This window comes from Mesorhizobium sp. Cs1299R1N3 (assembly GCF_037179625.1).
GTDB lineage: Bacteria > Pseudomonadota > Alphaproteobacteria > Rhizobiales > Rhizobiaceae > Mesorhizobium > Mesorhizobium salmacidum.
In genome coordinates this window covers 224276-281946 of the sequence record NZ_JAPYKQ010000006.1, presented here as the reverse complement: position 1 = coordinate 281946, position 57671 = coordinate 224276, and the positions used below count along the sequence as shown (strand labels likewise).

Here is a 57671-nt window from a genome sequence, read left to right as displayed (position 1 = left end):
GGACCAACGGAAGCCGTCCTTGCCGATGCCGACGCCGTAGCGGATGGCGTCGCCGCCCGGCTGGACGAGATAGAGCATGCGTTCCTTGAGATGCACGACGATGGTGCCGGGCGCCTCGCCAGTGGTGTCGACGACGATCTGGCGGCGGAATTCCGGCTTCACCTTGAGATAGGGCACCTCGGGCACGTTGAAGCCGTTGTCCGTCAAGGAGGCGTACATGACATCGGGGCTGGTGATGTTCTTATCGACGCTGATCGAGGGCCGGATCGGCACCGAACCCGTGACCGTATCGTCGAGCTGGAGCGCCGGCAGGTCGCCACCACCCGAAGTCGAGCAGCCGGCGACGCCGAGCAGCGCCAAAGCGCCGGCCCCGGACAGGACGGCGCGGCGGGAGAGAAGAAAATCGGTTTCGATTGCGTCGCCGTTTCGTGGCGGCGTCGGACCTTGCGGCAACTCACGCATATACCCAAACCCTACGCTTTCGGCGGGAAGCACGGTCCGGCCGGGATAGGGGGCATTTTCATCATTCATGGTTGATAAAGCGTGAATGACTTGTGCTGCTTGCGTTTGCCGAGCGGCGCGAACTGACACCGAGTTGCCGCTGGCGCAATTGCGTCGGTTGCCGGCCGGATTGCGCGAAAACAAAGATTCGGCCCTTTACATTCTTCGGGACCCAAGGATTTATCCTGTTCTTTAAGCTCAAGGGAGACGAGCATGTCCTTCGAAAACTGGGCCGCCTTCGCTGCCGCGTCGAGCATCCTTCTCATCATCCCGGGCCCGACCATCCTTCTGGTCGTGTCCTATGCGCTGGGCCAGGGCTGGCGCACCGCCTTGCCGATGGCCGTCGGCGTGGCGCTCGGCGACTTCACAGCCATGACCCTGTCGATGCTGGGCATCGGCGCGCTGCTTGCGGCTTCCGCCACTGTCTTCACCATCCTGAAGCTGGTCGGCGCCGGCTATCTGATCTATCTCGGCGTGAAACTGTTCCGCGCCGGCGGTACGCTGAAGGCCGAACCGCGCACCGACACGGTGTCGTCGGCCAAGATGATGGCGCATGCCTGGCTGGTCACCGCGCTCAACCCGAAGAGCATCACCTTCTTCGTCGCCTTCCTGCCGCAGTTTCTCGACCGGCATGCCAATTTCTGGACGCAGATGCTGATTTTCGAGACGACGTTCCTGGCGCTCGCCTTCGCCAACGCCTTCGGTTACGCGCTGATCGCGGCACGCGCCCGCAACGTGGTGCGCAACCCCAAGGCGATCCGCATCTTCAACCGCACCGGCGGCACGCTGCTGGTCGGCGCCGGCATCGCCACGGTGGCGATGCGGTCCAGCAATTAACACATCCAAGGTGTGTTGAGATTCAGGTCAGGCCATTTGCAGGCAGGCTGAACCTCGTCACAGCAGCTTGCTTCACCATTTGACGCTGAAGCCCAGATTGCCCTCGAGGATGCGGCGCTTGTCGCCGCCGAGGTTGGTGGTGTAGTCGCCGGTGGCGAAGACGCTGACCTTGTCGGTCACTTTTGCGACGATACCACCGCCGAACTCGAACGAGGTCGACCTGCCCTCGGTCGAGATGTCGGTGGTGTCGAAGCTGACACGGTCGGTGCCGCCGAAATCATGCCAGATATTGGCCTTGAGGTAAGGCTGCAGCGCTATGCCGTTGACAGTGGTCTCGCCTTGCAGGCGAGCGCCCAGCCGGCCGGTGACGCTGCCGTCGCTGTCGAAGGAAACCGAAGAGAAACGATCCTTGGTATCGTCGAGCGACAGATGCTGCCAGATCAGTTGCGCCTGCGGTTCGAGCGTCCAGCCCTGCGCCAGCGCTATGGGATAGCCGCCCTCCAGTGAGGCTGTGACACCTGTTCCGCCAATGTCGATACCGACGTCGCGCGACGACGTGGCGTCGCCGCCGAAGAAGGTGGCCATGAGGACGCCGTCGAGGTACCAGCCGCCCTGGCCGATGCGGGTCCAGTAGCCGCCGACACTGGTGCCGTTGGCGTCGAGCTTGCCGACGGACAGATCATTCTGCCCCAGTGCCTGGCCGCGCACATCGCCCTTCATGCTGGCATAGGCGACGAACAGGCCGGCGCGATCGATCGCCCCCGACGCGGTTTCGCGTCCGAAGACGTCGAAGCCCGCCTGCAGGCCGAACAAGGTGCCGTCGAAGGACGGCGACACCGTTCCCGACCAGCCCATCTTGGCGTCCTGGCCGTAGATGCGGCCCCAGACCGGCGACAGCTCCGCGTTCGACAACAGGCTCTGTTCGCCGCGCCGCTCGTGGAAGGTGCCGAGTGTCGTCATCGCCAGATGCTCGGCCACCGGCGGCAAGGCCGAGTAGGTGGGCACCTCGACGCGGTAGAGCAGGATCGTCTCGCCGGCTGCCGGCGTCGGCAGGTCCGGCACGGCGGTCGGCACCACTGGCGGTGGCGGTGGCGGATCCGCTGGCGGCGCTGGCGGCGGTGCCGGTGGCGCCTGGGGCTCGGGGTCGCTCGCCTGCACCGGCGGTGTCGAATCGACCGGCGGGTTGTTGATGTCGCCATCGGTAGGCACCGGCACCGGCGGCAGCTCGGACGGTGGTGGCGGCGGCTCGGTCCGCGGCGGCTCCGGCTCTGGCTGCGGCGGCGGTTCGAGCGCCGACGGCCCAGCGGCCGGTGTTGCCGGTGTGTTCAGGGTCGAGCGCAGATACCAGTTCTGCTCGCTCCCGGCGCTGACGCCGCCCTTGAAGAGATAATATTCGAAGGCGCCGGCAGCGACCGGCGCGTCAAGGGCAAAGGCGCCGGCGCTCGACGTGGCGCCGTTGACCGCCTGGACGAGCATGATGCCGTCGGACGTGGTCTGCGCCCCGGCGCCGCCGACATTGACCACGGCAATGCCGGTCGAGCCCGAGGCCGTGCCGCCGGACAGCACCAGCCGGTCGGAAGCGGAGCTGTCGTCGCCAAGCTCGGTCTGGAGGAGGAGCAACCCGCCCATCCCGACATAATTGCCCGATATAGTCAGGCGATCGGTGGCGCCCGTGCTGCCGTTGGTCAGGTCGATGCGGCCGGCATTGACCACTTCGGCCAACTGTCCCGCGGTAAAGGCCTGGATGGAGCTGTTGAAGCCGCCGCCATAGAGCGTGCTTGCCTGGTCGACGCTGAGCTTTCCGGTGCCCGTGCCGCTGTCGCCCAGCGCGAGATTGCCGTCCAGGATCAGCTGGGTGTCGTTGGTGGCGTCGATGGTTTCCCAGTTCTGGACCCTGGCGATGCCGTCCAGCTTGACGTTGTCGAAGGTGAGCGCATCGGTGCCCAGGCCGCCATTCAGCGCATCCGCTCCGCCAAGATTAGCCTTGGTGAGATTGCTGAGCTTGGCGGTATCGTTGTCGGCGCCGAGGTCGACCGAGCCATAGATGATGCCGCCGCCGTTCCAGACGAAATTGTCGGCGCCGAAGCTCATCAGCACATCGCCGCCTACCGTGCCGCCTGTTATCGTCACGCTGTCGTTGCCGCCGCTGACGCTGATGTTGCCGCCGATCGTGCCCCCGGAGAGAATGATGGTGTCCTGATCGAAGCCGGTGACGAGATTGCGGTCGATGATGCCGCCCGACATGTTGAAATAGTTCTTGTCGAGCTTCATGTTGACACGGCCGATGCGGCCGCCGGTCATCACGGCACGGTCGCCGTCGTCGAAGAAATCGATGATGCGCCCGCCGGTCATGGTGAAGGTGTCCAGCCCGTCGCCCTGGTTCAGCGAACCGACCAGGCCGCCGCTCATGTTGAAGTCGTCGATGCCGGCGCCCTGCTGGACATTGCCGGTGACGGTGCCGCCGCCGATGGTGAAGAAATCCGTGCCGTCACCCTGATCGACCGTGCCGGTGATGGTGCCGGACTGCATGTCGATGCGGTCCGTGCCGGCGCCGAAAGTGACGTTGCCGCTCACCTGGCCGGTACCGCCGGCGGGAAAGGTCAGCGTGTTGTTGCCGTTGATATCGTTGAGGCTGCCGCCCGAATCGCCACTATCGCAAGTGAAGGTGTCATTGCCTGGAGACGGAACCAGCACGCATGCCGCGAAGGCCGCGGAGCCAGGCAGCAACATCAGCGATGTAGTTGCAAGTAAGCTAATAAACCCAGGATTGATTCGCTTGGGCCTTCGCCGCGCCAAAGAAATAGCCTTGCCGATGTGCTCCGAGCCGTTGTTCGGAAGCTGTATTTCAAAGCACCGCATCGCGTCCCCTCTCAGATCGCGATTTTAAGCCCCTTACCCGCGCCGCAATGAAGCCACAATTCGTTCGCTTTTACAAAGCCTAATCTGCCTCTCATGGTTGATGAACTGCAAAAATAGCTGACATGGTGCAGATGTGCCCGTGATTTGGCGTCGCCGTGGCCCATGCTTTAAGATCATGTTGGACCGAGGGGCATCATGCCCATCGGGCGCCGACCAAGGGTGCTCGCATGACTATCCGGGACGCATTCGGCTTGGCATTTTCGGGCGCGACGGACGCGGGATTCGCACCCTACGGCCAGGCCGTGCGCGAATTGCAGTGTTTCGTTGGCGATCCGGTGAACTCCGTCGACCGCGCCATCGCGCAGGACCCCGGTTTCGTCATGGCGCATGTCTTCAAGGGCTACCTTTTCGGCCTTGCCACCGAACCGGAGGCGACGGCCATGGCCAAGACCTGCCACGAGGCGGCGCTGCCGCTTGCCGCGACAACGCGCGAGCGGGCGCATGTCTCGGCCCTCGGCCACCTCGCCAACGGGCGCTGGCATCAGGCCTCCGGCATCCTGCAGGACATAGCGATCGATTTCCCGCTCGACGCCGTGGCGCTCCAGGTCGGACACCAGGTCGATTTCTTCACCGGCAACGCCCGCATGCTGCGCGACCGCATCGCCCGTGCCCTGTCGTCATGGCGGACCGACATGCCGGGTTACCACGCCATCCTCGGCATGCAGGCTTTTGGGCTCGAAGAGATGGGCGAATATACGCAGGCAGAAAGGCTCGGTCGTACAGCGGTCGAGATCGAACCGCGCGACGGCTGGGCGCAACATGCGGTCGCCCATGTGATGGAGATGCAAAGCCGGCAAAGGGATGGCATCGCCTGGATGCGTGCCGATCCCGAAGCCTGGACGAAGGAGAGCTTCCTCCAGGTCCACAATTGGTGGCATCTGGCGCTGTTCCACTACGATCTCGGCGAGACCGGCGAGGTGCTGGAGCTCTATGACGGGCCGATCTACGGCGCCGGATCGACGCTGGCGCTCAACATGGTCGATGCATCGGCGATCCTGTGGCGGCTCCATCTTGGCGGCGTCGATGTCGGCGACCGCTGGGCAACACTGGCCGCCAATTGGGTACCCAAGGCCCGCGCCGGCAACTATGCCTTCAACGACGCCCATGCGATGATGGCCTTCGTCGGCGCCGGGCTCGACGCTGCGGCCCGGATCTTGCTCGAAGCACAGCGCGAGGCGATGCGCGGCAATGACGACAATGCCGCATTCACCAGGGATGTCGGCCATCCCCTGACGCTTGCCATCAAGGCGTTCGGAGAGGGCAACTACGCCGAAACCATCCGGCTGATCGGTCCGATCCGGGCCATCGCCCATCGCTTTGGCGGCAGCCACGCGCAGCGCGACGTCATCGATCTCACGTTGATCGAGGCCGCCCTGCGCGCCGGCGACGGCGCGCTCGCCCAGGCACTGACGACGGAGCGCTCGACGGCGCGGCCGGACAGTCCGCTGTCGGCGCTGTTTTCGCGACGTGCCGCCGATTTGTCAGAGAATTGACCCGGAGCGGATCTTGCCTTAAAAACTGCTCAAGCATATTTTTCGGGTTCCGAAAAAAATAAAGACGTGGGAGGAAACCATGTATCTCGGCCTCGACCTGGGCACATCGGGCGTCAAGGCGCTGCTGATCGATGCCGGACAGGGCGTCATCGGCTCCGGCCATGGCACGCTTGATGTCTCTCGGCCGCATCCCGGCTGGTCCGAACAGGATCCGCTGCATTGGATACGCGCCTGCGAGGACGCGATCGCCGAACTGAAGGCGTCCCATCCCAAGCAGTTCGCCGCGGTGAAGGGTATCGGCCTGTCCGGCCAGATGCATGGCGCGACCTTGCTCGATGCGGCCGATCATGTGCTGCGCCCCTGCATTTTGTGGAACGATACGCGCAGCCATGTCGAGGCAGCGGCCCTCGATGCCGATCCACGCTTCCGCGCGCTCACCGGCAACATTGTATTTCCGGGTTTCACCGCGCCGAAACTCGCCTGGGTGAAGAACAACGAGCCCGCTGTCTTCGCCAAGGTGGCAAAGGTGCTTTTGCCGAAGGATTTCCTGCGGCTTTGGCTGACCGGCGAACATATTTCCGAAATGTCCGACTCGGCCGGCACGTCCTGGCTCGACGTCGGCAAGCGCCGCTGGTCCGCGGACCTGCTCGCCGCGACATCGCTTGACGAGAGCCATATGCCAGCGCTGGTCGAGGGCACCGCGAAGGCCGGCGGTCTGCGCGCCGAACTCGCATCGCAATGGGGTATCCAGGCTGGCATCCCGATCGCCGGCGGCGCCGGCGACAATGCGGCTTCAGCCTGCGGCATGGGCACGGTCGGCGCCGGCCAGGCTTTTGTCTCGCTCGGCACGTCGGGCGTGCTGTTTGCCGCAAACGCGTCCTATCTGCCGAACCCGGCAAGCGCGGTGCACACCTTCTGCCATGCGCTGCCCGACACCTGGCACCAGATGGGCGTCATCCTGTCGGCAACCGATTCACTCAACTGGCTGTGCGAGATCACGGGCAAGGGCGCCGGCGAGCTGACATCGGAACTCGGCGAGGCGCTGAAGGCGCCGACCGGCGTGTCCTTCCTGCCCTATCTCTCAGGCGAGCGTACGCCACACAATGATTCGGCCGTTCGCGGTTCCTTCACTGGCCTCGCGCATGAATCGGGCCGCGCCGTGCTGACCCAGGCCGTGCTCGAAGGCGTCGCGTTTGCCTTCCGCGACAGCCTCGAAGCGTTGAAGACGGCCGGCACGACCTTGACGCGCGTGACCGCGATCGGCGGCGGCTCGCGCTCGCGCTACTGGCTGAAGGCGATCGCCACCGCGCTGCAACTGCCGGTCGACATCCCCGCCGACGGCGATTTCGGCGCCGCCTTTGGTGCCGCCCGGCTCGGCCTGATTGCCGCGACGGGCGCCGATCCGCTGGCTGTGTGCTCCGCGCCGAAGACCGACGCCACGATCGAACCAGATTCCGGTCTGGCCGGTGCCTACGCGGACGCCTATAGCCGTTACCGGGCACTTTACCCGGCGATCAAAGCAGTAGCCGCGTGAGTTGGCGCCAGGCACCCCCCTCTGCCCTGCCGGGCATCTCCCCCTCAAGGGGGGAGATCGGCAGTTTCGCCGTAGCCGACAATTCTGCAACGTTGGTTATTGGCGAAAGCAGCCAAAACAGACAATCTCCCCCCTTGAGGGGGAGATGGCCGGCAGGCCAGAGGGGGGCGCCTCGCATCCCCCTTTCCAGGTTGCCCTCACTGAGCCGGCACCTTATCGAGGAAACCGGTGACGCTCTTCAGGCGGCCGTTCTCGATGATTCCGATATCGGTGCCTTCGATGACGGAAGGGGTGCCCTCGGGCCCGAGGTTCCAGGAGAAGCGGATTTTGTCGGCAAAGCCGTCCGGCGTGCCCTTCAGCGAGAAGCGGAAGCCGGCAAAGCGCTGCTGCACACCGTCGATCAGCGCGGCGACGCCTTCATGGCCGTCGCCCTGCATGAGCGGATCGCGATAGCTGACGTCTTCGGTGAAAGTCGTCTTGAGCAAGGCCGCCCGGCGGTCGGCATCGGCTTCGTTCCAGGCGGTGATGTAGTTCTGGGCGATCGTGTTGAGGTCGGTCATGGTCTGTCTCCTTTGTTTGACGGTTTTGACATGACCGTTTTCGACCAGCGCCGGCGTGAAACCAATTACGCCTGAGGTAATCAGGCATAACTATCTTGGAGAGGAAGAGAACATGAGCAGCGGCTTTTTCGGCGACGTCCAGAAAATCAAATATGAAGGCCCGGATTCGACCAATCCGCTGGCCTATCGCTTCTACAATCCCGACGAAGTGGTGGCCGGCAAGCGGCTGGAAGACCATCTGCGCTTTGCCGTCGCCTTCTGGCATTCCTTCGCCTGGCCCGGCGGCGACCCATTCGGTGGCCAGACCTTCGACCGTCCCTGGTTCCCCAAGGCCGGCGGCGTCGACACGATGGAACTGGCTAAACTGAAGGCGGATGTCGCCTTCGAGATGTTCTCGCTGCTCGGCGCGCCTTATTTCTGTTTCCACGACGCCGATGTGCGGCCCGAGGGCAAGGATTTCTCCGAAAGTGCGGCCCGCCTCGATGAAATCGCTGACTATTTCGCCACTAAGATGAAGCAGACCGGCGTCAAGCTTCTCTGGGGTACGGCGAACCTGTTTTCCAACCGCCGTTTCATGTCGGGTGCCGCGACCAATCCCGATCCGGATGTGTTCGCCTACGCCGCGGCGACGGTGAAGAGCTGCATCGAGGTCACCAAGCGGCTGAAGGGCGAGAACTACGTGCTGTGGGGCGGGCGCGAGGGTTATGAGACCCTGCTCAACACCGACCTTGCCCGCGAGCAGGAACAGGCCGGCCGTTTCCTGAACCTCGTCGTCGACTACAAGCACAAGATCGGCTTCAAGGGCACCATCCTGATCGAGCCGAAGCCGCAGGAGCCGACAAAGCACCAGTATGACTATGACGTCGCGACCGTCTACGGCTTCCTCAAGCGCTTCGGCCTGGAGAATGAGGTCAAGCTCAACATCGAGCAGGGCCACGCCATCCTGGCCGGCCATTCCTTCGAGCACGAACTGGCGCTGGCCAATGCGCTCGGCGTCTTCGGGTCGATCGACATGAACCGCAACGATTACCAGTCGGGCTGGGACACCGACCAGTTCCCCAACAATGTGCCGGAGATGGCGCTCGCCTATTACCAGGTCCTCCAGGCCGGCGGCTTCAAGACCGGCGGCACCAATTTCGACGCCAAGCTGCGCCGCCAGTCGCTCGACCCGCAGGATCTGCTGATCGGTCATATCGGCGGCATGGATTCTTGTGCGCGCGGCCTGAAGGCGGCGGCCCGCATGGTCGAGGACAAGGCGCTGTCGGGTCCGCTCGCAGAACGCTACGCCGGCTGGAACGGCGCCGAGGCCAAGGCAATGCTGTCGGGCAAGCGCACGCTGGAAGAGATCGCCGAGCGCGTGGTGAAGAAGAAGATCGAACCGCAGCCGCGCTCCGGCCGCCAGGAACTGCTCGAAAACATCGTCAACCGCTACGTCTGACGCTGCCTGACCGCCGGCAATCCAAGCCGGCGCACTATGCGATTCGAAAGCTTGGCGCGCGGAAACCTTTTGCGCGCCATGCTGAAACCGACGACAAGGTTTTGCCCCTAAGCGCCCCTCAATCGCCCAGCTCTTGCCTTCAAACTGCCGTCACGAATCTCGTATAGATATTGCTCGTGGCGGGAGAGGAAGAAGGAGGCGAACCGATATGCAGAACGAACGTGAAATCGACGCCCTGCTCTCACCTGGCGAGGCCGGATCGATCATCGACCGGCTGATGGCAATGCCGCATCCAAAGCAGGGCGCACGCAGCACCAATGAATGGGACCGCGCCGTTGCCAGCCGCTTCGAGACCCATCTCGCGCGGCAGATGCGCTCGCAGATCGATGGCGGCAGCGACCGCCAGAATGCAGCATAAGCTCTCTTTACCTGTGCATGTCGTTGCCCCAAAACCGCTACACGGTTTTGGGCGACCTGCACTACCCCCGGCGAAGCCTGACAGGGGCTTCGCCAAAAGCTCTTGAAAATGCTCTGGAAAAGGCCGCGGCAGACGAGAACCCTGTCCGCCCGGCGATATCCGCCATGGCGATCCGCGTGTCGACCACAAGCCGGCGCGCGGCACCCAGGCGCAGCCTGAGATAATAGGCGCCCGGTGTCTCGCCGATCGACCTGCGAAAGATGCTTTCCAGCGTCCGTGCCGTCACCCCGGCGCGCCTGGCAACCGCCTCTATGGTCAGCGGCTGATCGACATGCGATTCCATCAGCCGGATCGCCTGCGCCAGCCGCGGATCATAGCCGTCGAGCCGGCCGAGCGAGACCAGCGGTTGCGCATCGGTCGCGGCCCGCGCCTGGTCGTAGATGAAGACGCTGGCGACATCGAGCGCCACCGCCATGCCGAGGCGCGTGCGAATGAGATGCAGCATCAGGTCGAAGGTCGGCGAGGCTCCGCCCGACGTGAACACCGGCCCGTCGATGACGTAGCGGTCCGGCCGGACATCGACGCCGGGGAAGGCCGAGGCAAAATCTTCCATGTCCTCCCAGTGGGTGGTGGCGCTGCGGCCTTCCAGCAGGCCGGCGCGCGCCACCAGCCAGGTGCCGGCCTCGACGCCGCCGCACGCACGGGCCGCTCGCGCCGCCCGCCGCAAAGCTGAGAGGAGAGCCGATGTGGCATAGTTTTGGGTGCCGAAGCCGGCGACGACGACCAGCACGTCGGTTGCCTCATTGGCGTCGAAACGGCCGCTGACCGCCACCGGGAGGCCGCATGTGGTGACCGGCGCCTCGCCTGTCACCGAGACCAGCTTGAAATCGAACAGGGTCTCGCCGGAAATGCGATTGGCGGCGCGCAGCGGGTCGACGGCTGAGGCCACGCACATGATCGACGAGCCGGAAAACACCAGCAGCGTCACCTTGAGCGGCGTGCGCTCGGCGCGAAAGATATCCGGTTTTTCGCTTTTGATCACATCGCCTTCGTAAAACGCAAAGCAGCTTTGATCAAGTCGAGCGATGCTAGCGGCTGTTTCGAATGGGAGGAGAGTTTCGATGCCGCTTGCAATGAACCGTGAGGTCTTCATTACCTGCGCCGTGACGGGTTCCGGCGGCTCGCAGGACCGCAGCCCGCATGTGCCGCGCTCGCCCAAGCAGATCGCCGATTCGGCGATCGATGCGGCCAAGGCAGGCGCTGCCATCGTCCACTGCCATGTCCGCGACCCCGAAACCGGCAAGCCCAGGCGCGACGTGCATCTCTACCGCGAAGTGACCGAGCGCATCCGCGCGGCGGACGTCGACGTCATCCTGAACCTGACCGCCGGCATGGGCGGCGACATGGTGTTCGGCTCGCCGGAAGCGCCGCTGCCGCTCAACGAAAAGGGCACCGACATGGGCGGCGCCACCAACCGCATGGAACATGTGCGCCAATGCCTGCCGGAAATCTGCACGCTCGATTGCGGCACCATGAATTTCGCCGAAGCCGACTATGTCATGACCAACACGCCCGGCATGCTGCGCGCCATGGGCGGCATGATGACGGCGCTCGGTGTCAAGCCCGAGATCGAAGCCTTCGACACCGGGCATCTCTGGTTCGCCAAGCAGCTGGTCGAGGAAAAGGTGCTCAATCCCGACGCGCTGGTGCAGCTCTGCATGGGCGTGCCATGGGGTGCGCCCGACGACCTCAACACCTTCATGGCGATGGTCAACAACGTGCCGTCGACATGGAACTGGTCGGCCTTCGCCATCGGCCGCAACCAGATGGCCTATGCAGCGGCGGCGGTGCTTGCCGGCGGCAATGTCCGCGTCGGGCTCGAGGACAATCTGTGGCTCGACAAGGGCGTTCTGGCGACCAATGCGCAGTTGGTCGAGCGCGCCGCGTCGATCGTCGCCAATCTCGGCGCCAGGATCCTGGGACCGGAAGAAGTGCGCAAGAAGCTCAACCTGACCAAGCGAGCGCCGATAGCGGCATAAATTATTCGCGGGGAGGGTCGATATGGCTACCGTAAAATTCACCGCGATGAAGGATGGCGACAGGCAAGACTACGAGTTCCTGACCGCCCACGAGATCGATTATGCCGCCAAGACCGGCGAGCGGCTGCTCGATGCGCTGGTGCAGCTCGACGAGGGCCTTTCCGGCTACAAGATCACCCGGCTCGGCCATTCACTGCAGGCGGCGACGCGCGCCTGGCGCGACGGCGCCGACACCGACTGGATCGCCTGCGCCCTGCTGCACGACATCGGCGACATCTATGCGCCCTACAATCACGACGAATACGCCGCGTCGATCCTGAAACCCTTCGTGCGCGAGCAATGCACCTGGGTGGTGGAGAAGCACGGCGATTTCCAGCGCCTCTATTACGCCCATCATCTCGGCGGCAATCGCCATGCGCGCGACCGCTTCGCCGGCCATGCGTATTTCGACGATTGCGATGCGTTTTGCGAGCGCTGGGACCAGTCGAGCTTCGACCCCGACTATGAGACGCTGCCGATCGAATTCTTCCGGCCCTTCGTGCTCGAAGTCTTTGCCCGCAAGGCCTACGACCCATCAGTCATTCGCGCCGGCGAGCGCGTGCCTCTCACCGATCCCGAAACCGCCAGGACAAGAACCGGAGCCTCTCAATGAGCATCATCAACAAGGCGGCCGCCATTGGCGGCGGCGTCATCGGCGCCGGCTGGGTGGCGCGCCTGCTCTTGAACGGCATCGACGTCTCGATCTTCGATCCCGACCCGGAGGCCTCGCGCAAGGTCTCGGAAGTGATGAAGGGCGCGCGCCGCGCCTACAAGCAGATGGTTCCCGGCGGCTTGCCGAAAGAAGGCAAGCTGACCTTCGCCAAGACGATTGCCGAGGCCGTCGCCGATGCCGATTTCATCCAGGAGAGCGTGCCGGAACGGCTCGACCTCAAGCACAAGGTGCTGGCCGAGATCGACACCCATGCGCCGGCCAACGCCATTGTCGGCTCCTCGACCTCCGGCATCAAGCCGACCGACATGCAGGTGGCGATGAAGAAGCATCCGGAGCGGCTGGTCGTCGGCCATCCGTTCAACCCGGTCTATCTGCTGCCGCTGGTCGAGATCGTCGGCGGCGACCAGACCTTCCCCGAAGCGATCGAGGTCGCCAAGGAAATCTACGCCTCGATCGGCATGAAGCCGGTCGTCATCCGCAAGGAGATCGAGGCCTTCGTCGGCGACCGCCTGCTCGAAGCCGCCTGGCGCGAGGCGCTGTGGCTGATCAAGGACGGCATCTGCACGGTCGAGGAACTCGACGACATCATGCGCTATGGCTTCGGCCTGCGCTGGGCGCAGATGGGCATGTTCCAGGTCTATCGCGTCGCCGGCGGCGAGGCCGGCATGCGCCACTTCATGGCGCAGTTCGGACCCTGCCTGAAATGGCCGTGGACCAAGCTGATGGACGTGCCGGAATTCAACGGCGAGCTGGTCGACCTTATCGCCACCCAGTCGGACGACCAGGCGCACGGCCTGTCGATCCGCGAGCTGGAAAAGATCCGCGACGACAATCTGGTCGCGATCATGGACGCGCTGTCGAAGCAGAACAAGGGCAAGGGCTGGGGCGCCGGCGCGCTGCACAAGGACTATACCAAGCAACTCGCCAAGCTGGCGGCGAAGAAGCCGACCGCCTCAAAGGCAGCGGAAAAGGCCAAGGCCGCCAAGCCGGTGAAGCGGGCCGAAAAGCCGAAGAAAAAGAAGAAGGGCTGAGACCATGGATTTCGGGCTTTCGGAAGAGCAGAAACTCATTGTCGAGACGACGCGCGCCTTCGTCGAGAACGAGCTTTATCCGCATGAACGCGAGGTCGAGCGCACCGGCGTGCTGCGCCGCGAGCTGATCGAGGAGATCAAGGCCAAGGCGATCGCGGCCGGGCTCTACGCCGCCAACATGCCGGCCGATGTCGGCGGCGCGGGGCTCGATACGGTGACCTGGCTGCTCTACGAGAAGGAGCTTGGCCGCGCCAATTACGCGCTGCACTGGACCTGCGTTGCGCGCCCCTCCAACATCCTGCTCGCAGGCACGCCGGAACAGCGCGAAAAATACCTTTTCCCCTGCATCCGCGGCGAGAAATGGGATTGCCTGGCGATGACCGAGCCGGGCGCCGGCTCCGACCTGCGCGGCATGAAGGCGACCGCGGTACAGGATGGCGACGACTGGGTGCTGAACGGCACCAAGCATTTTATCTCGCACGCCGATCTTGCCGATTTCGCCATCGTCTTCATGGCCTCGGGCGAGGAGGATTCACCGCGTGGAAAACGCAAGAAGATCACCGCCTTCTTCGTCGACAAGGGCACCAAGGGTTTTACGGTGCGCGACGGTTATCGCAACGTCTCGCATCGTGGCTATACCAACGCCATCCTCGAATTCGACGACTGCCGCCTGCCGGCATCCCAGGTTCTGGGCGAGGTGCACAAGGGCTTCGACGTCGCCAATTCCTGGCTCGGCGCGACGCGCCTGCAGGTCGGCGCCACCTGCCTAGGCCGCGCCGAGCGGGCGCTTGGCCATGCGGTCGAATATGCCGCGCAGCGCCAGCAGTTCGGCCAGCAGATCGGCAAGTTCCAGGGCGTGTCGTTCAAGCTTGCCGACATGGCGACGGAACTGAAGGCCGCCGAGCTGATGGTGTTCGAAGCCGGCTGGAAGTACGATCAGGGCACCGTCACCGACCAGGATATGGCCATGGCCAAGCTGAAGGCCACCGAAATGCTTGCCTTCGTCGCCGACGAGGCGATCCAGATCCATGGCGGCATGGGGCTGATGGATGACCTGCCGCTGGAGCGCATCTGGCGCGACGCCCGCGTCGAACGCATCTGGGAAGGCACTTCGGAGATTCAGCGACATATTATTTCGCGGGCGCTGCTGCGTCCGTTCGGGGCTTAGAGCATGATAGCCAAAACCGGCATTCGGTTTTGTCGGGCAAACGAGATCGTTTGTCCTGAGATCGCGCTCAAAACGAAAAGATGACCATGCATAAACTCGAACGCCTCCTGCGCCCGAAATCGATCGCCGTGTTCGGTGGCGTGCAGGCCGCCGCCGTCGTGGCGCAATCGATCAAGATGGGGTTTGCCGGCGAGATCTGGCCGGTGCATCCGACCAAGGACGAGGTCGCCGGCCGCAAGGCCTACCGGTCGGTCGCGGATCTGCCCGGCGCGCCGGACGCGGCCTTTGTCGGCGTCAACCGGCACCTGACCATCGAGGTGATCAAGGCACTCGCCGAGCGCGGCGCCGGCGGCGCCGTCTGCTTTGCCGCCGGTTTCCTCGAAACCGAGGCCTATGACGAGGATGGCGAACGGCTGCAGGCCGAACTGGTTGCCGCCGCCGGCCAGATGCCGATCATCGGACCGAATTGCTATGGCCTGATCAACTATGCCGATGGTGCGCTCTTGTGGCCCGACCAGCATGGCGGCATCAGGCTGGACGAGGGCGGCAAGGGTGTCGCCATCATCACCCAGTCGTCCAACATCGCCATCAACATGACGATGCAGAAGCGTGGCCTGCCGATCGCCTTCCTGATGACCGCCGGCAACCAGGCGCAGACCGGCCTGTCGGAAATGGCGCTTGGCCTGATCGAGGACGAGCGGGTGACTTCGCTCGGCCTGCACATCGAGGCTTTTGATTCGGTAGCCGGCTTCGAGCGGCTGGCGGCCAGGGCGAGAGAGCTCAAAAAACCCATCATCGCCATGAAAGTCGGCCGTTCCGAACAGGCGCGGCAAGCAACCGTCTCGCACACCGCCTCGCTTGCCGGGTCGGACGCTGCTTCCGGTGCCTTCCTGAAGCGGCTCGGCATCGCGCGTGTCGATTCCATCCCCGCCTTCATCGAGGCGCTGAAGCTGCTGCACATCACCGGCCCGTTGCCTGGGTACAGGCTCTCGTCGATGAGCTGTTCGGGCGGCGAGGCATCGGTCATGGCCGACAGCGCCGAAGGGCGCTGGGTCAACTTCCCGGTGCTGACCGACAGCCATCGCGCCCATGTCAAATCGACGCTCGGGCCGCTGGTCGCGGTGGCCAATCCGTTGGACTACCACACCTTCATCTGGAACAACGAGCCGGCGATGACGGCCACCTTCACCGCCATGGTGTCTGGCGGCTTCGACCTCAACATGCTGGTACTCGACTTCCCGCGCCCCGACCGCTGCTCGGTAACCGACTGGTGGGCGACGCTGCGCGCCTTCGAATCGGCGCTGAAGACCAACAAGGCGCATGGCGCCATCGTCTCCTCGCTGCCGGAGAACCTGCCGGAGGAATACACCGCCGAACTGATGGCGCGGGGCATGGTGCCGCTGTTCGGCATTTCCGAGGCAATGGACGCCGCGCAGGCGGCGGCCTTCATCGGTTGGGCCTGGCGCGAGCCGCAGGCACAGCCGGTCGACACGAGGGCTGCCGGCGCATCCGACGTGCCGCGCGTCACACCTGACGAAGCCGAAGCCAAGGCGCGGCTGATCAAGGCCGGCCTTTCCGTGCCCAAGGGCGAGCGGGCCGGCAATGCGGTCGAGGCCGTGATCTCGTCCATGGCGCTCGGCTTCCCCGTCGCCCTGAAAGCGCTGGGTGTCACCCACAAGTCCGAGGTCGGCGCCGTCAGGCTCAACCTCAAGGACGCCGAATCGGTCAGCACGGCAGCGCATGACTTGCTGCCGCTCGGCACCGGGCTCTATGTCGAGCGCATGGTGCGCGACGGCGTCGCCGAACTGATCGTCGGCTTCACCCGGGATCCGATGTTCGGTGCTGTCATGACGCTGGGCACCGGCGGCGTGCTGGTCGAGTTGCTGCGCGACAGCGTCACGCTGATGCTGCCGGCGACCCGCGACGATATCGAAGCCGCGCTGCGCGGGCTGAAACTGTTCCCGCTGCTCGAAGGTTATCGCGGCCGGCCGAAGGCCGACGTCCAGGCCGCCATCGACGCCATCGCGGGCATTGCCGGCTTCGTGCAGGAGAATGCCGGCGAGATCGAGGAACTCGACATCAATCCGCTGATCGTCTGCACGGAAGGCAAGGGCGCCTGGATCGCCGACGCGCTGCTGGTGCTGGGAGAGAACAAGAATGTCTGACGTCATTTTGACCCGCCGCGAAGGCACCATCCTCGAGGTCACGCTCGACCGCCCCAAGGCCAATGCGATCGACCTGAAGACCTCGCGTCTGATGGGCGAGACGTTCAAGGCGTTCCGCGACGATCCCGAACTGCACGTCGCCATCGTCAGGACCGCGGGCGACAAGTTCTTCTGTGCCGGCTGGGACTTGAAGGCCGCCGCCAGCGGCGACGCGGTCGACGGCGACTATGGCGTCGGCGGCTTTGCCGGCCTGCAGGAACTGCGCGACCTGAACAAGCCGGTCATCGCCTGCGTCAATGGCATGGCGGTGGGCGGCGGCTTCGAGCTGGCGCTGTCCTGCGACCTCATCTATGCCTCCGATCATTCCTCCTTCGCCCTGCCCGAAATCCGCGCCGGCACGCTCGCCGACGCGGCGACCATCAAGCTGCCGAAGCGCATCCCCTATCATGTCGCCATGGACCTGCTGCTCACCGGCCGCTGGATGGATGTCGCCGAGGCGCATCGCTGGGGCCTGGTCAACGAGGTGCTGCCCAAGGAAAAGCTCGAGGACCGCGTCTGGGAGATCGCCCGCCTGCTCGCCAGCGGCCCACCGCTGGTCTTCGCAGCGATCAAGGAGACGGCGCGCGTGGCGGAATCGCTGACCTTCCAGGATGCGATGAACAAGGTAACGCGCCGGCAGTTGCCGACCGTCGATGCGCTCTATGGGTCGGAGGACGGTATGGAAGGTTTTCGCGCTTTTGCCGAGAAGCGCGAGCCTGTGTGGAAGGGCAAGTAACGCTGCTGAGATGATGGCGCCAAGCACCCCCCTCTGCCCTGCCGGCCATCTCCCCCTCAAGGGGGGAGATCGGCGGTCTTGCCGACAGCGCTCTTCCGGAAACGTTGGAGGTTGGCGAAAGCCGAGACGACATCCGATCTCCCCCCTTGAGGGGGAGATGGCCGGCAGGCCAGAGGGGGGCGCCTGGGCGCGTTCATTGCTGTCCGGTCTCCGTTCATGACCGACTACACCAAACTCATCGACGCCGAGACTTGGGCCTTCATCGAGCGGACCAATTCCTATTATCCGCCCGACACGATCGACTACACGATCGCGCGGCAGCGCGAGATCTATGATCGCATGTGCCGGGAGTTCTTTGCCGGCTATCCGCAAGGCGTGACAGCCGAGACGACCGCCATCGCCACACCTGCCAGCAACATCCCGATCCGCATCTATCGCAACGCGACGCCGGACGAGGCCGCGATGGTGCTCTACATCCATGGCGGAGGCTTCATCCTCGGCGGGTTGGACAGCCACGACGATGTCTGCGCCGAGCTTTGCGGCCGCACCGGTTATGAGGTGGTCTCGGTCGATTACCGGCTGGCGCCGGAGCATCTGCACCCAGCCGCTTTCGACGATGCGATGACCGCCTTCGAATGGGCCGCGGGGAGCTCCGACCGCCCGGTGGTGCTGTGCGGCGACAGCGCCGGCGGCAACCTTTGCGCCGCCGTTGCACACGCGACGCGTGGCCATGCGAAAAAGCCGGTCGGCCAGGTGCTGATCTATCCCGGCCTCGGCGGCGATCGCTCGCGCGGCTCCTATGTGACACACGCCGAAGCGCCGATGCTGACGGTGCGCGACCTTGAATTCTACAAGCACATCCGCACCGGGGGCGTGGACCAGACCGGTGACATCACGCTGTCGGCGCTGGCCGATGCCGATTTCGCCAACCTGCCGCCGACCGTGCTGATGACCGCCGAGTGCGACCCGCTGTCATCCGACGGCGAAGCCTATCGCGACCGCATCGTCGCGGCAGGCGGGCGCGCCATATGGTTCGAGGAACCCGGCCTGGTGCACGGCTATCTCAGGGCCCGCCACAGCGTCGGCCGTGCCCGCGCGAGCTTCACCCGCATCGTCGACGCGGTGGCGACGCTCGGAAAGGGTGGCTGGACCTGGTAGGCGCTGTGGCCGTCCCGCTCAGGAGGCCTTGGCCAGAAAACTCTGATAGTCCGATTTGGCCTGCAGCAGGCGCAACACGTTCTCACGCGAACCGCGTACATGGGCGCGCGCCAGCGTCCCGGCGCGGCGAGCGTCGTTTGCGCAGATCGCCTCGACGATCTCGGCATGCTCGTCGCGGGCGATCTTCCATTCGTCAAGCCACAAGAGTTCGGTCCAGACATAGTGCTGGCACTTGTCGAGGATGCCGCACAGCATGCCGTGCAGCATCGCGTTGCCGCTGATTTCGGCAATGACGCGGTGCAGATCGATGCCGACCTCCAGTTCCTGGAATTTTTCGCGCGTCGTGCGATCGGGAATGGCGGCCAGCCGCTCGCACTCGGCCAGCATGGCACGCAGCCGCGCCTTGTCCTTCTCCGTCGCGGCGGCCGCCGCCAGTTCGGTCGCATGGCCGTCGAGCAGTTCGCGGATGTCGAAGGCCTCGCGGAACATGTTGATGTCGAACTCGGTGACGGCATAGCCCTGGCGCGGCCGGCCGGTGACCAGTCCGTCGCGCTCCAGCCGGTTGAAGGCCTCGCGCACCGGCGTGCGGCTGACATTGAGTTTGGCCGCGATATCGCTTTCGGTGACGCGCGAGCCCGGCGGAATCTGGCCGGTCACGATCATCGCCTTGAGCGCGGAATAGACCGAGTCGCGCAGCGTGTTTTTTGTTTCCTTGGCCAAGGTCCGTTCCCAGTTCTCCGGCTGCTTTAGCCGGACATTGCCTCGTTTGTAGTCGCAGTCGGCGCAATTTGCCACGCCCTGCGGCACCGTCCCATCGCTTCGGATTGATCGTGCTCGCCGGAGTTGACAACACCGATCTCTCGGCTACATTTGAAATTGTATACAAAATCGCATGCCAAATCAAAAACAAATGGGAACACCGGTCGGAGAACCGAAATGAACAGGAACTTTAGAACTTTCGCGATAGCCGGCCTCATTGCCTCCGTGGCAATGCCTGCCCTCGCCGCCGACACCATCACCGTCGCCTCGTGGGGCGGCACCTATCAGGAAGCGGAAACCAAGGCCTTCTTCAAGCCGACCGCCGATGCGCTCGGCATCACCATCAAGGAAGACACCACCAACGGCCTCGACGACGTGCGCCTGCAGGTGACCGGCAATGCCGTCAAATGGGACATCACCGAGCTGGGCGCCGACGAATGCGCGCGCGGCTCCAAGGAAGGGCTGTTCGAAAAGCTGGATTACGGCATCATCGACAAGAGCGGCATCAACCCCAAGCTGGTGCATGACGACTGGGTCGGCATTTCCTACACCTCCGTCGTGCTGATCTATCGGACCGACGTCTTCGGCGACAAGGGCCCGAAGACATGGGCCGACTTCTGGAATGTGGAAAAATTCCCGGGACGGCGCGCGCTGAGCAGCAGCCAGGCGACGGAGACGCTGAGCGTCGCCGCACTCGCCTCCGGCTTGCCGATCGACAAGGTCTATCCCGTCGACATCGACGGGGCGCTGAAATCGGTCGACAAGATCCGTGGCCATGTCGATGCCTGGTGGACCTCCGGCGCCCAGGCCATGCAACTGGTGAAGGATGGCGAAGTCGACATGGCGAGCATCTGGAACGGCCGTGCCGGCACCCTGAAGAAGGCAGGCGCGCCGGTCAGCTTCTCGTTCGACCAGGGCGTGCTCACCGCCGACTGCATGGTCATCCCCAAGGGCGCCAAGAACAAGGAAGCGGCGATGAAGGCGCTGGCGATGTTCGTCAGCCCGCAGCTGCAGGCCAATCTGCCGCTCTATGTCGACAATGGGCCGGTCAACGAGAAAGCCTTCGAGACCGGCAAGATCCCGCCCGAACGGATCAAGGACATCAACTCGGCGCCCGAAAACGTCAAGAAGCAGGTGCTGCAGGATGCCGAGTTCTGGCGCGACACCCTCGTCGAGGCGACGGAAAAGTTCAACAATCTGATCCAGCAATAGGCCGGAACCCTGACATTGCGGGGCGGCGTTTGCGCCGCCCCGCTCCTTCAGTCTCTGCCCAGGAGAAAACGATCTTGTCCATTGCACCATCCGCGCTGCCGATCAGCATGCGCCGGATCGAGAAACGATTTGGCAGCGTGCCGGTGTTGCGCGACCTGAATCTCGATGTCGAAGCCGGCGAGTTCCTGACGCTGCTCGGGCCTTCCGGATCGGGGAAGACGACGCTGCTGATGATCCTGGCCGGTTTCGTCAGAGCCAATGGCGGGAGCATCAAGGTCGGCGGCGACGAGATCATCACCACGCCGCCGCACAGGCGCAACATTGGCATGGTGTTCCAGAACTATGCGCTGTTTCCGCATATGAATGTCTTCCACAACATCGCCTTTCCACTGAAGCAGCGCGGCGTCGCGGCAGCCGAGACGGCGCAGCGGGTGGAGAAGGCGCTGGAGCTGGTGAAGCTGCAGGGCTTGGGCGAGCGCCGCGTCGACCAGCTCTCCGGCGGCCAGCGCCAGCGCGTGGCCCTGGCGCGCGCCATCGTCTTCGAGCCGCGCATCGTCTTGATGGATGAACCGCTGTCGGCGCTCGACAAGGGTCTGCGCGAGCATATGCAGATCGAATTGCGCGCGCTTCATCGCCGTCTTGGCATGACGACGGTCTATGTCACGCACGACCAGCGCGAAGCCATCACCATGTCGGACCGTATCGCCGTGATGAACGCTGGCCGCATCGAACAGCTCGACAAGCCCGAAACCCTCTATGCCGCGCCGAAGACGCAATTCGTGGCCGGCTTCATCGGCGAATCGAATTTCATTCCCGTCGAGTGCCGCAACGGGTCGGTCTGGTATCAGGACAGGCGAATCCAGACCGGCGCACCGACACCGCCGGCGGGTCGGCATCTGATGGTGGTGCGACCGGAGAAGCTACGGCTGGTCACCGCGGACGAGCCGTCGACCGGCATCAATGTGCTAGATGCGACGGTCAGCGACATCATCTACCAGGGCGACAGTTTCGTCTGCTATGCCAGCCTGAGTGACGGCCGCCAGCTGACGCTGCGCGATTATTGCCGCAGCGATGTGCTGGCCAGAATGCCGGCGCCCGGCCAGCCGATCACGCTCGGCCTCGATGCCAAGGACACGATCCTGGTGGCGGCCGAGGGATGAGCGCGCAATCCGCCCTGCTGAAAGAGATCGCCGGCCCGGCGGGGCAGGATCTGAACGCGCAAGAGCTACGCGCCGATGCGCGGCGGGAGTCACTGCGGCTGCTGGCGCTGCTGGCGCCGAGCCTGTTCCTCGTCTGCGCCATCATCATCGTGCCGATCGGCTGGCTGTTCTGGCTGTCGCTGTTCGACGAGACCGGTGCCTTCAGCGCCGCCAATTACGCACGCTTTTTCGAGCAGGCCTCCTACATCAGGACCTTCATCACCACCTTCAAGGTCGCCTTCATCGTTACCGGCGCCTGCGTGCTGCTGGGCTATCCCCTGGCCTACATGCTGTCGCAGCTGCCGCGCCGGGCCGCCTCGATCTGCCTGATCTTCGTCATCCTGCCGTTCTGGACGTCAGTGCTGGTGCGCACCTATGCCTGGCTGGTGATCCTGCAGCGCAAGGGCCTGATCAACAGCTGGCTGATCGACCTCGGCGTGATCAGCCAGCCGCTGTCGCTGGCCAATAATTTTTCAGGCGTGGTCATCGGCATGACGCACATATTGCTGCCGTTTCTCGTTTTGCCGCTCTACGCCTCGATGAAGACCATCGACACCGACTGCCTGCGCGCCGGCATGAATCTCGGTGCCGGCCCGGCCGCGACCTTTAGGCAGATCTTCTTTCCGCTGTCGCTGCCCGGCCTCGCCTCGGGCGTGGTCATCGTCTTCGTGCTGTGCCTAGGCTTCTTCGTCACGCCGGCGCTGATGGGCGGCGGCAAGGTGGTGATGTGGGCGATGCGCATGGAACAGACCACCAGCCTCTATTCCAACTGGGGTGCGGGTGCGGCACTCGGCGTGGTGCTGCTGGTGGTCACGCTCGCGCTTCTCGGTCTGTTCCAGTGGCTGCTCGGCGCGCGCGCCACCGGCGTATGGAGTTCGCGATGAGCGGAGATATCGGCCTGCCGATCTCGCACCGGCAACGCCTGTGGCTCTACGGCCTCGGCGGCCTCGTGCTGTTGTTCCTGATCGCGCCGTCGGTCATCATCGTCATCATGTCGTTTTCGGATTCGACGCTGCTGCAATTCCCGCCGCAGCAATGGTCGCTGCGCTGGTACGAAAGCTACTTCCAGTCGCTGGAATGGCGCGACGCCACCATCGTGTCGGTGAAGGTCGCTGTCATGACCGCGCTGGTGGCAACGCCGCTCGGCACCGCGGCGGCTTACGCCATCAACAGAGGCACGCTGCGCTTCAACGGCACCATCAACGCGCTGCTCACGGCGTCGCTGATCATCCCGGTGATCCTGGTCGGCATCGGCACCTTCTTCCTCTATGCGCGCATCGGCCTCAACAACACGCTGACCGGCCTGGTCATTGCCCATACGGTGCAGGCGCTGCCGTTGGTGGTGCTGACGGTGCTGTCGGGCCTGCGCTCCTACGACATGAACCAGGAGCGCGTGGCGCGCAGCCTGGGCGCGGGACGCATCGCTGCCTTCTGGCAGGTGACGATGCCGCAGATCCGCTTCTCGATCGTCTCGGGGGCGCTGTTTGCCTTCATCACCTCCTTCGACGAAGTTGTCGTCTCGCTGTTCATCTCGGGCGGCGAGACCACCACCTTGACGCGCCGCATGTTCAACGCGCTGCGCGACCAGATCGACCCGACCATCGCCGCCATCTCGACTTGCCTGATCGTGCTCTCGGTCCTGCTGTTGTCGCTGGCGCAGATCTTCGGCCGCCGGCATTGATTTCATCGGACCCCTCAAGTGCCTCAAGGATATCCAGACCAGATGCGTGATTTCCAGTTTCCCGGCCGCTCGCCGGTTCGTGCCACGGAAGCGATTGCCGCGACATCGCACCCGCTCTCGACGCTTGCGGCCATCGAGATGCTGCGCGCCGGCGGCAATGCCATGGATGCAGCCATCTGTGCGGCCGCCGTGCAGGGCGTGGTCGAGCCGCAATCGACCGGGATAGGCGGCGATTGCTTTGTCCTCTACTGCCCCAAGGGACAAAGCCAGGTGCTGGCTTTCAACGGCTCCGGCCGGGCGCCGGCCGCCGCGACCGTCGACTGGTATCTGGAAAAGGGTTTCGACCGCATCCCACTCCAAGGGCCACATCCCGTCACCGTGCCAGGCGCCATCGACGCCTGGTGCCGGCTGCTCGAGGATCATGGCAGCAAGAGCCTGGCCGAAGTGCTGGCGCCGGCGATCCACTATGCCGAGAACGGCTATGTCGTACACGACCGCGTCGCCTTCGACTGGGCCGACCCGGAGACCGATCTTTCCGCCGACGAGCATGCCGCACGCATCTTCCTGGCCGGCGGCAGCGCGCCGAAGGCCGGCGACGTGCACCGCCAGCCGGAACTCGGCGCCACTTTGCGCGTCATCGCCAAACAGGGTCGCGCCGGGTTCTACGAAGGCGCGGTCGCCGACGACATGGTGCGCCGGCTCAAGGAATTGGGCGGACTGCACACAGCCGAAGATTTCGCCACGACCCGAGGCGACTATGTGGCGCCGGTCAGCGTTAGCTATGGCGGCCATGAGATTCACCAGATGCCGCCGAACAACCAGGGGCTGACGGCGCTTTTGATGCTGAACGTGCTGTCGGGCTTCAAGCTCGGCGGGCTCGACCCCAACGGCGCCGAGCGCCTGCACCTGGAGATCGAGGCCGGGCGGCTGGCCTATCGCGACCGCGACCGTTTCGTCGGCGACCAGGACCGTGTCCCGGTGCCCGTGAGGGAGCTTCTGTCGGCCGCTTATGCCGAGCGGCTGCGCGCCGAGATCGACCGCGAGCGCGCCATGACCCATCTGCCTGACGTCCAATTGCCGGGCAGCGATACGGTCTACATCTCGATCGTCGACCGCGACCGCAACGCGGTCTCCTTCATCAACTCGACCTATTACTCCTTTGGCAGCGGCGTCGTCGGTCCGAAGACCGGCGTGGTGCTGCAGAACCGCGGCTCGAGCTTCCGCCTCGATCCGGCGCACCCCAACGCCATCGCGCCCGGCAAGCGGCCGATGCACACGATCATGCCCGGCATGGCGACGAGAAACGGCCGCGTGGTGATGCCGTTCGGCGTCATGGGCGGCGGCTACCAGCCGTTCGGCCATGTCCATCTTTTGACCAACATGATCGATTTCGGCATGGACCCGCAGCAGGCGCTCGACGCCCCCCGGGTGTTCTACGTCGACGGCATGGTGGAAGCGGAGCGCAACGTGCCCACCGAGGCGATCGAAGGCCTGCGCCGGCGCGGCCACACCATCACCGAGCCGCACCATCCGCTCGGCGGCGGCCAGGCGGTGCTGATCGACTGGGAAAAGGGAACGCTCACCGGCGCGTCGGATCCGCGCAAGGACGGGATGGCGCTGGGCTATTGAGGTTTACGGCAGGATGATTGGTCGCAACCTTTGAAAACCTGGGTTTCCTCTCCCCCACAACGTGGGGGGGTCCGAAGGACGGGCGAGACCCGTGGCTCGCCCCGGCATGGTGGCTCGGCGAAGCCGAGACGGAGCGGCGGCGGCGCCAACGTCGACTGGACTTTCACAAGCACTCGTCTGAAACATAGCCGGTGACCATGACCCAGACCCACACAGACCTCTCCCGCCGCCTCGTGGCCGGCGCCGATGCCGCGCCCGCAATCCTGGCGCCCGACAGGCCCACGCTCACCCATGGCGGCCTGCGCGCGCTGATCAAAGCCACGGCCACACGGCTGCACGCGCTCGGTATCGGCCGAGGCGACAGGGTGGCGATCGTGCTGCCGAACGGGCCTGAGATGGCAACTGCCTTCGTCGCCGTGGCGGCCACCGCCTCGACGGCGCCCCTCAATCCCGCCTACCGGGCCGACGAACTCGATTTCTACCTGACCGACATCGGTGCCAAGGCGATCCTCGTCGCCGAGAACGAGACTGGCCCTGCCGTGACGGTGGCCGGGCGCCTCGGCATCGGCGTGCTGCGGCTCATCGTGCCGCCAGACGCGCCTGCCGGCAGTTTTGCCATCAAGGGCGCGGCGGTCGGCCAGCAAGCGGCGCCCGCCATGGCTGGGAACGACGACATCGCCCTGCTGCTGCATACGTCGGGCACCACCTCACGCCCCAAGCTGGTGCCGCTCAGCCATGCCAATGTCGCGGCCTCCGCCCGCCATATCGGCGCGACGCTTGGCCTGACGGTGGATGACCGCTGCCTCAACATCATGCCGCTGTTCCACATCCACGGCCTGATCGCGGCGGTGCTGTCGTCGCTGGCATCGGGCGGCAGCATCTACTGCACGCCGGGCTTCAACGCGCTGCGCTTCTTCCAGTGGCTGGGCGACGCCAAACCGAGCTGGTACACCGCCGTGCCGACCATGCACCAGGCGATCCTGGCGCGCGCGGCGCGCAATGCCGAAGCGCTGGCGGCGGCACGCCTGCGCTTCATCCGCTCGTCCTCGGCGTCGCTGCCGGCGCAAGTGATGGGCGAACTCGAAGCGACCTTCGGCTGCCCCGTCATCGAATCCTATGGCATGACCGAGGCCGCGCACCAGATGGCGTCGAACCGGCTGCCGCCGGGCCTGCGCAAGCCGGGCAGCGTCGGTGCGGCCGGCGGCCCCGAAGTGGCCGTCATGGCGCCGGACGGCCGGCTGGTGCAAGCCGGCGAGACCGGCGAAATCGTCATTCGCGGCCCCAACGTCACGTCAGGCTATGAGAAAAACCCGGACGCCAACGCGACGGCCTTCGCGCATGGCTGGTTCCACACCGGCGACCAGGGCGTGCTCGACGCTGACGGCTATCTCAGGGTTACCGGCCGGCTGAAGGAAATCATCAATCGCGGCGGCGAGAAGATCTCGCCGCTCGAGGTCGACGACGTGCTGATGGACCACCCGGCGGTGGCGCAGGTGGTGACCTTCGCCATGCCGCATGAGAAGCTTGGCGAGGAGGTGGCGGCGGCCGTGGTGCTGCGCGAAGGCATGAGCGCAACCGAGGGCGATATCCGCGCCCACGCCGCGATGCGGCTCGCCGACTTCAAGGTGCCGCGCAAGGTGCTGATCCTGGACGAGATCCCCAAGGGCGCGACCGGCAAGCTGCAGCGCATTGGGCTGGCCGCCAAACTCGGGCTCTAATGCATGTCGCTTGGAAGTGTCCTCGGTTCCGAGATAACGACATGCATAGAATCAAAGGCTCACTACGATGAAGATCACCATCTTCGGCGCCGGCGCCATCGGCGGCTATCTCGCGGCAAAGCTGGCCATCGCCGGCCGCACCGACCTGTCGATCGTCGCCCGCGGCGCCCATCTCGAAGCAATCAAGGCAGATGGCCTGCGCCTGATCGAGGACGGTAAGGAGACGACCGCCCCGGTCCGCGCCGCCGCCAAGGCGGAAGATCTTGGCGCGCAGGATTATGTCGTGTTGGCGCTGAAGGCGCATTCCGTCGCGCCCGCGCTCGACCAGATCGCACCGCTGCTTGGGGAGAACACATCGGTTGTCACCATGCAGAACGGCGTTCCCTGGTGGTATTTCTACAAGGCCGGCGGCGCGCTCGAAGGCACCAGGCTGCATCAGGTCGACCCCGGCGGCTCGATTTGGGAACGGCTCGGCCCGCAGCGCGTCATCGGCTCGGTGGTCTACCCCGCCGTCGAGGTCGACGCGCCCGGCCTGATCCGCCATGTCGAGGGCAGGCGCTTCTCGCTCGGCGAACCCTCGGGCGAGAAGAGCGAACGGGCCACACTTCTGGCCGGGGAGATGGTCAAGGCCGGGCTGCAGGCGCCGGTCCGCGACGACATTCGCGGCGAGATCTGGGTAAAACTGTGGGGCAACCTCTCCTTCAACCCGATCTCGGCGCTGACCGGCAGCACGCTGGCCGCGATCGTCGCCGACGAAGGCACCCGAACCCTCGCCCGCACCATGATGCTGGAAGCGCAAGCAATCGGCGAAAGCCTGGGCGTGCGCTTCCCCATCGACGTCGACCGCCGCATCAAGGGCGCCGGCGACGTCGGCGAGCACAAGACCTCGATGCTGCAAGACCTGGAACGCGGCCGCCCGATGGAAATCGATGCGCTGGCGGGCGCGGTGCAGGAGCTTGGGCGGCTGGTGGGGAAGCCAACGCCGGCTATCGATGGGGTGCTGGCGCTGGTGAAGCGGCTGGCGGTGGAGCGGCGGTGTTACGGGTGAGGGTGGTGATCCAGCATGGCCGGAGCGAGTGGTTAAGCCGGCACTACGGCTGAACGCTCCTATTCCGCGCTACGACTACCTCCGGCCGCCAGACCGCATCATTCCTTGCTGCAGACCATGGATAACCTAGCGGCGGCACCTCGATGCCGCCGCCGGCCTTCAGGCCGCCTGCTGTTCGTTCTGCGGAAACATTGCCTTGCGGGACTCGGCATCGAACTCGTGCTTGAAATTGTGAGCAGCCTTCATCTCGAGGGCGCGTTGAATGGCTGGGCGGGCCGCCATTTGAGACATGAAGCGCTCGACATTGGGGTACACCGCCAAGCCATCGGCGCCGAAGATGAAACCAGCCGAAGCGGCCCAGCCCCAGAGCGCCATGTCGGCAATGCTGTAGGCCTCACCCGCCAGATACCGGGATCGGCCCAAATGCTCGTCGAACACCGCATAATGCCGTTCGACTTCCTTCCTATAGCGGTTGATCGCATAGGGAAGCGTCTCGGGCGCGTAGTGCATGAAGTGAATCGCCTGGCCCGAGAATGGCGAGAGGCCCGTCGCCACCAGTTGCAGCCAGGACAGCATGGTGGCGTATTCGGTGCGAACTTCCGGCAAGAAAGCGCCATGCTTGCCGGCCAGATAGAGCAGGATTGCGTGCGAGTCGAACACGATGGTGCCGTCATCGACGATGGCCGGAACCTTGGCATTCGGGTTAATGGCCTTGAATGCCGCCATATGCTGTTCACCCTTGAAAATATCCACGGGCTTCAAGGCGAAGGGGAGTTCCAGCTCCTGGAGCAGCACGGCGACCTTCATCGAATTGGGCGTCGCATGAAAATAGAAATCGATCATCAGTTGTCCTCGGTTTTGCCTGTCGCCTGGCCGGATTTGGTTCGCGATCATGGCCTGCGCTGAACATGCCGGGGCCATGGCGGCAACACAAATCGATCCTGAAACTTGGTGCAATCGATGCGATGAGTGCCTCCTTGCCGTGGACACGCGAGGCCCCGGGCGCAAGGTCGAAAGGTATCAAACCGATCGATGGGTCCTATCGGGCATCGGAATTTCCGCAGCGCGTGGAGACCCCCTAGATCACCGCCATTGATGATCGAAAGGAACTCGAAATGATCCATCGCAATCTTCTGGCCAGCGCGGCGACTGCCGTCATTTTCGCCCTCGCCTGCCCCGCCTTCGCACAGGATATCGCCTTCCGCTCGGACCAGTCCTATCCCGAGAGCTTCACCTACTCGGCGAAGCAGGACGTCTTTCTGGTTGGTTCGGTAACCCGGGGCCTCGTCGCCAAAGTCGATAAAGCCGGGGCCTATACGCCCTTCATCGCCGACGACCGCCTGGTCTCGACGGTCGGCCTTCTGGAGGACGACGCCAGAAACACGCTTTGGGTTACCAATTCCGATCCCGGCGCCGGCGCCCGCACCGCCGCCGCCACCCAAGGCACGCTGGCGGCCATTGCCACCTACGACGCCACCACGGGCAAACCGAAAGCATACTACGACCTGGGAAGCCTCCGTGAAGGCAGGCACTTTGCCAATGACATTGCCCTCGACGCCGACGGCAATGCTTACATAACCGACAGCTTCGCCCCATCGATCTACAAGATCGATACCAAAGGGAAGGCCTCGATCTTCGCCCAGAGCCCGCTTTTCCTGACCTCGCAGGGTTTCAACCTGAATGGCATTGCCTGGCACAAGGACGGCTACCTGCTGGTCGGCAAGTACAATAGCGGCGAATTGTTCCGGATCAGCACGACCGATCCGACCGATATCAAACCGGTCAGGCTGCCCGAAGCGCTCGTCGGCGCCGATGGCATCCACCTGATCGACGCAGAACACCTGCTGGTGGTACAAAACCTCGGTGCCGACCGCACGGTGGAACTGACCTCCACCGATGGCTGGCGGTCCGCGACCATTCTGCGCGAGAAAAACAGCGCCCTCTCCATGCCGACCGCAGCCACGACAGCGGGCGACGCCATCTATGTTCTCAACGCCCGGCTCGACACATTGTTCGATCCCAAGGCGGTCAAGGTCGGCGACTATCTGCTGCAGGAGTTTTAGGACAACAGGGCCGGGCACATTGCCCAGCCTTTCCTGAGCATTTCCAGCGAAAGTGCGAACGCAAACCACTTCGCAATTTTGCTGGAAATGCTCTAGCCGCGGCCAGACCTCGCGCTCTGCAGAACCTGCTTGCGCAGCCAGGCATGGGCGGCGTCAGCGCTCATGCGCGGGTGCCAGAACAGGTTCATCTCGAATGGTGCCAGCTCAAGCGGGGCTTCGATGATGTCAAGGACCTCGTCGAACCGCTGCAAGAACCGACGCGGCAGGGTACAAATCAGGTCTGTGCTGCCCAGGATCAGCGGCGCCAGCGCATAGCTTTGGACGGAGACGCTGACGTGGCGCGCACGCCCAAGATCGGCCAAGGCATTGTCGATCATGCCCGTAAAATGGCCGCCGCTGGTTGAAATCAAAAGGTGATCGAGTGCGCAAAACGCATCGAGGGTGAGCGGTCCACTGCCCCGTGGATGGCCGCGCCGCTGGGCTGTGACGAAATCCTCCTGGAACAGCTTGCGCGCAATCAACCCCTGCGCTCCATCCTCGGCAACGCCGATGAACACGTCAATCTCCCCTTGTTCCAGGTCCTCGGCGATCCTCGCCTTGTTAGGCATTGTGAAGGCCACTTTGACACCGGGCGCTTCGGATTTGACAAGCGGGATCAGGTCTGGCGCCAGGATCGACACCGGGTTGTCCGTGGCGGCGATGCGGAAGACGCGCTTGCTGGTCGCTGGCTCGAACACCCGGGCCGTACCGATAAAATCGTTCAGTTGTTCAAGCAGCCGCGCCAGTTCGGGTTGAAGCGCCAGCGCGTGTGGCGAGGCAACCATCCCCCGGCCAGAGGTCGAGGGAATGAATAGCGGATCGCCCAACAACTGCCGCAGCCGCATCAGCCGTGCCGACAGCGCCGACTGCGTGATATTCAGGCGGGTCGCGGCATGGGTAACGTTCTTGTCCTTGAGCAGGGCATCAAAGGTCAGCAGCAGCCCAACATCAAATTCCGCCAGAAAGTGATTCAATCTCGGTCTCCGCCGCATATCAGCCGGCATGACATTATCTCGACCACCGTCATATCATGCGAGATGAAGAGGTAGGCAACGCCGAATTCGAACTGAAACTGCTTCAACAGGTCGAGCACGCGCGCCTGCACCGGGACGTCGAGCGCCGAGACGACTCGGCACCTATCAGCTTTGGAACGCCGATCTGGAGCTGATCACCCCTTCCCCGCCCGCCCGAGCACCCGCGCGTAAACCTCCCCGACAATCCCGCGCCGAAACACCAGCACGCAGACCATGAAGATCAGGCCGGTGGCGATTGTGACCGGGAAGCCGGAGGTGGCCAGCGTGTTTTCCAGGCCGACGACGAGGCTGGCGCCGATGATCGGGCCGACCATGGTGCCGATGCCGCCGAGAAGCGTCATCAGGATGACCTCGCCCGACATCTGCCAGGTCACGTCGGTGAGTGTGGCGAACTGGAAGACGATCGCCTTGAGGGAGCCGGCGAGCCCGGCCAGCGCCGCCGACATGACGAAGGCGCCGAGTTTGTAGCTGGCTACGGAATAGCCGAGCGAAATGGCGCGGTTCTCGTTTTCGCGGATCGAGCGCAGGATCATGCCGAAGGGCGAATTGACGATGCGCCAGATGGCGAAGACGCCGAGCAGGACCACGGCAAGCACGAAATAATAGATGTTCATCGGGGCATTGAGGTCGAGGACGCCGAACAGGACGCCGCGCGGCACGCCCTGGATACCGTCCTCGCCTTGCGTGAACGGCGCCTGCACGCAGAAGAAGAAGAACATCTGCGACAGCGCCAGCGTGATCATGGCGAAATAGATGCCTTGCCGGCGAATGGCGAAAAAGCCCATGACGAGGCCGAGCAGTGCGGCGCCCGCCATGCCGAGCAGGATGCCGGCTTCCGGCGGCCAGCCCCAGACCTTGACGGCATGCGCGGTGAAGTAGGCGGCGCCGCCAAAGAAGGTGGCGTGGCCGAAGGACAGGAGGCCGGTGTAGCCGAGCAGGAGATTGAAGGCGCAGGCAAACAGCGCGAAACACAGCATCTTCATCAGGAAGATCGGGTAGACGAAGAACGGGGCTGCCAGCAGCGCCAGTATGCCGAGCCCGACCAGCACCCATTCAAGCCGTGCCGAGGGGTTGGCCGATGCCTCGCGGAGCGAAAGCTCTGCCATGTCCGATGTTTCTTCCGACATCTCAGGCGTCCCTTCCGAACAGGCCGGCCGGCCGGACCAAAAGCACGATCGCCATGATGACGAAGACCACCAGGTTGGAGGCCTCGGGGTAGAAGACCTTGGTCAGGCCTTCGGCGAGGCCAAGCATGTAGCCGGTGACGATCGCGCCGAGGATCGATCCCATGCCGCCGACCACGACCACCGCGAAGACGACGATGATGAGATCCGATCCCATCAGCGGGCTAACCTGATAGATGGGCGCGGCCAGGATGCCGGCGAGGCCGGCCAGCGCCGAGCCGAGGCCATAGGTGAGGGTCAAAAGCAACGGCACGTTGACGCCGAAGGCCTGGACGAGGCGAGGATTCTCGGTTGCCGCGCGCAGATAGGAGCCGAGCCTGGTCTTCTCGATCAGCGCCCAGGTGCCAAAGCAGACGACCAGCGACGCGACCACCACCCAGCCGCGATAAATGGGCAGGAACATGAAACCGAGATTGGTGCCGCCCGCCAGCAGCGGCGGCACGGCGTAGGGGTTTCCCGACACGCCGTAATAGTAACGGAAGATGCCTTCGAGCACGAGCGCGAGGCCGAAGGTGAAGAGCAGGCCGTAGAGCGGATCGGTGTCGTAGAGCCTGGACAGCGCCAGGCGCTCGACCACGACGCCGAACAGCCCGACGATCAGCGGCGCCAGGATCAGCGCCGGCCAATAGCCGATGCCGAGATGGGTGAACAGGAGATAGCCGATGAAGGCGCCCAGCATATATTGCGCGCCATGGGCGAAATTGATGACGCGCAGCAGGCCGAAAATCACGGCCAGGCCGAGGCTCAGCATGGCGTAGAAGGAGCCGTTGATCAGGCCGACCAGCAACTGGCCGAGCAATGCCTGAACGGGGATGCCGAAGATCATCGTCATGGCGCCATCATACACCCAGAATTTCGTGGAGCAGCGTCATGCGGTCCGCCAGTTCGCCGGTGGGGAAACCGGCCACGACCTTGCCGTGCTCCATCAGGTAAAAGCGGTCGGCGACACGGCTGGCGAAGCGGAAATTCTGCTCGACCAGCAGGATGGTCATACCGCGCTGCTTCAACGTCGCCAGCAACTCGCCGATGCGCTGGACGATGACCGGCGCGAGGCCCTCGGTCGGTTCGTCCAGGAGCAGCATCTTGACGCCGGTCCGCAGCATGCGCGCTATCGCCAGCATCTGCTGTTCGCCGCCCGACAGCCGCGTGCCCGGGCTGTTGCGCCGCTCCTTCAGATTGGGGAAGAGATCGAAGATTTCCTCGACGCTCATGCCGCCCGGGGCAACGACAGGCGGCAGGACCAGGTTCTCGTCGACGGTCAGCGTCGAGAAGATGCCGCGTTCCTCCGGCACGAAGCCGATGCCCTGGTGCGCGGTGCGGTGCAGCGGCAGCCGCATCAGGTCGGCGCCGTCGAAAACGACTTTCCCGGTTCGCCGGCGGATCAATCCCATGATGGCGCGCAGCGTCGTCGTCTTGCCGACGCCGTTGCGGCCGAGCAAGGTCACGGTTTCGCCGGCAAACACTTCGAGGTCGACGCCGTGCAACGCATGGCCCTCGCCATACCACGCATTGAGACCGCGGACCGCGAGCAGGGGCGAAGCACTAGTCATCGGCGGTGCCCATATAGGCCACCTTGACGCGTTCGTCGCGGCTGACGGTGGCGTAATCGCCGGCCGCGAGCACCCCGCCGCGCTGCATGACCGTTATCCAGTCGCAGAGATCGGCGACCACCGTCAGATTGTGCTCGACCATCAATACCGCGCGGTCGCTCGCCACCGACCGGATGAGGGAGGAAACCGTGGCCACGTCCTCATGGCCCATCCCGGCCATCGGCTCGTCCAGCAGCAGCACTTTCGGGTCAAGCGCCAGCGTCGTGGCGATCTCGAGCACGCGCTTCCTGCCATAGGAAAGATCGCCTGCCAGCCTGTTCGTGGCGTCGTCGAGGCCGACGGAACGCAGCAGCTCCATGGCGCGCGGCGTCAACCGGTCGAGCGCCGCCAGCGAGCGCCAGAACTGGACGCCGAGCCCCGCCGGCCGCTGCAGCGCGACGCGCACATTGTCGAGCACGCTGAGGTGCGGAAAGATCGCCGATATCTGGAACGAGCGCACCAGCCCCATCCGCGCCACCCTGGCCGGCGAGGTGCGGGTGATGTCGTGCCCGAGCAGCTCGATCCTGCCGCTGGTCGGCGCCAGGAATTTGGTCAGCAGGTTGAAAACGGTGGTCTTGCCGGCGCCGTTGGGTCCGATCAGCGCATGGATGTTGCCATGGCGGACATCGAGGTTGACATTCTTGACGGCAACGAAGCCGGCGAAGTCACGCCGCAGGCCGCGGGCGGAAAGCACCACCCGCGGCTCTTCCGCGTTCAGATCGGGCGGCACCATGGCCGCGCCGGTCACTGGGCGGCCGTCGGACAGCCGCTGTCCTTCTCGCTGAGGAAGGCCTCCTTGCCGGGAATGGTGGCGAGGTATTTGTAATAGTCCCAATCCTTGGTGCTCTCGCTGGGCGCCTTGACCTGGTAGAGATACATGTCGTGGACCATGTTGCCGTCGGCCTGGACCTTGCCGCCGGTGATGGCGGCGTCGTCCACCGGCAGCGAATGGAGCTGCTTGGCGACCGCTTCGGTCTCGTCGGTGCCGGCCTTGTCGATCGCCTTCAAATACTGCGTCACCGCCGAATAGGTCGCGGCCTGGATCATGTTCGGCATGCGGTTGGTGCGCTTGAAGAAGCGCTGCCCGAATTCGCGGCTCTTGTCGTCGCGGTCCCAGTAATAGCCCTCGGTCAGCACGACGCCCTGCGCCGCCTGCAGGCCGAGCCCATGCACCTCGGCCAGCGTGAACAGGAGTGCTGCCAGGCGCTGGCCGCCCTGCACGATGCCGAACTCGGCCGCCTGCTTGATGGAATTGGAGGTGTCGAGGCCGGCATTGGCGAGCCCGATGACCTTGGCGCCCGACGATTGCGCCTGCAGCAGGAAGGATGAATAGTCGGTCGCGCCGAGGGGATAACGCACCTCGCCCAGCACCTTGCCACCATGGCTCTCGACGAATTTGGCGGTCTGCTCCTTCAGCGAATAGCCGAACGCATAGTCGACGGTGACGAAGAACCAGCTGTCGCCGCCCTGCTGCACGAGTGAGCCGCCGGTGCCCACCGCCTGCGAGTGGGTATCATAGGCCCAGTGGAAGCCGTAGGGCGAGCACTGCTTGCCGGTGAGGTCGGTGGTCGCCGCACCAGTGACGATGTCGATCTTCTTCTTTTCCTTGGAAATCCCCTGCACGGCGAGCGCGACCGAAGAGGTCGTCAGCTCCATGATGGCATCGACCTGTTCGGTGTCGTACCACTGCCGTGCGATGTTCGAGGCGATATCGGGCTTGTTCTGGTGGTCGGCGCTGATGATCTCGACCGGCGCGCCCTGGACCTTGCCGCCGAAATCCTCGACCGCCATCTTGGCCGCCTCGACCGACCATTTGCCGCCGAAATCGGCGTAGACGCCGGATTGGTCGTTGAGGATGCCGATCTTGACCTTGCCATCGGAAATCTCGGCGGCCGAGGCGGTGGTGGCCGCAAGGAGCGCGGCGGAAACGACATAGCATAGCTTCATGAGTCTACTTCCTCCCAGTGTGGATGAATCCGGCCGCCCCCTACGATCGTCATCCGCAAGCACTATGAAACATTAGGAAAATCAGGCGGAAGGGCAAGGGGCGGCCGCGGATTTCATGGCGGCGAGGCCGACCCGATCGCGTGTGACACGAATATGTGAAGTCGGCCGGCACACCAATCTTGTTGAAGTTGGACGGCTTCAGCCCTCGGCGGCGACGAGATGGCCGTTGCCGACATCGCTCAGCGCCAGTTTCAGCGGTGCCTCGCCGATCCGGCGGGTGGCGCTGGGGATCTCCTGATCGAGGCGGGCAAAACGGCTTCTGCGCTGCGCGGGATCGGGCACCGGCACGGCTTCGATCAGGCGCTTCGTGTAGGGGTGGCGCGGGTTCGAAAAAACCTGGTCGCGCGTGCCCATCTCGACGATCTGGCCGAGATACATGACGGCGACACGGTCGGAGATGTTCTCGACCACGGCCATGTCGTGCGAAATGAAGAGATAGGCGACGCCGAACTCGCGCTGCAATTCCTTCAACAGGTCAAGCACGCGCGCCTGCACCGAGACGTCGAGGGCCGAGACGCTTTCATCGGCGATGATCAGTTTTGGCCTGAGCGCCAATGCCCGGGCGATGCAGACGCGCTGGCGCTGGCCGCCGGAGAATTCGTGCGGATAGAGCTCCATCTGGTCCGATGACAGGCCGACGCGGTCGAACAAGGCCGCTACCCGCTCGCGGCGCTCTTCCTTCGAGGCGATGCTGTGGATGACCAGCGGTTCGGCGACGAGGTCGCCGACGCGCATGCGCGGGTCGAGCGAGGCGAAAGGATCCTGGAAGATCATCTGCACGTCGCGACGCACCGCCTTGCGCTCGTCGCGGCCGAGACCGGACAAGTTGCGGCCGCCGACAACGATGTCGCCGCTATACGGCACCAGCCCGGCCAGCGCCTTGGCGGTGGTCGACTTGCCGCAACCGGATTCGCCGACCAGCGCCAGCGTCTCGTTGGGCGCGATCGAGAAGCTGACGCCCTCGACGGCGTGCACGCGGCGGGTGACCCGGCCGAGAATGCCGCCGCGCAGGTCGAAGCGGACATGGAGGTCGTTGACCGTGGCAACGGAGCTCGAGTGCTCGGCGGAAGACCCCCTCATCCGGCCCTGCGGGCCACCTTCTCCCCGTGGGGGAGAAGAGAAAGTTGACGTCACGGCCAGTTCCTCATCTTTCCGTTGGGCAGAAGAGACTGGCGCGAACGTCGAAGAACTCCTCTCCCCTGGGGGAGAGGTCAGCCGAGCGGAGCGGAGGCTGGGTGAGGGGGCCAGCGCCGAGTCAGGACCCCGTCGCTTGCCGATGCGCGGCACGGCGGCCAGCAGCTCGCGCGTGTAGTCGGCTTGCGGGCGGGCGAAAATGTCCGACGTCTTGCCTTCCTCGACCATGCGCCCATGCCGCATGATGATGACGCGGTCGGCCATTTCGGCGACCACGCCCATGTCGTGCGTGATCAGGATGACGCTGGTGCCATGCTTTTGCTGCAGGTCGCGCAGCAGTTCCAGCACCTCGCCCTGTACGGTAACGTCGAGCGCCGTGGTCGGCTCGTCGGCGATCAGCACGTCCGGTTCCAGCGCCAGCGCCATGGCGATCATCACGCGCTGGCGCATGCCGCCCGACAGTTCATGCGGAAATTGCCTTAGCCGGCTTTCGGCTTCCGAAATGCGCACCGCCTTCAGCGCCTCGACGGCGCGCTGGCGGGCCTGGCTGGGCGACAGGCTGGTATGCGCCTCGATGGATTCGGTGAGCTGGCGGCCGATCGACAGCACCGGATTGAGCGAGGTCATCGGTTCCTGGAAGATCATGGCGATGCGGTCGCCGCGAATGCGCCGCATCCGGCGTTCGTCGAGGGCGGTCAGCTCGGTCTCGCCCAAATGGACCGTGCCGGCGGAGATGCGCGCGGCGGGCTGCGGCAGGAGCTGCATGATGGCCAGCGCGGTCATGGATTTGCCGGAGCCGGACTCGCCGGCGATGCACAGCGTCTCGCCGCGGGAGAGCGTCAGGGAGAGGTTGGCGACGACCTCGTGGGAGCCCTCCTCGCCGCGCACGGCGACGGAGAGGTTGGTTATGGTGAGGATGCGGTCTGGGGTCATCGCGAGGACAGGATTCTGAGAAGTTTGTTGCGGCACGCCCCCCTCTGTCCTGCCGGACATCTCCCCCTCAAGGGGCGAGATTGGCAGCTTCGCCGACTCGCCTTCTTGATGACGATGATGGTTGGCGAAGACCGAGGTGACATCCGATCTCCCCCCTTGAGGGGGAAATGCCCGGCAGGGCAGAGGGGGGTGCCTTGGCGCTGACCCAACTTCATTCAAACACGCAACGGGGAAAATAGAACGACACCACCCAGTTCGGCATGTCGACAATCTCGCTGATCCTGAGATCGCCGCAGACCGAGGCCAGCATGTAGGCTTCGACCGGGTCGATGTGGTAGCGGCCGGCGAGCAGGTCGACCATCTGGGTAACCGCTTGCTTCGCGCCACTCATCAGGTCCGGACCGATCCCCGTCGTCACCTCATAGCCCTTGGCATCGAGATGCCTGGTCACCGGTCCCGATGTGGTGAAGCGTGGCGTCTTCAGCCTGGCATCTTTCACCAAATCGAGTTTCAGCACGACATCCATCGGACTTTCGATCGCCGTGCCGCAAACCTCGCCGTCGCCTTGCGCGGCATGGGTGTCGCCGACCGAGAACAGCGCGCCCGCCACCTCCACCGGCAGATAGAGCGTGGTGCCGGCGGCGAGATCGCGGATGTCGAGATTGCCGCCGACGCGACGCGGCGGCACCACCGAGTGGTGGCCCATCTCGGCCAGCGCATTGCCGATCGTGCCGGCGAATGGTTTCAGCGGCACGCGGGCATTTTTGCCGAACAATGCCGGTTCGAGCGAGACCGCGTCGTATTTCCAGATGTTCAGCGCCGGCTCCTTGAAGTCGTCGGCGAGCAGGCCAAAACCCGGAATGTTCGCCGTCCAGCCGAAGCCGGACGGTTTGAACATCTCGATCGTCACCTTCAGCGCGTCGCCCGGCTCGGCACCCTCGACGAAGATCGGCCCGGTGACCGGATTGATCTGGCCAAAGTCGAGCTTGGCAATGTCGGCGGCGGTGCTATCCGGCTTCAGCTGGCCACCGCCGGCATCCAGGCACTGGAACTCGATGGTCGAGCCGGGCGCCACACGCTCAGCCGGGACAAACGAATTGTCCCAGCCGTAATGGTGATGGCGCCCGTGGATGGTGTAGTCGCAGTTATTGCACATCTTTTACGTACACATTGTCGTAGTTGATCGGGATATGGACCGGGTCGACATAGAGATTGTCGGCGCCGCCCATGCGGGCCGATTTCATGGTGAAGCGCTGCTCGTTGAAGACCGGCGCCCAGGGCGCGTCCTCCATCACCTTGTCGTAGATGGCGCTCCACATCTTGTCGCGCTCGCCTGCCTTGGCCGGGTCGACCACCGAGTCGGCCTCGGCCGCCTTGGCATCGAGATCCTTGTTGCAATACCACGACCAGTTCCAGCCGCCCGGCACGGCACCGGCGCAGCCGAGGATCGGGCCGTAGAAGTTGGACGGATCGGGGAAGTCGGCGATCCAGGCCATGCCGCCCGACCAGATCATCGGCGCGCCGGCCTTGTCGCCGCCGGCGGCAATGACGTTGGCCTGCGCCAGCGACTGGATGCTGGCCTTGATGCCGATCGCCGCCAGGTCCTGCTGGATCGCCTGGGCGATGCGCGGGTTGGGGTCGGTGTTCATGGCGAACAATTGCGTCTCGAAGCCATCGAGATGGCCGGCCTCGGCCAGCAGCGCCTTGGCCTTGGCGACGTCATAGGGATAGCCCTTGTACTCCTTGTCGTAGCCCGGCATCGACGGCGGCAGCGGCTGGTTGGCCGGCACGGCGCGACCGTTGATGATCTGGATGATGCGCGCCTTGTTGAGCGCCATGTTGACGGCCTGGCGCACCTTCACATTGTCGAACGGTGCCATGGTGGTGTTCATGGTGACGTAGCCGGTGTGCAGCTGTCCGCCTTCGACGACGCGCGCCTTCTGCTCGGGATCGGCCATCACCTCCTGGAATTTTGCCGGCGGAATGCCGTCGCCGGGCACGTCGATCTCGCCCTTCTGCAGGCGCAGCAGCGCCACGATCGGCTCCTGGCCGATCTCGAAGGTGATCTTGTCCAGATGCGGCAGGCCCTTGTGCCAGTAGTCCGGGTTGCGCTCGAAGACGATGCGCTGGCCGAGCGTCCACTCGGCCAGCTTGAAGGCGCCGGTGCCGACCGGATGCTTGCCGAAATCGGCGCCGTATTTCTCGACCTCTTCCTTCGGCACGACATGCGAGAAGTTGATGGCCATGACATGCAGGAAGGTAGCGTCCGGGCGGGTCAGTTCGAACTTCACCGTGTAGGGGTCGACGACGGTGACACCGGCTAAGCTTTCGGCCTTGCCGGCGGCGACATCCTCATAGCCCTTGATCGAGCCGAAGAAGCCGGCGCCGGGGCTCTGCGTCTTCGGATTGGTGACGCGGTCGAGCGAATATTTGACGTCGTCGGCGGTCATCTCGCGGCCATTGTGGAACTTCACGCCATGGCGCAGCTTGAAGGTGAAGGTCTTGCCGTCGGGCGAAATCTCGTAGCTCTCGGCGAGGTCGGGCTTGAGATTGGTGGTGCCGGGCTCGTAGTCCATCAGCCCGTCGAACAGGCTCTTGATCATCGACCAGTTCTGCCAGTCATAGCCGATTGCCGGATCGAGGGTCGCGACGTCGTCCTTGTAGGTGATGGTGATGGCGCCGCCCTGCTTGGCGTTGGGATCGATCGTGTCCTCGGCCCGGGCGCTCGTCATGCCAAGCATCAGCGCCAGCGCCGATGCGGCCACGGTTGATGCGAGAAACTTTTTCATTGTTATGTTCCCTTTCTCTGTTTGTGTTCTTGGTTTCATCCGAGCTTGATGCTCATCTCAGTTTGATACGGGGGTCGATGAAGGGCGCGATGATGTCGGCCAAGAGGTTGCCGAGCACGATGGCGAAGGCCGAGACCAGGGTGACGCCCATGATGATCGGGATGTCGACGCGCTGGATGGCCTGCCATGCGAGCTGGCCGATGCCGGGCCAGCCGAACACGCTTTCGACGACGACGATGCCGCCCATGAAGATGCCGATGTCGATGCCGATCATGGCGATGACCGGCAGGATGGCGTTGGGCAGAGCGTGGCGGAAGATGATGGCGCCGCGCGCCAGACCTTTTGCACGCGCGGTGCGCACATAATCCTGGCGCAGCACGTCGATCATCGACGAGCGCATCATGCGCGCGTACCAGCCGGCGCCGAGAATGCCCATGGTCAGCGAGGGCAGCACGAGGTGGCGCCACGTGCCGTAGCCGCCGATCGGGAACCAGCTGAGCCTGACGGCAAAGACATAGAGCAGCAGCAGACCGACGACGAATTGCGGCGCCGAGACGCCGACGAAGGAGGCGACCATCAAGGTCTGGTCGGTCGCGGTGCCGCGCTTGACGGCGGCGATCAGGCCCATGGAGAGGCCGATCAGCAGTTCGCACAAAATGGCGCCGAGCATCAGAAGCAGGCTGGCCGGCAGCCGTGAGACGATGAGCTCGGTCACCTCGGAGCGCTGGATATAGGAGCGGCCGAGATCGCCGCTGACGAGCTTGGTCAGGTAATGCCAGTACTGGACGATGAAGGGCTGGTCGAGGCCGAGCTGCTGGCGGATGTTCTCGACCGTCTGCGGCGTGGCGCTGCGGCCGGCGATCTGGCGCACCGGATCGGCGGGCAGGAGATAGAGCAGCGCGAAAGTGATCAGCGAGACGCCGAGCAGGATCAGCAGCGACTGGATCAGGCGGCGGCCGAGATAGGCGATCATGCCCGGCCCCTCTGCGTCGGGTCGAGGATGTCGCGCAGCGCATCGCCGATCAGGTTGAAGGCCAGCGCCAGCGCCAGGATCGCGGCGCCGGGGAAGAACACCAGCCAGGGTGCGGCCTGAAAGTAGGTCTGGTTCTCGAAGATGATGTTGCCCCAGGAGGCCGTCGGCGGCTGCACGCCGATGCCGAGGAAGGAGAGCGTGGCTTCGAGCAGCACGGTGGTCGAGATGCCGAGCGTGCCCCAGACGATGATGGTCGGCAGCAGATGCGGCAGGATGTGGCGAAACAGGATGCGCGGCGCGCTCGCCCCGATGGTGCGCTCGGCATCGATGAACTCGCGTTCGGCGAGCGAAGACGTCTCGGTGTAGATGACGCGGGCGGTCTGCACCCAGTTCACCAAGGCGATGACCATGGCAACGATCCACAGGCTGGGCTGGAATACCGCCGCCAGGCAGATGGCGAGCAGAAGCGCGGGAAAGGCCATCATCAAATCGGTGAAGCGCATCAGCGCGCTGCCGATCCAGCCGCGGAAATAGCCCGCGGTGACGCCGACAAGCGTGCCGATGAACAGCGCCACGCCATTGGCGACGATGCCGATGATCAGCGAGGTGCGCGCGCCATAGAGGATGCGGGTCAACAGGTCGCGCCCGAGCAGGTCGGTGCCCAGCCAGAATTTCGCGCTCGGCGGCAAAGGCGAGCCCTCGATGGTCAGGCCGTCGAACATCTGTTCGTTGGGATCATAGCCGGTCAGCCACGGCGCCAGGATCGCGCCCGCGACGACGACGGCGACGATGACCAGGCCGAGCAGCGCAAGGCGGCGCTTGACCAGCCGGCGCCAGACGCCGGCGCGCGGCTTGGCCGGCATGCGTCCGGCCGTGAGATCAGGCGCGATGGGACTGGTCATCGCCGCTCTCTTCTCCGGTCTTGGCCTCTCCCGTTATGTCTTCGGTCATCGCCACGATACGTCGCGCGGCGTCCTCGACGCTGATCTGCCAGCTCATCGCCAGCGAGCGCAGCTGCGCATAGGCGCGGTCGTCGTCGCTGCCTTTCGACAAAGCCGAGACAGCCCGCACGATGGTCTGGCGTTCGGCGACGCGCTGGCGCAGCGCGGCGATCTCGCCGGCTAAATGTTTTCTCGCCTCGAACCCCTGGCGCGCGATGAGCAGCGCACTGTAGACGCCGGCATTGCCGACCGGCTTCAGGAGCTGGGCGTCGGCCTTGTGCGACAGCGCCCATTCGATGCGACCCGGCGCCTCCGAACCGATCAACGCCACCAGCGGCATCGGCGCCTCGCCCGGTTTCCAGGGGAATTGCTCGTCGAAACCGAGATCGGCGTCGAAGAAGACGAAGTCCGCGGCCAGCGCCTCCGGCGCCAGTTCCGGCCAGCAGTCCACGGTGACAAGCCCGATGGCTGACAATTGCCTGGTGATCGCCTGCACCGTCGGGTGCGGACGATGCAGGACAAAGGCCGTGGCGCCGCCGAGATTGGGGATGCGCGGGGTCCGGGTCACGACACCACCCGCAAGCGCGGCCGGCCGAATGTTTTTGCGGGGTCGTAGCGCGACAAATAGGGGTCCGGCGCGACCTCGTCGTCGCGGCTGACGACTTCGAAGTAGCCATCCGCGATCCGGCCGATGATGACAGGCAGCGTGGCGTGCTGGGAGTGCGCGTCGATGGCGATCGGGCCGAGCCGGGTGGAGAAGCGCCGTTCGGCGAAGGTCTTTGAAAATTCCGCCGGGCCGGCGTCGGGATCGCGCGACAGCACGTCGGCCATCACTTGCACCGAGGCATAGGCGGAGGCTTCGAAGGAGGAGGCGAAGGCGGCCGGCCTTGGTGCGAAATAAGGTCCGACCGATAGATGGCCCTTGCCCGTTTCGCCGATCGCCGGCAGTTCACCCTCGGTTAGGTTGCAGGAGATCACCGGGCAAGAGTCAGGACTGAAAGCCGCATCCTCGCCCGCCAGATCGCGATAGGCCGCCAGGAAGGCATAGGACGAGGTGCCGATCAGATTGTTGAGGATGAAATTCGGCCGCGTCGCCCGGATTTCGGCGATCAGCCGCGACACGTCGGTCTCGCCAATGCGCAGATAGCGCTCGCCCAAAACCTTGCCGCCGGCGTCGGCGATCAGGTCGCGCGCCACGCGGTTCATCTCCCAGCCCCAGATGTAGTTCGAGCCGAGCAGAAAACCGTTGGCGCCGAAGCGCGGCACGACATGGGCCAGCAGCGGCACCAGATGCTGGTTGGGGCAGGCATGCATGTAGACGACATGCTCGTTGGCTTCGAAACCCTCATAGGGGCAGGCGTACCAGAGCATGCCGCCGGCCTTTTCCAGCACCGGAATCGTCTCCTTGCGGCTCCAGGAGGTGACGCAGCCGACGACGTGGCGCGCGCTGCTGGTCCTGAAAATGTCCTCGCACAGCGTCGCGTAGCGATCGGCATTGCTTTGCGGATCGCGCTCGACCGGCACCAATTCGATGCCCGAGCTCCTGTCGGCATTGATGTCGGCGATGGCGCGCATGGCGCCGATGCGGCACGCATCGGAAACGAGCTGATAGCTCCCGGAGCGGGAATAGAGGATGCCGATCTCGATGCGCCGTTTCAAACAGAACCCCAGAAATGACAATGCCCCGCAGCCAGCGCCGGGAAGGGCGAGGCATACGAGGCATGTTTGCCGCCCGGCGATCAGAGCCGGTATTTGCCTTAGCGTATTCGGTCCGGCGGCTCAGTCAAGCCCTCAACGCCATCCGCGTCAAACACCGAGTGTCCGGCCATCCCTGGGTTCCCGCGCAATCCGCTGCCGCTATTTGGCCGCCGGCCTGTGTTGGCGGGCATAGGCCACGCAAGCATCCACGGTGGAGACACAAAGCGCGTCGCGCTTGTTCGGTAGGTTGTTGTCGCCGGCGTAGGCAACTTCGGCGACGCGGCCGCCGACCATGCGAACCTGCGTGTCGCAGTAGCCGCCTGGAGCGACATTGACGGAACCGCCGACCGTCGGGATGGCCCCCACGGCCAAGGCAGGAACGACGACGCTGAGATTGCCGCGCTGGACGACGCGCTTATAGGTCCAGATCTGCCCGGACTGGCCGACATCCGCGGTGGCGGTCGGAAACCCCGCGCACATTCGAAGGTCGGCTTCGCTGAGGCCGACCATCTCCTTGCGAGCGGCCGCCGCGGTGGGATCGACCTTGGTCATGCGCGACGTGTCGTCGGGAACGACGCAGGAAGACTGGACGACGACGACGAGGCCAGAAAGGGCAAGCTTTCGAATACAGGAAAATGTCATACCGATTAGTTGAGATCGCGTGGCGCCCGGCCGCCCTCTCTACCTAGGCAAGCAGACCGCCGGATCAACCCGCACGCCTTCACGAAAAGGTGGCTGGGCAAGCCGCAGAGCTTTTTGCACTTCCGCTCGCCATGGATGAACCCGCCGGACGAAGGACGTCCATCATTTCCGGGCGATGTCCTCGAAGCGCGTCTTGTGCTCCCTTCCCCGGAATTTTTGAGAGAATATTCCCGGCTTTGCCGAGAACGGCGAAACATGTTCTTTGATAAAATCGATAGAATTTCTGACGATGTGATCAAGCTTGGGCAATCCGCCTTGCTGCCATGACTTCACAACCGCGGAGATCAATCATGTCCGACCTCACCAACACTTCGTCTTTTTCCCCAAGGTCAACCCTGAACCGCCGCAGCGGCCTGGCTCTGCTGTTCGCCTCGGCTGTTGCGATCGGCAGCCTGATGGCACCGCATGCGTCGTTCGCCGAGGACAAGAAGGCGATCAAGGTCGGCATCATCAGCGGCGAGGACGAGGATGTCTGGCGCGTCGTGGTCGCTAAAGCCGCCGAGAAGGGCCTGAGCATCGAGACCGTGGTGTTCAACGACTACACCCAGCCCAACGAGGCGCTGGAGCGCGGCGAGATCGATGCCAACGCCTTCCAGCACCAGCCTTATCTCGACAACCAGATCAAGACGCAGGGCTATCACATCGTGCGCGTCGGCTATACCGGCGTGTGGCCAATCGGCCTCTACTCAAAGAAGTACAAGGAGGTCGCGGACCTGCCGGAGGGCGCGGTGATCGGCCTGCCGAACGACCCGTCCAACGAAGGCCGGGCGCTGCGCGTGCTGCAGAATGAGGGCGTGATCAAGCTCAGGGATGGCACCGGCATTCTCGCCACCACCGCAGACATCGCCGAAAGCCCCAAGAAGGTCGAGATCAAGGAACTCGACGCCGGCATCGTCGGCCGTTCGGTCGAGGACCTCGACGCCGCCGTGGTCAACACCGACTGGGCGCTGAAAAGCGGCCTGACGCCGGAAAACCGCATCGCCCAGGAGCCTATCGCAGACAATCCCTACCGCAACTTCATCGCGGTGAAGGCCGGCAACGAAAACGAGGCCTGGGTGAAGACCCTGGTGGCGTCCTACCAGAACGACGCGGTCAAGGCCGAGTTCGACAAGGTCTACAAAGGCACAGGCCTCAGCGCCTATTAAGACCATCCGGGCACTGATGTGCCTTTGACCGGGACAGCGGTCCGCGCAATGCGCGGGCCGCGATCGTATTTTCAGGATCCGCCCATGAACCAGCATTTCACCGCAACCACCGAGCCCGGGGATCAGGCCGCTACACAGGACGTGGTGCGGCTTGTCGACCTGAAGCGCCGTTTCGGCGCGACGGCGGCGCTCGACGGCATTTCCTTGACGGTGCGCAAGGGGGAGATCCTCGGCATCATCGGCCGCAGCGGCGCCGGCAAATCGACGCTGATCCGCTGCCTGAACGGGCTGGAGCGTCCCGATTCCGGCGAGGTCTTGATCGAGGGCCGCGAGATCAGCCGGCTTGGCGAACGCGACCTGCAGCCGCTGCGGCGGCGCATCGGCATGATCTTCCAGCATTTCAACCTGCTGTCGGCCAAGACGGTCGAGGACAATGTGGCGCTGCCGCTCAAGATCGAGGGCCGGCCGAAGGCGGAGCGGCTGAAGCGAGCGGCAGAACTGCTCGATCTCGTCGGCCTGTCGGAGAAGGCGAAAGCCTATCCGGCGTCGCTGTCCGGTGGCCAGAAGCAGCGTGTCGGCATTGCCAGGGCGCTTGCCGCGCGGCCAGCGCTGCTTCTGTCGGACGAGGCGACCTCGGCGCTCGACCCGGAGACGACCCGCTCCATCCTTGCCTTGCTGAAAGACATCAACCGGCGGTTCGGCCTGACCATCCTGCTGATCACCCATGAGATGGAGGTGATCCGCTCGATCGCCGACCGCGTGGCGGTGATCGACGCCGGGCGCATCGTCGAGGAAGGGCCAGTCTGGTCGGTGTTCGCCGATCCACGTTCCGAGATCACCCGCAGCCTGCTCGGCGCCATCCGCCCGCGGCTTCCGCCGGAGCTGGCGGCGCGGCTGCTGCCGGCGGGCGGCACCGAAACGATCTTGCGCGTCGACGTGGCGGGCGAAGCGGCGCGGGGGCCGCTGCTATCCGACCTCGCCGCCGCCGTGCCCGGTGCTTTTCGCCTCATCCATGGCGGCATCGACCATATCCAGCAACAGCCGGTCGGAACGCTGTTCCTCTCGATCCCCGGCAATCACGCAAGCCACCTCGCAGAAGTGATCACATTCCTGAAGTCCCGCCAGGCGCGGGTGGAGGTACTTGGCCATGTCGCCGATCCTGTTTGAGCTTCTGTTGCGATCGATCTGGGAGACGGTGCTGATGACCGCCGCCTCCGGCCTGATCTCCCTGGTCTGCGGCCTGCCGCTCGGGCTGGCACTGATTGCCACCGAACGCGGCGGCATCGCCGAAAGCCCGTGGGTGAACCGCGTGCTCGGCGCCGTCATCAACGGCTTCCGCTCGGTGCCCTTCATCATCCTTCTGGTGGCGCTGATCCCGCTGACGCGGCTGATCGTCGGCACGTCGATCGGCACATGGGCGGCGATCGTGCCGCTGTCGATCGCCGCCACGCCCTACTATGCGCGTATCGCCGAAGTCTCGCTGCGCGAGGTCGACCACGGCCTGATCGAGGCGGCGCGCGCCATGGGCGGCAACCGCTGGACGATCATCCGCGAGGTGCTGGTGCCGGAAGCGCTGCCCGGCATCGTCGCCGGCTTCACGGTGACGCTGGTCACACTCATCGGCGCCTCGGCGATGGCGGGCGCCATCGGCGCCGGCGGGCTGGGCGACCTCGCGATCCGCTACGGCTATCAGCGGTTCGAGACGTCGGTGATGATCGCCGTGGTGATCGTGCTGATCATCCTGGTCTGCGGCATCCAGTGGGTGGGTGACCGGCTGGTGGCGAGACTGGATCGGCGGGGGTGATGACTGAGCCAACGAGTTATGCGACGATGTCTTCGATGAGTGCCTGCAGTGGCGTTTCGGAACCGCCGAAGCTGTCTATCATGGCTGGATGACGCGATCTCGCTCAAGAATGTCGGCGTTAAACGTCAAGCCTGCGTGCTCGGCCAGCATTGCGAGGAAGGTGAGTTGGGTACGGCCGTTGCCATCACGAAACGGATGCACCGCATTGATCTCGGCGATGATGTGCGCCATGTGCCTCGCAAAGCCAGTGGCATCAAGATCAGCCAATAGATCGGTATCACCCAGCTCGCCGAATACCCGCGCCATCTCACTGGCAATGTGTTCAGGATAACAGAACCAACTGCCACCTTTGCCGATGCGAATAGTGCGCGCTTGGCCGGCCCATGCAGAAATGTCCTGAAACAGGTGCTGATGAAGGCGGAGATAATGACGATAGTCGAGCTCACCCGCCGGCAAGGGCTCATCGGCACGGGTCAGGAATAGAGCGAGTTCAACCTCATCGAGTTCGGCCTGGTCACGGATGTCCAGCAGATTGATGAGCACCGTCGTGCCGGGGTAGCAGAGTGGATCGAACTCGGCAGCGTAGACCAACGTCTATTTCTTTTTACGGATTTCTTCCTTGATGAGGGAGCGGCGCTCGTCACCGGACAGTCCTTGCCGAACGCTATGGTTGAGTACCTTGGCCATGCGGGGCGACAGCTTCATGCCTTCGACAGCGCTGATTTTCTCGCCATGCGCGCTCGTCAGGACGAAATGACCAGTCTTGGCTGAACGGCCGATTCTTGAATTAGGAGACTTCATCCGCAAACCATATCATGGACGCCAAAGGGAAACCAAAACGATTCCGGCTAGCCCCTCAATCTTATCCCTTCCGGGTCGAAGAATGGCATCGGCGCCACCACCGCGCGTGTTGGCTTGCCGTCGATGTCGGTGCCGAGCGAGGTGAACGGCAACCGCAAATGCGCTGTCGCCAGCACCTTTCCCCAGGAATAGCCGTGGTCGCTGTAGGTGACCACGCCGGCGTTCTCGGCGCACAGCGCCTTGCCGAGATCGATGTCGAAGCCGCCGAGCATACCGTCGGCACTGGCGTAACTGAAGGGCGGACCCTCGGTGCCGAGCCTCAGCTTTTTCTCCTGGCCGGAAGCAGCACCGGTGGCAAGCGTAAGGGCTACGGAAGCGGCAAGCATGAAACGACCGAAAAGACGCATGGTCCAGATCTCCGTTGACCCGGGAAGTGTACGGTCTTTCCGATCATCGTCGGAGACGGAAACGACATGTGCTGCGGCGATCACGGCGCGGTGAGGAACCGCACAATGACCGACAGTTTTAGCCGGCGCGTTGCTTTTCCGTTGCTTCGCGATCAACGGCTCCTGCCGACAGCACGACGCCGAATTTTTCCCAGGCTTGCCGTGGGGTATAGTACCCCAGGGCCACATCGCGCAGCACCTGATCGGCATCGCGCTCACGCGGATCGCCATAGCCGCCACCGCCCGGCGTGCCGACGCGCACGCGGTCGCCGGCCTTTAGCGGGATGTCCTGCTCCTTGGAGAGGTGCGGCGGTACGTGTTCCTCGCCATTGCGGACGACGATCACGCTGTTGGGCTCGCCATCCCCACCGCCAAGGGCGCCCTGCGGGCCGAAGCGACCATGGTCCATGACGAAGGAGGCACGCGCCTCGCCGCGCAGGATCTCGACCTCGTAGGCGAGGCCAAAACCGCCGCGATGCTTGCCGGCGCCGCCCGAGCCTTCGCGCAAGGCATAGTGCCGGTAAAGCACCGGAAAGGCCTGCTCCATGATCTCGACCGGCGGCGACTTGGAAATGCCGATGGTCGAGCAGCCATTGGTGAGGCCGTCATGGCCTGAATTGCCGCCATAGCCGCCGCCGGAAATCTGGTACATGACGTAGTCGCGGCCGCGCGCGGGATCGTTGCCGCCGAGTGCGAAATTGCCGCTGGAGCCGGCGGGTGCGGCCGTCACCTTGTCGGGCAGTGCCTGCACCATGGCCGCGAACACCGCCTCGGCAATGCGCTGCGACACTTCGGCCGCACAGCCCGATACGGGGCGCGGATACTTCGCGTCGAGGAAGGTGCCTTCCGGCCGCTTGACGATCAGGGGCTCGAAAGCGCCGGCGCTGATCGGCACGTCAGGGAAAATATGGCGCATGGCGAGATAGACCGAGGACAGGGTCGTCGCCAGCACGCTGTTCATCGGCCCCGCACAGGGCTTTGATGACCCTGAAAAATCGAAGGTCAGCGTGTCGCCCTTCTTGTCGACGGCGAGCGCGATGGTCAGTGGTTCGTTGACCACCCCGTCGGAATCGACAAAGGCCTTGGAGCGGTAGGTGCCGTCGGGAATGGCCGCTATGTTGGCGCGCATCTGCTCGGCGGCACGGCGGCGCAGTTCGGCGATCGCTTCGACAACTGTTTCGTCCCCGTAACGATCCAGGATTCCATTGAACCTATCCTGGCCGACTAGCAGCGCGGCGGCCTGAGCCCTGATGTCGCCGATGCGCTGGTCGGCAACCCGGATGTTGGAGCAGATGATGGCGTAGATTTCGAGATCGAGCACGCCCTTCTTGAACAGCTTTACCGGCGGCAGCCGCAGGCCCTCCTGCTCGACCGCCGTCGCCGAGGCCGAAAAGCCGCCCGGCACCGAACCGCCAATGTCGGGCCAATGGCCTGTGTTCGACAACCAGCAGAAGATCTTTTCATCCCGATAGATCGGCATGACGAAGCGCACATCCATCAGATGCGTGCCGCCGAGATAGGGGTCGTTGACGATATAGATGTCGCCCGGCTCAGGCGGCAGGCAGCGGCCATCGGCAATCATCTCGATCACCGTCCTGGTCGAATATTGCATGACGCCGACAAACACCGGCAGGCCCTGGCTGCCTTGTGCGATCAGCGAGCCATCGACGGCCGAATAGATGCCGTCCGAGCGGTCATTGGCCTCGGCGATCACGGGCGAGAAGGCGGCGCGGGAAAAGGTCAGGTCCATCTCGTCGCAGACCTGCTGCAAGGCAGCCTGGAGAACCGAAAGGGTAATGGCGTCGAGCTTCATTTCAGGCCTCGCCAATGTCGATGATGATGTTCCCGTCGGCGTCCGATCGCGCGCGGTCGCCGGGTTCGAGCACGGTCGTCGCGTCCATCTGTTCGAGGATCGCCGGGCCTTCGATGACCGCGTCGAGCGGCAGCTTTTCCCTGATATACACCGGCGTGTCATGCCAGCGCCCGCCATACCAGACCGGCCTGATCTCGCGCCGCGCCTCGTCGAGCGTCTTTGCCCGCCCGGCCGGATCGATCAGGCGTGACAAGTCGATCGCCGGACGCACGCCGGTAACCGAGGTGTTGAGGTTGACGAGGTTGGCGCGGATTTCCGGCAGCTCCACCTTGAAGCGGGCGAAATAGGCTTTTTCGAACAGGGACTGCAATTCGTGCCGGGTAACCGAGGAGGACGGCAACGGCACGTTGATGATGTGGGTCTGGCCGACGAACTGCATGTCGGCGGAGTGGGTGACGCGGATCGTTTCCGGCTTCACCGCTTCCTTGGCGATCAGCTCCTCGCCTTCGTTACGGTGCCGTTCCAATACTTGATGGAGCCGGCTTTCATCAAGCACGGCCACCGGTTGGTTGATGGTGTTGACGAAGTCATGGCGCAGATCGGCGACGACGCAGCCGAGCGCATTGGTGATGCCGGGACGCGCTGGCACCAGCACTTTGGGCAGGCCGAGTTCACGCGCGAGCGCGGTGGCATGCAGCGGCCCGGCGCCGCCGAAGGCGAACAGCGCGAAATCGCGGGGATCATGGCCGCGCGATACCGAGACCATGCGAATGGCGCCGGCCATCTTCATGTTGCCGAGCCTGAGCACCGCGCCCGCCGCCTCGACGCCCGACAGGCCCGTTGCCTTGCCGATCCTGTCCTCGAAGATGCCGGTGACGCGCTCTGATGTGACCGGATTGTCGACGGCGAGCAGCTTCTTCGGCGCCAGCCGGCCGAGCACCAGATTGGCGTCGGTGATCGTCGGCTCGGTCCCGCCGCGCCCGTAGCAGATCGGGCCGGGATTGGCGCCCGCACTTTCCGGGCCGATCTGGATCAGGCCGGCCGCGTCGACGCGGGCGATCGAGCCGCCGCCGGCGCCGACCGTGTGCACCGCCACCATCGGCACATGGATCGGCATGGCATATTCGATCTCGATCTCGTTCGAGACAGCCGGTTCGGCGTTGCGGATCAGCGCCACGTCGGTCGAGGTGCCGCCCATGTCGTAGGTGACGAGGTTTTCGAAGCCGGCGCGCTTGCCCGTATAGGCGGCGGCGATGACGCCGGAGGCGGGGCCCGACATGACCGTCTTGGCCGATTCACGTGTGACGAAGCGGGCCGAGATCATGCCGCCATTGCCGTTCATGATGAGAAAATCGCGGGCATAGCCCTTGTCGGCCAATTCCGTGCGCAGACGCTCGACATAGCGCTCCAGGATCGGCTGCACCGAGGCGTTGACCGATGCCGTCACCCCGCGCTCGAATTCGCGCGCTTCCGACAACAGCGCATGGCCGGTGGTGATGTAGCCGTTCGGCCAAAGCTCGGCGGCGATTTCGGCGGCGCGGCGCTCATGCGACGGGTTGGCGTAGGAATGCAGAAAATGGATGACGAGGGATTCGCAGCCGGCCGCGATCAGCGCCTTTACCGCCTCGCGCATTTCGGCCGCGTCAAGCGGCGTGCGGACGGCGCCTGATGCCTCGACGCGTTCGGACACCTCGAGGCGCAGATTGCGAGGGATGACCGGAACGAACGTGCCCGTCATGCCATAGGGTTGCGGCCGCGTGCGCCGGCCAAGCTCGATCACGTCGCGAAAACCGCGCGTGGTGATCATGCCGGTCTTGGCCAGCCGGCGCTCCAGCACCGCATTGGTGGTGGTGGTCGTGCCATGCACGATGAGGTCGATGCCGTCGATCGGAAAGCCGGTGGCGCCGAGCGCCGAAACCACGCCAAAGGCCTGGTTGTCGACCGTGGTCGGGGTCTTGGCCAGATACACCTTGCCACCGTCCTTGCCGTCGATCAGGAGCAGGTCGGTGAAGGTTCCGCCGACATCGATGCCGGCGACGACGCTGCCCAGGGAATCCGGCGGCTGCACCGAAAAATTCTCTTTCATTGTCGAAACCCGAAATGCTGGGACTACGGACATGCCACAGTTTGGAAAGGTGTTTTACGGCGGCATCTTGACGCAAATATCGTTTGTATACTAATAAATTCCGGACACAAGAGCTTACCGCTTCGGTAGCGTGCATGGCACGCCGGAACCTGAATGGTTCGGGCGCGCACGGGAAAGTTTGGCGCCCGCGTCTGTAATTGGGCGAGAAGGTTGTAATTGATGAACACCACGCCCGCGTTCAATACCGCTGAAGCCCGCCCGCTGCAGTTTCCGATTCCGGCCAATGTCTATGCCGAGACGGTCGTCTCGGTGAAGCACTACACCGACCGGCTGTTCTCGTTCCGCATCACGCGCCCGCAGTCGCTGCGCTTCCGCTCGGGCGAGTTCGTGATGATCGGCCTGCCCAATGCCGAGAAGCCGGTATATCGCGCCTACTCCGTCGCCAGCCCGGCCTGGGACGAAGAGCTGGAATTCTTCTCGATCAAGGTGCCGGACGGCCCGCTGACCTCGGAACTGCAGAAGATCCAGGTCGGCGACACGGTCATCATGCGCCAGAAGTCGACCGGCACGCTGGTTGTCGACGCGCTGACCCCGGCCAAGCGCCTGTTCATGATCTCGACCGGCACCGGCATCGCGCCCTTTGCCAGCCTGCTGCGCGACCCCGACACCTACGAGAAATTCGATCAGCTGATCCTGACCCACACCTGCCGCGACAATGCCGAGCTGATCTACGGCCAGGAGTTGGTGGCGGCACTGGAAAGCGACCCGCTGATCGGCGAGCTGACCGCCGGCCGGGTCACGCTGTACAATTCAACGACCCGCGAGGAGTCGGCACGCATAGGCCGCATCACCGCGCTGATCGGCTCCGGCAAATTCTACAGTGATCTCGGCATCGAGAAGCTCGATCCCGAGACCGACCGCATCATGATCTGCGGCTCGATGCACATGCTGAAGGACGTCAAGGAGCTGGCCGAAAGCCTCGGCTTCCAGGAAGGTTCGCTCAGCCACCCCGCGAGCTTCGTCGTCGAACGGGCCTTCGTCGGCTGAGGCCGGCGCGTCTCCCGGAAACCTGATTTTGACCTTCCGGTCAAAAATCAGCTGCTTTCGCGACCTTTTTCAGCTATCCCTCGCCTGAGGACTCGTGAAGCGCGGCTTCGCGGGTTATCGTAGTGCGTGTCGCCCAAAAGTGTCGAGGCTTTGGGAGAACGATGCGCACCAAGAGCGCACGCCGCTGAACGAAAGGGCAGGAGATGAGCAGCACAATCCGCGAAGCCGATCTTGGCACCAAGGTGACGCCGCTGCCGGCACGCGCAGCCGCCAATACGCCGGTGCCGCTGGACCATCACATCGCGCGCAATCCAGGCCTGAAACTCGACCTTGGTTTTCTGGAATCGGTGCGCAGCGTCAACCGCTCGGCGCTGGAGCGCCGCGTCGCCAGCCTGACCAAGCGGCGCTCGATCAAGGCCGACAACCAGGCCGCCTGGCTGCTCCGGGCGATCGCCTGCATGGACCTGACGACGCTCAACTCCAACGACACCGAGGAGCGCGTGCGCCGGCTCTGCGCCAAGGCGATCAACCCGCTGCGCCGCGACATCATGGAAGGCCTCGGCATTGCGGGCGAAACCATCCGGCCGGCCGCAGTCTGCGTCTATCATCCCTTCGTCTCCACGGCGGTCGACGCCGTGCGCGGCACCGGCATCCATGTCGCCGCCGTCTCCACCGCCTTCCCGCATGGTCTGGCGCCGCTGTCGACCCGGCTGCAGGAGATCGAGGCCTCGGTGAAGGACGGAGCCGACGAGATCGATGTCGTCATTCCGCGCGGCCTGGTGTTCGGCGCCAAGTGGCGCGAGCTTTACAACGAAATCGTCTCGATGCGCGCCGCCTGCGGTGACGCGCATCTGAAGGTCATTTTGGGCACCGGCGACCTCGCCACGCTGCGCAACGTCATGCTTGCCTCGATGGTGGCGATGATGGCGGGCGCCGATTTCATCAAGACCTCGACCGGCAAGGAGAGCGTCAACGCCACGCTGCCCGTCGGGCTGGCCATGGTGCGCGCCATCAGGGCCTATTTCGAGGAAACCGGCTATCTCATCGGCTTCAAGCCGGCCGGCGGCATCTCCACCGCGAAAGTGTCGCTCGACTGGCTGGTGCTGATGAAGGAAGAACTCGGCCGGCCGTGGCTGGAACCGGAGTTGTTCCGCTTCGGTGCCTCGAGCCTGCTGACCGACATCGAGCGCCAGCTCGAGCACCATCTGACCGGGCATTATTCGGCCAATCATCGCCACGCGATGGCCTGAACTGATCGACGCGGTGATGGCTGGAACACCCCTCATCCGTCGCCTTCGGCGACACCTTCTCCCACAAGGGGAGAAGGAAAAGCTCTGCCTCGGCCTGTCGATAGAATACTATCGTGATCAACTCGCTGGCCCGCAGTCGTGCGCCTTCCCTTCTGCTCTTGTGGGAGAAGGTGGCCGAGCGAAGCTCGGTCGGATGAGGGGTGCCAGGCTTCGGATCAGCCTGCAAGGAACAAATCCATGAACATTCTCGAACGCTATCACGCCATGGAATACGGCCCGGCGCCGGAGGCTCGTAACGAGGCGGATGCCTGGCTCGCGGCGCGCGATTTCGGCAAGGCGCTGTTCATCGGCGGCGATTGGAAAGCCGCCAGCGGCGGCAAGACCTTCGACACCAGCGAACCATCTTCCGGCAAGCTGCTGGCCAAAGTCTCCGACGCCAATGCCGCCGATATTGACGCCGCGATTTCCGCAGCCACCAAGGCGCTGCCGAAATGGAGCGCCGGCACCGGCTACCAGCGCGCGAAGGTGCTCTACGCCATCGGCCGGGCGATGCAACGCCACCAGCGGCTGTTCGCGGTGCTTGAGACAATCGACAACGGCAAGCCGATCCGCGAAAGCCGCGACATCGACGTGCCACTGGCGATCCGCCATTTTATTCATCACGCCGGCTGGGCGCAGGCGCTGGACCGGGATTTTCCCGGCCACAAGGGTGTCGGCGTCGTCGGCCAGATCATCCCGTGGAACTTTCCGCTGCTGATGCTGGCCTGGAAGATCGCGCCGGCGCTTGCGGCGGGCTGTACCGTGGTGCTGAAGCCGGCCGAATTCACGCCGCTCACCGCCATCTTGTTCGCCGAGATATGCGAACGCGCCGGTGTGCCGAACGGCGTCGTCAATATCGTCCAGGGCGGTCCGGAAGCCGGTGCTGCGATCGTCAACCACCCCGGCACCCAGAAGATTGCCTTCACCGGCTCGTCCGAAGTCGGCAAGATCATCCGCAAGGCCACCGCCGGCTCGGGCAAAAAACTGTCGCTGGAGCTCGGCGGCAAATCGGCCTTCATCGTCTTCGAGGATGCCGATCTCGACAGCGCCGTGGAAGGGCTGGTCGACGGCATCTGGTTCAATCAGGGCCAGGTCTGCTGCGCCGGTTCGCGCCTGCTGGTGCAGGAAGGCATCGCCGACGCCTTGATCGCCAAGGTCAAGGTCAGGATGAGCCGGCTGCGTGTCGGCAGCCCGCTCGACAAGAACACCGATATCGGCCCACTGGTCGACCTGACCCAGCTCGACCGCGTCAAGGGACTGATCGCCGAGGGCGCCAGGCAGGGCGCCGTCTGCTGGCAGCCGGATGCAACGCTGCCGTCGTCGGGTTACTATCACCTGCCGACGCTCGCTACTGGCGTTTCGCCGGCTAATATCCTGGCGCAGGAAGAGGTGTTCGGGCCTGTGCTCGCCACCATGACCTTCCGCAACACCGAGGAAGCGATCGAGCTCGCCAACAACACGCGCTATGGCCTGGCGGCCTCGGTGTGGAGCGAGAACGTCAATCTTTCCCTCCATGTGGCGCCGCAGCTGAAGGCCGGCGTGGTCTGGGTCAACGGCACCAACATGTTCGACGCCGCCTGCGGCTTCGGCGGCTATCGCGAGAGCGGCTTCGGCCGCGAAGGCGGGCGCGAGGGCATGTTCGAATATCTCGCGGCGAAACTGCCGCTCGGCCCGGTGATCAAGCCGGCGACATCCTCCGCGCAGCCCGTCGAGCAGGCCGATGGCGTGGCAATCGACCGCACGGCAAAGCTGTTCATCGGCGGCAAGCAGGTGCGGCCGGACGGCAATTACTCGATTGCCGTCGCGACGGCCAAGGGCAAACTCGCCGGCGAAGTCGGGCTCGGCAACCGCAAGGATATCCGCGATGCGGTTTCGGCTGCCCGCGCCTGCAAGAGCTGGCCGGAGGCGACCGCCTACAACAGGTCGCAGGTGCTTTATTACCTGGCCGAGAATCTTTCCGGCCGTGCAAGCGAGTTTGCCGCCCGCCTCACAGAACTGACCGGGGCCAATGCCAAGGCCGCGCGGGACGAGGTGGAACTCTCGATCGAACGGCTGTTCCTCTATGCCGGCCTCGCCGACAAGTTCGAGGGGCGCGTGCATCAGCCGCCGGCCCGAGCCGTGACGCTGGCGCTGCATGAGCCGGTCGGCGTCCTCGGCATC

51 protein-coding genes and 1 pseudogene (2 of these 52 running past the window's edge) are annotated in these 57671 nt (G+C 64.5%); 26 read left to right on the top strand and 26 right to left on the bottom strand.

Features of this window, described 5'->3' with window-relative positions:
- On the bottom strand, positions 1–462 hold the 5' portion of the coding sequence (locus O7B34_RS16495; protein WP_140715272.1) for a L,D-transpeptidase. The gene continues 306 nt to the left of window position 1, outside the view; 462 of the gene's 768 nt are visible here — the first part of the coding sequence; it begins with the start codon at positions 460–462; its stop codon lies beyond the left edge, outside the window.
- Between the two features lie 252 nt (positions 463–714).
- Here O7B34_RS16495 and O7B34_RS16490 point away from each other — a divergent pair, with 252 nt between their 5' ends.
- Positions 715–1338, top strand: a complete 624-nt coding sequence (locus O7B34_RS16490; protein ID WP_337147048.1) for a LysE family translocator — start codon at positions 715–717, stop codon at positions 1336–1338.
- A 72-nt stretch (positions 1339–1410) separates the two neighbouring features.
- On the opposite strand, the gene O7B34_RS16485 is transcribed toward O7B34_RS16490, so the two are convergent.
- Complete coding sequence (locus O7B34_RS16485; protein ID WP_337147047.1) at positions 1411–4197, bottom strand: autotransporter family protein; 2787 nt, start codon at positions 4195–4197, stop codon at positions 1411–1413.
- A gap of 227 nt (positions 4198–4424) precedes the next feature.
- Between O7B34_RS16485 and O7B34_RS16480 the strand changes: the two genes are divergently transcribed.
- Together O7B34_RS16480 and xylB are read left to right on the top strand one after the other, a co-directional pair.
- Entirely contained in the window at positions 4425–5750 is a 1326-nt protein-coding gene (locus O7B34_RS16480; protein WP_337147046.1) for a tetratricopeptide repeat protein, read from the top strand.
- Positions 5751–5829: 79 nt separating this feature from the next.
- Positions 5830–7284, top strand: a complete 1455-nt coding sequence (gene xylB, locus O7B34_RS16475) for a xylulokinase (RefSeq protein WP_337147045.1) — start codon at positions 5830–5832, stop codon at positions 7282–7284.
- Positions 7285–7481: 197 nt separating this feature from the next.
- Here xylB and O7B34_RS16470 read toward each other — a convergent pair whose 3' ends face one another.
- Complete coding sequence (locus O7B34_RS16470; protein WP_337147044.1) at positions 7482–7844, bottom strand: nuclear transport factor 2 family protein; 363 nt, start codon at positions 7842–7844, stop codon at positions 7482–7484.
- Positions 7845–7956: 112 nt separating this feature from the next.
- Between O7B34_RS16470 and xylA the strand changes: the two genes are divergently transcribed.
- Entirely contained in the window at positions 7957–9282 is a 1326-nt protein-coding gene (gene xylA, locus O7B34_RS16465; protein ID WP_337147043.1) for a xylose isomerase, read from the top strand.
- A 208-nt stretch (positions 9283–9490) separates the two neighbouring features.
- Positions 9491–9700, top strand: coding sequence for a hypothetical protein (locus O7B34_RS16460; protein ID WP_027142450.1), 210 nt, complete (start codon positions 9491–9493; stop codon positions 9698–9700).
- 61 nt (positions 9701–9761) lie between these two features.
- Here the strand turns inward: O7B34_RS16460 and O7B34_RS16455 are convergent, their stop codons facing one another.
- Entirely contained in the window at positions 9762–10742 is a 981-nt protein-coding gene (locus O7B34_RS16455) for a GlxA family transcriptional regulator (protein ID WP_337147042.1), read from the bottom strand.
- Positions 10743–10821: 79 nt separating this feature from the next.
- Between O7B34_RS16455 and O7B34_RS16450 the strand changes: the two genes are divergently transcribed.
- The 7 genes from O7B34_RS16450 (at position 10822) to O7B34_RS16420 (ending at position 18748) form a co-directional block, all read left to right on the top strand.
- Positions 10822–11739: a 3-keto-5-aminohexanoate cleavage protein gene (locus tag O7B34_RS16450; RefSeq protein WP_337147040.1), complete on the top strand. Its 918-nt coding sequence runs from the start codon at positions 10822–10824 to the stop codon at positions 11737–11739.
- A gap of 22 nt (positions 11740–11761) precedes the next feature.
- Complete coding sequence (locus O7B34_RS16445; protein ID WP_127871179.1) at positions 11762–12391, top strand: HD domain-containing protein; 630 nt, start codon at positions 11762–11764, stop codon at positions 12389–12391.
- Positions 12388–13482, top strand: a complete 1095-nt coding sequence (locus tag O7B34_RS16440; RefSeq protein WP_337147037.1) for a carnitine 3-dehydrogenase — start codon at positions 12388–12390, stop codon at positions 13480–13482. Before O7B34_RS16445 ends, O7B34_RS16440 begins: the two co-directional genes overlap by 4 nt.
- Before the next feature lie 4 nt (positions 13483–13486).
- On the top strand, positions 13487–14650 hold the full coding sequence (locus O7B34_RS16435; RefSeq protein WP_337147036.1) for an acyl-CoA dehydrogenase family protein: 1164 nt from the start codon (positions 13487–13489) through the stop codon (positions 14648–14650).
- 86 nt (positions 14651–14736) lie between these two features.
- On the top strand, positions 14737–16815 hold the full coding sequence (locus O7B34_RS16430; RefSeq protein WP_337140976.1) for an acetate--CoA ligase family protein: 2079 nt from the start codon (positions 14737–14739) through the stop codon (positions 16813–16815).
- Positions 16808–17590: a carnitinyl-CoA dehydratase gene (locus O7B34_RS16425; RefSeq protein WP_337147035.1), complete on the top strand. Its 783-nt coding sequence runs from the start codon at positions 16808–16810 to the stop codon at positions 17588–17590. The genes O7B34_RS16430 and O7B34_RS16425 overlap by 8 nt, the downstream gene beginning before the upstream one ends.
- Before the next feature lie 216 nt (positions 17591–17806).
- Positions 17807–18748: an alpha/beta hydrolase gene (locus tag O7B34_RS16420; RefSeq protein ID WP_337147034.1), complete on the top strand. Its 942-nt coding sequence runs from the start codon at positions 17807–17809 to the stop codon at positions 18746–18748.
- Between the two features lie 18 nt (positions 18749–18766).
- Here O7B34_RS16420 and O7B34_RS16415 read toward each other — a convergent pair whose 3' ends face one another.
- The gene (locus O7B34_RS16415; RefSeq protein WP_027142459.1) at positions 18767–19468 is read right to left on the bottom strand and encodes a GntR family transcriptional regulator; all 702 of its coding nucleotides are present in this window, start codon (positions 19466–19468) and stop codon (positions 18767–18769) included.
- A gap of 216 nt (positions 19469–19684) precedes the next feature.
- Between O7B34_RS16415 and O7B34_RS16410 the strand changes: the two genes are divergently transcribed.
- The 7 genes from O7B34_RS16410 (at position 19685) to O7B34_RS16380 (ending at position 27994) form a co-directional block, all read left to right on the top strand.
- Positions 19685–20719 carry an ABC transporter substrate-binding protein gene (locus tag O7B34_RS16410; protein ID WP_337147032.1) on the top strand — a complete coding sequence of 345 codons (1035 nt, stop codon included), beginning with the start codon at positions 19685–19687 and terminating at the stop codon, positions 20717–20719.
- A 74-nt stretch (positions 20720–20793) separates the two neighbouring features.
- Positions 20794–21879, top strand: a complete 1086-nt coding sequence (locus O7B34_RS16405) for an ABC transporter ATP-binding protein (RefSeq protein WP_337147030.1) — start codon at positions 20794–20796, stop codon at positions 21877–21879.
- Complete coding sequence (locus O7B34_RS16400; protein WP_337147028.1) at positions 21876–22802, top strand: ABC transporter permease; 927 nt, start codon at positions 21876–21878, stop codon at positions 22800–22802. Before O7B34_RS16405 ends, O7B34_RS16400 begins: the two co-directional genes overlap by 4 nt.
- A complete protein-coding gene (locus O7B34_RS16395; RefSeq protein ID WP_337140982.1) occupies positions 22799–23599 on the top strand; it encodes an ABC transporter permease in 801 nt (266 codons plus the stop codon). The genes O7B34_RS16400 and O7B34_RS16395 overlap by 4 nt, the downstream gene beginning before the upstream one ends.
- Before the next feature lie 42 nt (positions 23600–23641).
- Positions 23642–25228, top strand: coding sequence for a gamma-glutamyltransferase (gene ggt, locus O7B34_RS16390; RefSeq protein WP_337147027.1), 1587 nt, complete (start codon positions 23642–23644; stop codon positions 25226–25228).
- Between the two features lie 197 nt (positions 25229–25425).
- Positions 25426–26946, top strand: a complete 1521-nt coding sequence (locus tag O7B34_RS16385; protein ID WP_337147026.1) for an acyl--CoA ligase — start codon at positions 25426–25428, stop codon at positions 26944–26946.
- Between the two features lie 67 nt (positions 26947–27013).
- Complete coding sequence (locus O7B34_RS16380) at positions 27014–27994, top strand: 2-dehydropantoate 2-reductase (protein WP_337147025.1); 981 nt, start codon at positions 27014–27016, stop codon at positions 27992–27994.
- Positions 27995–28153: 159 nt separating this feature from the next.
- Here the strand turns inward: O7B34_RS16380 and O7B34_RS16375 are convergent, their stop codons facing one another.
- Entirely contained in the window at positions 28154–28837 is a 684-nt protein-coding gene (locus tag O7B34_RS16375; RefSeq protein WP_337147023.1) for a glutathione S-transferase family protein, read from the bottom strand.
- A gap of 272 nt (positions 28838–29109) precedes the next feature.
- Between O7B34_RS16375 and O7B34_RS16370 the strand changes: the two genes are divergently transcribed.
- Positions 29110–30057: a hypothetical protein gene (locus O7B34_RS16370; RefSeq protein WP_337147022.1), complete on the top strand. Its 948-nt coding sequence runs from the start codon at positions 29110–29112 to the stop codon at positions 30055–30057.
- A gap of 92 nt (positions 30058–30149) precedes the next feature.
- Here O7B34_RS16370 and O7B34_RS16365 read toward each other — a convergent pair whose 3' ends face one another.
- From O7B34_RS16365 to O7B34_RS16300, 15 genes and pseudogenes are all read right to left on the bottom strand, one after another.
- Positions 30150–31070 carry a LysR family transcriptional regulator gene (locus O7B34_RS16365; protein WP_337147021.1) on the bottom strand — a complete coding sequence of 307 codons (921 nt, stop codon included), beginning with the start codon at positions 31068–31070 and terminating at the stop codon, positions 30150–30152.
- Positions 31071–31090: 20 nt separating this feature from the next.
- A pseudogene (locus O7B34_RS32185) lies at positions 31091–31222 on the bottom strand (ABC transporter ATP-binding protein); the annotation flags it as partial.
- Positions 31223–31264: 42 nt separating this feature from the next.
- Complete coding sequence (locus O7B34_RS16360; protein WP_337141251.1) at positions 31265–32236, bottom strand: branched-chain amino acid ABC transporter permease; 972 nt, start codon at positions 32234–32236, stop codon at positions 31265–31267.
- A 22-nt stretch (positions 32237–32258) separates the two neighbouring features.
- Positions 32259–33146, bottom strand: a complete 888-nt coding sequence (locus O7B34_RS16355) for a branched-chain amino acid ABC transporter permease (protein WP_140750041.1) — start codon at positions 33144–33146, stop codon at positions 32259–32261.
- A 7-nt stretch (positions 33147–33153) separates the two neighbouring features.
- On the bottom strand, positions 33154–33864 hold the full coding sequence (locus tag O7B34_RS16350) for an ABC transporter ATP-binding protein (protein ID WP_015314622.1): 711 nt from the start codon (positions 33862–33864) through the stop codon (positions 33154–33156).
- Complete coding sequence (locus tag O7B34_RS16345; RefSeq protein ID WP_337147117.1) at positions 33857–34636, bottom strand: ABC transporter ATP-binding protein; 780 nt, start codon at positions 34634–34636, stop codon at positions 33857–33859. Before O7B34_RS16345 ends, O7B34_RS16350 begins: the two co-directional genes overlap by 8 nt.
- Before the next feature lie 11 nt (positions 34637–34647).
- A complete protein-coding gene (locus O7B34_RS16340; RefSeq protein WP_337147020.1) occupies positions 34648–35850 on the bottom strand; it encodes an ABC transporter substrate-binding protein in 1203 nt (400 codons plus the stop codon).
- A 198-nt stretch (positions 35851–36048) separates the two neighbouring features.
- Positions 36049–37977 (bottom strand): ABC transporter ATP-binding protein, encoded by a 1929-nt coding sequence (locus O7B34_RS16335; RefSeq protein ID WP_337147019.1) that lies wholly within the window; start codon positions 37975–37977, stop codon positions 36049–36051.
- A gap of 211 nt (positions 37978–38188) precedes the next feature.
- Positions 38189–39133: an acetamidase/formamidase family protein gene (locus O7B34_RS16330; protein ID WP_337147018.1), complete on the bottom strand. Its 945-nt coding sequence runs from the start codon at positions 39131–39133 to the stop codon at positions 38189–38191.
- A complete protein-coding gene (locus O7B34_RS16325; RefSeq protein ID WP_337147017.1) occupies positions 39123–40766 on the bottom strand; it encodes an ABC transporter substrate-binding protein in 1644 nt (547 codons plus the stop codon). Before O7B34_RS16325 ends, O7B34_RS16330 begins: the two co-directional genes overlap by 11 nt.
- A gap of 52 nt (positions 40767–40818) precedes the next feature.
- The gene (locus O7B34_RS16320) at positions 40819–41739 is read right to left on the bottom strand and encodes an ABC transporter permease (protein ID WP_337147016.1); all 921 of its coding nucleotides are present in this window, start codon (positions 41737–41739) and stop codon (positions 40819–40821) included.
- Complete coding sequence (locus O7B34_RS16315) at positions 41736–42641, bottom strand: ABC transporter permease (RefSeq protein WP_337147014.1); 906 nt, start codon at positions 42639–42641, stop codon at positions 41736–41738. Before O7B34_RS16315 ends, O7B34_RS16320 begins: the two co-directional genes overlap by 4 nt.
- Positions 42619–43248: an ANTAR domain-containing response regulator gene (locus tag O7B34_RS16310; RefSeq protein ID WP_337147013.1), complete on the bottom strand. Its 630-nt coding sequence runs from the start codon at positions 43246–43248 to the stop codon at positions 42619–42621. Before O7B34_RS16310 ends, O7B34_RS16315 begins: the two co-directional genes overlap by 23 nt.
- On the bottom strand, positions 43245–44339 hold the full coding sequence (locus O7B34_RS16305; RefSeq protein WP_337147012.1) for a transporter substrate-binding protein: 1095 nt from the start codon (positions 44337–44339) through the stop codon (positions 43245–43247). The genes O7B34_RS16310 and O7B34_RS16305 overlap by 4 nt, the downstream gene beginning before the upstream one ends.
- Before the next feature lie 198 nt (positions 44340–44537).
- A complete protein-coding gene (locus tag O7B34_RS16300) occupies positions 44538–45020 on the bottom strand; it encodes a hypothetical protein (RefSeq protein WP_337147010.1) in 483 nt (160 codons plus the stop codon).
- A 350-nt stretch (positions 45021–45370) separates the two neighbouring features.
- Here O7B34_RS16300 and O7B34_RS16295 point away from each other — a divergent pair, with 350 nt between their 5' ends.
- From O7B34_RS16295 to O7B34_RS16285, 3 genes are all read left to right on the top strand, one after another.
- Positions 45371–46225, top strand: coding sequence for a MetQ/NlpA family lipoprotein (locus O7B34_RS16295; RefSeq protein ID WP_337147008.1), 855 nt, complete (start codon positions 45371–45373; stop codon positions 46223–46225).
- An 84-nt stretch (positions 46226–46309) separates the two neighbouring features.
- Entirely contained in the window at positions 46310–47392 is a 1083-nt protein-coding gene (locus O7B34_RS16290) for a methionine ABC transporter ATP-binding protein (protein WP_337147007.1), read from the top strand.
- Positions 47373–48029, top strand: a complete 657-nt coding sequence (locus tag O7B34_RS16285; RefSeq protein ID WP_337132793.1) for a methionine ABC transporter permease — start codon at positions 47373–47375, stop codon at positions 48027–48029. Before O7B34_RS16290 ends, O7B34_RS16285 begins: the two co-directional genes overlap by 20 nt.
- A 78-nt stretch (positions 48030–48107) precedes the next feature.
- On the opposite strand, the gene O7B34_RS16280 is transcribed toward O7B34_RS16285, so the two are convergent.
- From O7B34_RS16280 to O7B34_RS16260, 5 genes are all read right to left on the bottom strand, one after another.
- Positions 48108–48620 carry a Fic/DOC family protein gene (locus O7B34_RS16280; protein ID WP_337147005.1) on the bottom strand — a complete coding sequence of 171 codons (513 nt, stop codon included), beginning with the start codon at positions 48618–48620 and terminating at the stop codon, positions 48108–48110.
- Between the two features lie 3 nt (positions 48621–48623).
- Positions 48624–48830, bottom strand: a complete 207-nt coding sequence (locus O7B34_RS16275; RefSeq protein WP_337147004.1) for a hypothetical protein — start codon at positions 48828–48830, stop codon at positions 48624–48626.
- 47 nt (positions 48831–48877) lie between these two features.
- Positions 48878–49237, bottom strand: coding sequence for a hypothetical protein (locus O7B34_RS32180; protein WP_442920969.1), 360 nt, complete (start codon positions 49235–49237; stop codon positions 48878–48880).
- Positions 49238–49355: 118 nt separating this feature from the next.
- Positions 49356–51089, bottom strand: a complete 1734-nt coding sequence (locus O7B34_RS16265; protein WP_337147003.1) for a hydantoinase B/oxoprolinase family protein — start codon at positions 51087–51089, stop codon at positions 49356–49358.
- 1 nt (position 51090) lies between these two features.
- Positions 51091–53175, bottom strand: a complete 2085-nt coding sequence (locus O7B34_RS16260; protein WP_337147002.1) for a hydantoinase/oxoprolinase family protein — start codon at positions 53173–53175, stop codon at positions 51091–51093.
- Between the two features lie 219 nt (positions 53176–53394).
- On the opposite strand from O7B34_RS16260, the gene O7B34_RS16255 reads away from it, so the two are divergent.
- From O7B34_RS16255 to O7B34_RS16245, 3 genes are all read left to right on the top strand, one after another.
- Positions 53395–54222 (top strand): ferredoxin--NADP reductase, encoded by an 828-nt coding sequence (locus O7B34_RS16255; RefSeq protein ID WP_337147001.1) that lies wholly within the window; start codon positions 53395–53397, stop codon positions 54220–54222.
- Positions 54223–54425: 203 nt separating this feature from the next.
- Positions 54426–55472, top strand: a complete 1047-nt coding sequence (gene deoC, locus O7B34_RS16250) for a deoxyribose-phosphate aldolase (RefSeq protein WP_337146999.1) — start codon at positions 54426–54428, stop codon at positions 55470–55472.
- 237 nt (positions 55473–55709) lie between these two features.
- On the top strand, positions 55710–57671 hold the 5' portion of the coding sequence (locus O7B34_RS16245) for an aldehyde dehydrogenase family protein (protein ID WP_337146997.1). The gene runs 411 nt beyond the window's last position; 1962 of the gene's 2373 nt are visible here — the first part of the coding sequence; the start codon lies at positions 55710–55712; its stop codon lies beyond the right edge, outside the window.

Excerpts from the sequence above, each read along its gene's own strand:
- O7B34_RS16490 (WP_337147048.1), top strand. The coding sequence starts at position 715 with ATGTCCTTCGAAAACTGGGCCGCCTTCGCTGCCGCGTCGAGCATCCTT.
- O7B34_RS16485 (WP_337147047.1), bottom strand. The coding sequence starts at position 4,197 with ATGCGGTGCTTTGAAATACAGCTTCCGAACAACGGCTCGGAGCACATC.
- O7B34_RS16480 (WP_337147046.1), top strand. The coding sequence starts at position 4,425 with ATGACTATCCGGGACGCATTCGGCTTGGCATTTTCGGGCGCGACGGAC.
- xylB (WP_337147045.1), top strand. The coding sequence starts at position 5,830 with ATGTATCTCGGCCTCGACCTGGGCACATCGGGCGTCAAGGCGCTGCTG.
- O7B34_RS16470 (WP_337147044.1), bottom strand. The coding sequence starts at position 7,844 with ATGACCGACCTCAACACGATCGCCCAGAACTACATCACCGCCTGGAAC.
- xylA (WP_337147043.1), top strand. The coding sequence starts at position 7,957 with ATGAGCAGCGGCTTTTTCGGCGACGTCCAGAAAATCAAATATGAAGGC.
- O7B34_RS16460 (WP_027142450.1), top strand. The coding sequence starts at position 9,491 with ATGCAGAACGAACGTGAAATCGACGCCCTGCTCTCACCTGGCGAGGCC.
- O7B34_RS16450 (WP_337147040.1), top strand. The coding sequence starts at position 10,822 with ATGCCGCTTGCAATGAACCGTGAGGTCTTCATTACCTGCGCCGTGACG.
- O7B34_RS16445 (WP_127871179.1), top strand. The coding sequence starts at position 11,762 with ATGGCTACCGTAAAATTCACCGCGATGAAGGATGGCGACAGGCAAGAC.
- O7B34_RS16440 (WP_337147037.1), top strand. The coding sequence starts at position 12,388 with ATGAGCATCATCAACAAGGCGGCCGCCATTGGCGGCGGCGTCATCGGC.
- O7B34_RS16435 (WP_337147036.1), top strand. The coding sequence starts at position 13,487 with ATGGATTTCGGGCTTTCGGAAGAGCAGAAACTCATTGTCGAGACGACG.
- O7B34_RS16430 (WP_337140976.1), top strand. The coding sequence starts at position 14,737 with ATGCATAAACTCGAACGCCTCCTGCGCCCGAAATCGATCGCCGTGTTC.
- O7B34_RS16425 (WP_337147035.1), top strand. The coding sequence starts at position 16,808 with ATGTCTGACGTCATTTTGACCCGCCGCGAAGGCACCATCCTCGAGGTC.
- O7B34_RS16420 (WP_337147034.1), top strand. The coding sequence starts at position 17,807 with ATGACCGACTACACCAAACTCATCGACGCCGAGACTTGGGCCTTCATC.
- O7B34_RS16410 (WP_337147032.1), top strand. The coding sequence starts at position 19,685 with ATGAACAGGAACTTTAGAACTTTCGCGATAGCCGGCCTCATTGCCTCC.
- O7B34_RS16400 (WP_337147028.1), top strand. The coding sequence starts at position 21,876 with ATGAGCGCGCAATCCGCCCTGCTGAAAGAGATCGCCGGCCCGGCGGGG.
- O7B34_RS16395 (WP_337140982.1), top strand. The coding sequence starts at position 22,799 with ATGAGCGGAGATATCGGCCTGCCGATCTCGCACCGGCAACGCCTGTGG.
- ggt (WP_337147027.1), top strand. The coding sequence starts at position 23,642 with ATGCGTGATTTCCAGTTTCCCGGCCGCTCGCCGGTTCGTGCCACGGAA.
- O7B34_RS16385 (WP_337147026.1), top strand. The coding sequence starts at position 25,426 with ATGACCCAGACCCACACAGACCTCTCCCGCCGCCTCGTGGCCGGCGCC.
- O7B34_RS16380 (WP_337147025.1), top strand. The coding sequence starts at position 27,014 with ATGAAGATCACCATCTTCGGCGCCGGCGCCATCGGCGGCTATCTCGCG.
- O7B34_RS16375 (WP_337147023.1), bottom strand. The coding sequence starts at position 28,837 with ATGATCGATTTCTATTTTCATGCGACGCCCAATTCGATGAAGGTCGCC.
- O7B34_RS16370 (WP_337147022.1), top strand. The coding sequence starts at position 29,110 with ATGATCCATCGCAATCTTCTGGCCAGCGCGGCGACTGCCGTCATTTTC.
- O7B34_RS16360 (WP_337141251.1), bottom strand. The coding sequence starts at position 32,236 with ATGGCAGAGCTTTCGCTCCGCGAGGCATCGGCCAACCCCTCGGCACGG.
- O7B34_RS16355 (WP_140750041.1), bottom strand. The coding sequence starts at position 33,146 with ATGACGATGATCTTCGGCATCCCCGTTCAGGCATTGCTCGGCCAGTTG.
- O7B34_RS16350 (WP_015314622.1), bottom strand. The coding sequence starts at position 33,864 with ATGACTAGTGCTTCGCCCCTGCTCGCGGTCCGCGGTCTCAATGCGTGG.
- O7B34_RS16345 (WP_337147117.1), bottom strand. The coding sequence starts at position 34,636 with ATGGTGCCGCCCGATCTGAACGCGGAAGAGCCGCGGGTGGTGCTTTCC.
- O7B34_RS16340 (WP_337147020.1), bottom strand. The coding sequence starts at position 35,850 with ATGAAGCTATGCTATGTCGTTTCCGCCGCGCTCCTTGCGGCCACCACC.
- O7B34_RS16335 (WP_337147019.1), bottom strand. The coding sequence starts at position 37,977 with ATGACCCCAGACCGCATCCTCACCATAACCAACCTCTCCGTCGCCGTG.
- O7B34_RS16330 (WP_337147018.1), bottom strand. The coding sequence starts at position 39,133 with ATGTGCAATAACTGCGACTACACCATCCACGGGCGCCATCACCATTAC.
- O7B34_RS16325 (WP_337147017.1), bottom strand. The coding sequence starts at position 40,766 with ATGAAAAAGTTTCTCGCATCAACCGTGGCCGCATCGGCGCTGGCGCTG.
- O7B34_RS16320 (WP_337147016.1), bottom strand. The coding sequence starts at position 41,739 with ATGATCGCCTATCTCGGCCGCCGCCTGATCCAGTCGCTGCTGATCCTG.
- O7B34_RS16315 (WP_337147014.1), bottom strand. The coding sequence starts at position 42,641 with ATGACCAGTCCCATCGCGCCTGATCTCACGGCCGGACGCATGCCGGCC.
- O7B34_RS16300 (WP_337147010.1), bottom strand. The coding sequence starts at position 45,020 with ATGACATTTTCCTGTATTCGAAAGCTTGCCCTTTCTGGCCTCGTCGTC.
- O7B34_RS16295 (WP_337147008.1), top strand. The coding sequence starts at position 45,371 with ATGTCCGACCTCACCAACACTTCGTCTTTTTCCCCAAGGTCAACCCTG.
- O7B34_RS16290 (WP_337147007.1), top strand. The coding sequence starts at position 46,310 with ATGAACCAGCATTTCACCGCAACCACCGAGCCCGGGGATCAGGCCGCT.
- O7B34_RS16285 (WP_337132793.1), top strand. The coding sequence starts at position 47,373 with ATGTCGCCGATCCTGTTTGAGCTTCTGTTGCGATCGATCTGGGAGACG.
- O7B34_RS16275 (WP_337147004.1), bottom strand. The coding sequence starts at position 48,830 with ATGAAGTCTCCTAATTCAAGAATCGGCCGTTCAGCCAAGACTGGTCAT.
- O7B34_RS32180 (WP_442920969.1), bottom strand. The coding sequence starts at position 49,237 with ATGCGTCTTTTCGGTCGTTTCATGCTTGCCGCTTCCGTAGCCCTTACG.
- O7B34_RS16265 (WP_337147003.1), bottom strand. The coding sequence starts at position 51,089 with ATGAAGCTCGACGCCATTACCCTTTCGGTTCTCCAGGCTGCCTTGCAG.
- O7B34_RS16260 (WP_337147002.1), bottom strand. The coding sequence starts at position 53,175 with ATGAAAGAGAATTTTTCGGTGCAGCCGCCGGATTCCCTGGGCAGCGTC.
- O7B34_RS16255 (WP_337147001.1), top strand. The coding sequence starts at position 53,395 with ATGAACACCACGCCCGCGTTCAATACCGCTGAAGCCCGCCCGCTGCAG.
- deoC (WP_337146999.1), top strand. The coding sequence starts at position 54,426 with ATGAGCAGCACAATCCGCGAAGCCGATCTTGGCACCAAGGTGACGCCG.